Annotated in this window: 58 protein-coding genes, 1 tRNA gene and 1 pseudogene; 35 read left to right on the top strand and 25 right to left on the bottom strand. The window is 73.0% G+C overall.

Annotated features, from left to right (window positions below; all coding sequences use genetic code 11):
* Window positions 1–24: 24 nt before the first annotated feature.
* Window positions 25–1,638, bottom strand: a complete 1,614-nt coding sequence (locus tag J4709_RS23600; protein WP_208243950.1) for an AMP-binding protein — start codon at window positions 1,636–1,638, stop codon at window positions 25–27.
* Window positions 1,639–1,775: 137 nt separating this feature from the next.
* Here J4709_RS23600 and J4709_RS23605 point away from each other — a divergent pair, with 137 nt between their 5' ends.
* Window positions 1,776–2,591: a class I SAM-dependent methyltransferase gene (locus J4709_RS23605; protein ID WP_208243951.1), complete on the top strand. Its 816-nt coding sequence runs from the start codon at window positions 1,776–1,778 to the stop codon at window positions 2,589–2,591.
* Window positions 2,592–2,652: 61 nt separating this feature from the next.
* Here the strand turns inward: J4709_RS23605 and J4709_RS23610 are convergent, their stop codons facing one another.
* On the bottom strand, window positions 2,653–3,414 hold the full coding sequence (locus J4709_RS23610) for an SDR family NAD(P)-dependent oxidoreductase (RefSeq protein ID WP_208243952.1): 762 nt from the start codon (window positions 3,412–3,414) through the stop codon (window positions 2,653–2,655).
* A gap of 175 nt (window positions 3,415–3,589) precedes the next feature.
* Between J4709_RS23610 and mshA the strand changes: the two genes are divergently transcribed.
* The 3 genes from mshA to J4709_RS23625 are packed head-to-tail and all read left to right on the top strand — an operon-like array spanning window position 3,590 to window position 6,290.
* Entirely contained in the window at window positions 3,590–4,933 is a 1,344-nt protein-coding gene (gene mshA, locus J4709_RS23615; RefSeq protein ID WP_208243953.1) for a D-inositol-3-phosphate glycosyltransferase, read from the top strand.
* Window positions 4,930–5,436, top strand: a complete 507-nt coding sequence (locus J4709_RS23620; protein ID WP_208243954.1) for a type III secretion system chaperone family protein — start codon at window positions 4,930–4,932, stop codon at window positions 5,434–5,436. The genes mshA and J4709_RS23620 overlap by 4 nt, the downstream gene beginning before the upstream one ends.
* Before the next feature lie 26 nt (window positions 5,437–5,462).
* A complete protein-coding gene (locus tag J4709_RS23625) occupies window positions 5,463–6,290 on the top strand; it encodes a phosphoglyceromutase (protein ID WP_208243955.1) in 828 nt (275 codons plus the stop codon).
* A 47-nt stretch (window positions 6,291–6,337) separates the two neighbouring features.
* Here J4709_RS23625 and J4709_RS23630 read toward each other — a convergent pair whose 3' ends face one another.
* The 4 genes from J4709_RS23630 to J4709_RS23645 form a co-directional block, all read right to left on the bottom strand.
* The gene (locus J4709_RS23630) at window positions 6,338–6,610 is read right to left on the bottom strand and encodes a hypothetical protein (RefSeq protein WP_208243956.1); all 273 of its coding nucleotides are present in this window, start codon (window positions 6,608–6,610) and stop codon (window positions 6,338–6,340) included.
* Entirely contained in the window at window positions 6,601–7,095 is a 495-nt protein-coding gene (locus J4709_RS23635; RefSeq protein ID WP_208243957.1) for a hypothetical protein, read from the bottom strand. The genes J4709_RS23630 and J4709_RS23635 overlap by 10 nt, the downstream gene beginning before the upstream one ends.
* Window positions 7,096–7,168: 73 nt before the next feature.
* Complete coding sequence (locus J4709_RS23640; protein ID WP_208243958.1) at window positions 7,169–8,410, bottom strand: MFS transporter; 1,242 nt, start codon at window positions 8,408–8,410, stop codon at window positions 7,169–7,171.
* A 132-nt stretch (window positions 8,411–8,542) separates the two neighbouring features.
* Complete coding sequence (locus tag J4709_RS23645; RefSeq protein WP_307801470.1) at window positions 8,543–9,730, bottom strand: MFS transporter; 1,188 nt, start codon at window positions 9,728–9,730, stop codon at window positions 8,543–8,545.
* A gap of 75 nt (window positions 9,731–9,805) precedes the next feature.
* Between J4709_RS23645 and J4709_RS23650 the strand changes: the two genes are divergently transcribed.
* Window positions 9,806–10,240 carry a MarR family winged helix-turn-helix transcriptional regulator gene (locus tag J4709_RS23650; RefSeq protein WP_208243960.1) on the top strand — a complete coding sequence of 145 codons (435 nt, stop codon included), beginning with the start codon at window positions 9,806–9,808 and terminating at the stop codon, window positions 10,238–10,240.
* Between the two features lie 36 nt (window positions 10,241–10,276).
* Here J4709_RS23650 and J4709_RS23655 read toward each other — a convergent pair whose 3' ends face one another.
* A complete protein-coding gene (locus J4709_RS23655) occupies window positions 10,277–12,379 on the bottom strand; it encodes an MFS transporter (RefSeq protein WP_208243961.1) in 2,103 nt (700 codons plus the stop codon).
* Window positions 12,380–12,470: 91 nt separating this feature from the next.
* Window positions 12,471–13,349, bottom strand: a complete 879-nt coding sequence (locus tag J4709_RS23660; protein ID WP_208243962.1) for a LysR family transcriptional regulator — start codon at window positions 13,347–13,349, stop codon at window positions 12,471–12,473.
* 110 nt (window positions 13,350–13,459) lie between these two features.
* On the opposite strand from J4709_RS23660, the gene J4709_RS23665 reads away from it, so the two are divergent.
* Window positions 13,460–13,861: a carboxymuconolactone decarboxylase family protein gene (locus tag J4709_RS23665; RefSeq protein WP_173096713.1), complete on the top strand. Its 402-nt coding sequence runs from the start codon at window positions 13,460–13,462 to the stop codon at window positions 13,859–13,861.
* Between the two features lie 48 nt (window positions 13,862–13,909).
* Here J4709_RS23665 and J4709_RS23670 read toward each other — a convergent pair whose 3' ends face one another.
* Entirely contained in the window at window positions 13,910–14,908 is a 999-nt protein-coding gene (locus tag J4709_RS23670) for a hypothetical protein (protein ID WP_208243963.1), read from the bottom strand.
* A gap of 105 nt (window positions 14,909–15,013) precedes the next feature.
* Here J4709_RS23670 and J4709_RS23675 point away from each other — a divergent pair, with 105 nt between their 5' ends.
* Window positions 15,014–15,625 (top strand): TetR/AcrR family transcriptional regulator, encoded by a 612-nt coding sequence (locus tag J4709_RS23675; protein WP_208243964.1) that lies wholly within the window; start codon window positions 15,014–15,016, stop codon window positions 15,623–15,625.
* 42 nt (window positions 15,626–15,667) lie between these two features.
* On the opposite strand, the gene phoU is transcribed toward J4709_RS23675, so the two are convergent.
* Window positions 15,668–16,330 (bottom strand): phosphate signaling complex protein PhoU, encoded by a 663-nt coding sequence (gene phoU, locus J4709_RS23680; RefSeq protein WP_173096710.1) that lies wholly within the window; start codon window positions 16,328–16,330, stop codon window positions 15,668–15,670.
* A 180-nt stretch (window positions 16,331–16,510) separates the two neighbouring features.
* Here phoU and J4709_RS23685 point away from each other — a divergent pair, with 180 nt between their 5' ends.
* The 3 genes from J4709_RS23685 (at window position 16,511) to J4709_RS23695 (ending at window position 19,017) form a co-directional block, all read left to right on the top strand.
* Window positions 16,511–17,713 (top strand): sensor histidine kinase, encoded by a 1,203-nt coding sequence (locus J4709_RS23685; RefSeq protein WP_208243965.1) that lies wholly within the window; start codon window positions 16,511–16,513, stop codon window positions 17,711–17,713.
* Between the two features lie 5 nt (window positions 17,714–17,718).
* Complete coding sequence (locus tag J4709_RS23690; RefSeq protein ID WP_500199818.1) at window positions 17,719–18,390, top strand: winged helix-turn-helix domain-containing protein; 672 nt, start codon at window positions 17,719–17,721, stop codon at window positions 18,388–18,390.
* A 108-nt stretch (window positions 18,391–18,498) separates the two neighbouring features.
* On the top strand, window positions 18,499–19,017 hold the full coding sequence (locus tag J4709_RS23695) for a proline dehydrogenase (protein WP_208243967.1): 519 nt from the start codon (window positions 18,499–18,501) through the stop codon (window positions 19,015–19,017).
* A 98-nt stretch (window positions 19,018–19,115) separates the two neighbouring features.
* Here the strand turns inward: J4709_RS23695 and J4709_RS23700 are convergent, their stop codons facing one another.
* Together J4709_RS23700 and J4709_RS23705 are read right to left on the bottom strand one after the other, a co-directional pair.
* A complete protein-coding gene (locus J4709_RS23700; RefSeq protein ID WP_208243968.1) occupies window positions 19,116–20,012 on the bottom strand; it encodes a hypothetical protein in 897 nt (298 codons plus the stop codon).
* A 123-nt stretch (window positions 20,013–20,135) separates the two neighbouring features.
* Window positions 20,136–20,897: a hypothetical protein gene (locus tag J4709_RS23705; protein WP_208243969.1), complete on the bottom strand. Its 762-nt coding sequence runs from the start codon at window positions 20,895–20,897 to the stop codon at window positions 20,136–20,138.
* A gap of 362 nt (window positions 20,898–21,259) precedes the next feature.
* Here J4709_RS23705 and J4709_RS23710 point away from each other — a divergent pair, with 362 nt between their 5' ends.
* The 10 genes from J4709_RS23710 to rlmB all read left to right on the top strand — a co-directional run bounded on the left by J4709_RS23710 (window position 21,260) and on the right by rlmB (window position 32,621).
* Window positions 21,260–21,742: a CarD family transcriptional regulator gene (locus J4709_RS23710; RefSeq protein WP_067459337.1), complete on the top strand. Its 483-nt coding sequence runs from the start codon at window positions 21,260–21,262 to the stop codon at window positions 21,740–21,742.
* Between the two features lie 22 nt (window positions 21,743–21,764).
* Window positions 21,765–22,241 (top strand): 2-C-methyl-D-erythritol 2,4-cyclodiphosphate synthase, encoded by a 477-nt coding sequence (gene ispF, locus J4709_RS23715; protein WP_208243970.1) that lies wholly within the window; start codon window positions 21,765–21,767, stop codon window positions 22,239–22,241.
* Between the two features lie 129 nt (window positions 22,242–22,370).
* Window positions 22,371–23,759 (top strand): hypothetical protein, encoded by a 1,389-nt coding sequence (locus J4709_RS23720; RefSeq protein ID WP_208243971.1) that lies wholly within the window; start codon window positions 22,371–22,373, stop codon window positions 23,757–23,759.
* 82 nt (window positions 23,760–23,841) lie between these two features.
* Complete coding sequence (gene fahA / locus J4709_RS23725) at window positions 23,842–25,062, top strand: fumarylacetoacetase (protein ID WP_208243972.1); 1,221 nt, start codon at window positions 23,842–23,844, stop codon at window positions 25,060–25,062.
* A 147-nt stretch (window positions 25,063–25,209) separates the two neighbouring features.
* On the top strand, window positions 25,210–26,424 hold the full coding sequence (locus tag J4709_RS23730; protein WP_208243973.1) for a homogentisate 1,2-dioxygenase: 1,215 nt from the start codon (window positions 25,210–25,212) through the stop codon (window positions 26,422–26,424).
* Window positions 26,417–27,286, top strand: coding sequence for a DUF6585 family protein (locus J4709_RS23735; RefSeq protein WP_208243974.1), 870 nt, complete (start codon window positions 26,417–26,419; stop codon window positions 27,284–27,286). Before J4709_RS23730 ends, J4709_RS23735 begins: the two co-directional genes overlap by 8 nt.
* Window positions 27,287–27,611: 325 nt before the next feature.
* Window positions 27,612–27,968 carry a YciI family protein gene (locus J4709_RS23740; RefSeq protein ID WP_208244047.1) on the top strand — a complete coding sequence of 119 codons (357 nt, stop codon included), beginning with the start codon at window positions 27,612–27,614 and terminating at the stop codon, window positions 27,966–27,968.
* Window positions 27,965–30,067: an alpha/beta fold hydrolase gene (locus J4709_RS23745; RefSeq protein WP_208243975.1), complete on the top strand. Its 2,103-nt coding sequence runs from the start codon at window positions 27,965–27,967 to the stop codon at window positions 30,065–30,067. Before J4709_RS23740 ends, J4709_RS23745 begins: the two co-directional genes overlap by 4 nt.
* 103 nt (window positions 30,068–30,170) lie before the next feature.
* Window positions 30,171–31,568 (top strand): cysteine--tRNA ligase, encoded by a 1,398-nt coding sequence (cysS, locus tag J4709_RS23750; protein ID WP_208243976.1) that lies wholly within the window; start codon window positions 30,171–30,173, stop codon window positions 31,566–31,568.
* 135 nt (window positions 31,569–31,703) lie between these two features.
* Window positions 31,704–32,621: a 23S rRNA (guanosine(2251)-2'-O)-methyltransferase RlmB gene (gene rlmB, locus J4709_RS23755; protein ID WP_208243977.1), complete on the top strand. Its 918-nt coding sequence runs from the start codon at window positions 31,704–31,706 to the stop codon at window positions 32,619–32,621.
* Window positions 32,622–32,670: 49 nt separating this feature from the next.
* Here the strand turns inward: rlmB and J4709_RS23760 are convergent, their stop codons facing one another.
* Complete coding sequence (locus J4709_RS23760) at window positions 32,671–33,309, bottom strand: sulfotransferase family protein (RefSeq protein ID WP_208243978.1); 639 nt, start codon at window positions 33,307–33,309, stop codon at window positions 32,671–32,673.
* A gap of 223 nt (window positions 33,310–33,532) precedes the next feature.
* Here J4709_RS23760 and J4709_RS23765 point away from each other — a divergent pair, with 223 nt between their 5' ends.
* Entirely contained in the window at window positions 33,533–34,417 is an 885-nt protein-coding gene (locus J4709_RS23765; RefSeq protein WP_208243979.1) for an EamA family transporter, read from the top strand.
* Here J4709_RS23765 and J4709_RS23770 read toward each other — a convergent pair.
* The 4 genes from J4709_RS23770 to J4709_RS23785 all read right to left on the bottom strand — a co-directional run bounded on the left by J4709_RS23770 (window position 34,412) and on the right by J4709_RS23785 (window position 36,902).
* Window positions 34,412–35,590 (bottom strand): RNA polymerase sigma factor, encoded by a 1,179-nt coding sequence (locus J4709_RS23770; RefSeq protein WP_208243980.1) that lies wholly within the window; start codon window positions 35,588–35,590, stop codon window positions 34,412–34,414. The two genes, J4709_RS23765 and J4709_RS23770, sit on opposite strands and share 6 nt — an antisense overlap.
* The gene (locus tag J4709_RS23775) at window positions 35,580–35,927 is read right to left on the bottom strand and encodes a YciI family protein (RefSeq protein ID WP_208243981.1); all 348 of its coding nucleotides are present in this window, start codon (window positions 35,925–35,927) and stop codon (window positions 35,580–35,582) included. The genes J4709_RS23770 and J4709_RS23775 overlap by 11 nt, the downstream gene beginning before the upstream one ends.
* Complete coding sequence (locus J4709_RS23780) at window positions 35,924–36,499, bottom strand: dihydrofolate reductase family protein (protein ID WP_208243982.1); 576 nt, start codon at window positions 36,497–36,499, stop codon at window positions 35,924–35,926. The genes J4709_RS23775 and J4709_RS23780 overlap by 4 nt, the downstream gene beginning before the upstream one ends.
* Window positions 36,500–36,599: 100 nt before the next feature.
* On the bottom strand, window positions 36,600–36,902 hold the full coding sequence (locus tag J4709_RS23785) for a hypothetical protein (protein ID WP_208243983.1): 303 nt from the start codon (window positions 36,900–36,902) through the stop codon (window positions 36,600–36,602).
* 65 nt (window positions 36,903–36,967) lie between these two features.
* Between J4709_RS23785 and J4709_RS23790 the strand changes: the two genes are divergently transcribed.
* Window positions 36,968–37,483 carry an SMI1/KNR4 family protein gene (locus tag J4709_RS23790; protein WP_208243984.1) on the top strand — a complete coding sequence of 172 codons (516 nt, stop codon included), beginning with the start codon at window positions 36,968–36,970 and terminating at the stop codon, window positions 37,481–37,483.
* A 7-nt stretch (window positions 37,484–37,490) separates the two neighbouring features.
* Here J4709_RS23790 and J4709_RS23795 read toward each other — a convergent pair whose 3' ends face one another.
* Both J4709_RS23795 and J4709_RS56180 read right to left on the bottom strand, forming a co-directional pair.
* Window positions 37,491–37,631 carry a hypothetical protein gene (locus tag J4709_RS23795; RefSeq protein ID WP_208243985.1) on the bottom strand — a complete coding sequence of 47 codons (141 nt, stop codon included), beginning with the start codon at window positions 37,629–37,631 and terminating at the stop codon, window positions 37,491–37,493.
* Window positions 37,632–37,731: 100 nt separating this feature from the next.
* A pseudogene (locus J4709_RS56180) lies at window positions 37,732–37,992 on the bottom strand (SMI1/KNR4 family protein); the annotation flags it as partial.
* 163 nt (window positions 37,993–38,155) lie between these two features.
* Between J4709_RS56180 and J4709_RS23800 the strand changes: the two are divergent.
* From J4709_RS23800 to J4709_RS23810, 3 genes are all read left to right on the top strand, one after another.
* Window positions 38,156–38,515 carry a hypothetical protein gene (locus tag J4709_RS23800; RefSeq protein ID WP_208243986.1) on the top strand — a complete coding sequence of 120 codons (360 nt, stop codon included), beginning with the start codon at window positions 38,156–38,158 and terminating at the stop codon, window positions 38,513–38,515.
* Between the two features lie 9 nt (window positions 38,516–38,524).
* Window positions 38,525–38,986, top strand: a complete 462-nt coding sequence (locus tag J4709_RS23805; protein WP_208243987.1) for a nuclear transport factor 2 family protein — start codon at window positions 38,525–38,527, stop codon at window positions 38,984–38,986.
* A 416-nt stretch (window positions 38,987–39,402) separates the two neighbouring features.
* Window positions 39,403–39,882 (top strand): DUF4352 domain-containing protein, encoded by a 480-nt coding sequence (locus J4709_RS23810; protein WP_208243988.1) that lies wholly within the window; start codon window positions 39,403–39,405, stop codon window positions 39,880–39,882.
* A 916-nt stretch (window positions 39,883–40,798) separates the two neighbouring features.
* On the opposite strand, the gene J4709_RS23815 is transcribed toward J4709_RS23810, so the two are convergent.
* Window positions 40,799–40,874, bottom strand: a tRNA-Thr gene (locus tag J4709_RS23815).
* A 133-nt stretch (window positions 40,875–41,007) separates the two neighbouring features.
* Between J4709_RS23815 and J4709_RS23820 the strand changes: the two genes are divergently transcribed.
* The gene (locus J4709_RS23820; RefSeq protein ID WP_208243989.1) at window positions 41,008–41,283 is read left to right on the top strand and encodes a GlsB/YeaQ/YmgE family stress response membrane protein; all 276 of its coding nucleotides are present in this window, start codon (window positions 41,008–41,010) and stop codon (window positions 41,281–41,283) included.
* 1 nt (window position 41,284) lies between these two features.
* Here the strand turns inward: J4709_RS23820 and J4709_RS23825 are convergent, their stop codons facing one another.
* Window positions 41,285–41,794 carry a hypothetical protein gene (locus J4709_RS23825; protein ID WP_208243990.1) on the bottom strand — a complete coding sequence of 170 codons (510 nt, stop codon included), beginning with the start codon at window positions 41,792–41,794 and terminating at the stop codon, window positions 41,285–41,287.
* 83 nt (window positions 41,795–41,877) lie between these two features.
* Between J4709_RS23825 and J4709_RS23830 the strand changes: the two genes are divergently transcribed.
* The 4 genes from J4709_RS23830 (at window position 41,878) to J4709_RS23845 (ending at window position 47,246) form a co-directional block, all read left to right on the top strand.
* The gene (locus tag J4709_RS23830) at window positions 41,878–42,207 is read left to right on the top strand and encodes an ArsR/SmtB family transcription factor (RefSeq protein ID WP_208243991.1); all 330 of its coding nucleotides are present in this window, start codon (window positions 41,878–41,880) and stop codon (window positions 42,205–42,207) included.
* Window positions 42,191–44,779, top strand: a complete 2,589-nt coding sequence (gene mgtA, locus J4709_RS23835; protein ID WP_208243992.1) for a magnesium-translocating P-type ATPase — start codon at window positions 42,191–42,193, stop codon at window positions 44,777–44,779. Before J4709_RS23830 ends, mgtA begins: the two co-directional genes overlap by 17 nt.
* Window positions 44,780–44,832: 53 nt before the next feature.
* Window positions 44,833–46,182 (top strand): cytochrome P450, encoded by a 1,350-nt coding sequence (locus tag J4709_RS23840; protein ID WP_208243993.1) that lies wholly within the window; start codon window positions 44,833–44,835, stop codon window positions 46,180–46,182.
* A 107-nt stretch (window positions 46,183–46,289) separates the two neighbouring features.
* Complete coding sequence (locus J4709_RS23845) at window positions 46,290–47,246, top strand: esterase/lipase family protein (protein WP_307801475.1); 957 nt, start codon at window positions 46,290–46,292, stop codon at window positions 47,244–47,246.
* Between the two features lie 4 nt (window positions 47,247–47,250).
* On the opposite strand, the gene J4709_RS55705 is transcribed toward J4709_RS23845, so the two are convergent.
* The 3 genes from J4709_RS55705 to J4709_RS23860 are packed head-to-tail and all read right to left on the bottom strand — an operon-like array spanning window position 47,251 to window position 49,529.
* Window positions 47,251–47,925, bottom strand: coding sequence for a winged helix-turn-helix transcriptional regulator (locus tag J4709_RS55705; RefSeq protein ID WP_208243994.1), 675 nt, complete (start codon window positions 47,923–47,925; stop codon window positions 47,251–47,253).
* A gap of 9 nt (window positions 47,926–47,934) precedes the next feature.
* Window positions 47,935–48,591: an esterase/lipase family protein gene (locus J4709_RS23855; RefSeq protein ID WP_208243995.1), complete on the bottom strand. Its 657-nt coding sequence runs from the start codon at window positions 48,589–48,591 to the stop codon at window positions 47,935–47,937.
* Window positions 48,588–49,529: an LLM class flavin-dependent oxidoreductase gene (locus J4709_RS23860; RefSeq protein WP_208243996.1), complete on the bottom strand. Its 942-nt coding sequence runs from the start codon at window positions 49,527–49,529 to the stop codon at window positions 48,588–48,590. The genes J4709_RS23855 and J4709_RS23860 overlap by 4 nt, the downstream gene beginning before the upstream one ends.
* Window positions 49,530–49,632: 103 nt before the next feature.
* On the opposite strand from J4709_RS23860, the gene J4709_RS23865 reads away from it, so the two are divergent.
* The gene (locus J4709_RS23865) at window positions 49,633–50,061 is read left to right on the top strand and encodes an organic hydroperoxide resistance protein (protein WP_208243997.1); all 429 of its coding nucleotides are present in this window, start codon (window positions 49,633–49,635) and stop codon (window positions 50,059–50,061) included.
* A gap of 21 nt (window positions 50,062–50,082) precedes the next feature.
* Here the strand turns inward: J4709_RS23865 and J4709_RS23870 are convergent, their stop codons facing one another.
* Entirely contained in the window at window positions 50,083–50,301 is a 219-nt protein-coding gene (locus J4709_RS23870) for a TetR/AcrR family transcriptional regulator C-terminal ligand-binding domain-containing protein (RefSeq protein WP_307801476.1), read from the bottom strand.
* Between the two features lie 83 nt (window positions 50,302–50,384).
* Here J4709_RS23870 and J4709_RS23875 point away from each other — a divergent pair, with 83 nt between their 5' ends.
* From J4709_RS23875 to J4709_RS23890, 4 genes are all read left to right on the top strand, one after another.
* Entirely contained in the window at window positions 50,385–50,600 is a 216-nt protein-coding gene (locus tag J4709_RS23875; protein ID WP_208243998.1) for a hypothetical protein, read from the top strand.
* Window positions 50,601–50,682: 82 nt separating this feature from the next.
* Window positions 50,683–51,066, top strand: a complete 384-nt coding sequence (locus J4709_RS23880) for a DUF485 domain-containing protein (protein ID WP_208243999.1) — start codon at window positions 50,683–50,685, stop codon at window positions 51,064–51,066.
* Window positions 51,066–52,739, top strand: coding sequence for a monocarboxylic acid transporter (locus J4709_RS23885; protein WP_208244000.1), 1,674 nt, complete (start codon window positions 51,066–51,068; stop codon window positions 52,737–52,739). Before J4709_RS23880 ends, J4709_RS23885 begins: the two co-directional genes overlap by 1 nt.
* Window positions 52,740–53,039: 300 nt before the next feature.
* Window positions 53,040–55,355 (top strand): S8 family serine peptidase, encoded by a 2,316-nt coding sequence (locus J4709_RS23890; RefSeq protein WP_208244001.1) that lies wholly within the window; start codon window positions 53,040–53,042, stop codon window positions 55,353–55,355.
* The last annotated feature ends 115 nt before the right edge of the window (window positions 55,356–55,470 follow it).

Consider the following 55,470-nt stretch of genomic DNA (forward strand, 5'->3'; position numbering starts at 1 on the left):
GTACAGCCCCGGCCCGAATCCCGTTCAGCCGACGAGCGCGCGGGCGGCGGCGTAGTCGGCCTTGCCGTTGGGCAGCCGCAGCGGCGCGTCGGTCCGCACGAACGCCTTCGGGATCTTGTAGCGGGCCAGGTGGACGGCGCAGCCGTCGCGCAGCGCGCCGTCCTCCGGGGCCGCCGCCGGGCGCAGCACCGCGACGATCTCGGTACCCCAGCGCTCGCTCGGCCGGCCCACGACCAGCGCGTCCTCGACGCCGGGCAGCGCGCGCAGCACGCCCTCGACCTCCTCGGCGAACACCTTCTCGCCGCCGGTGTTGATCGTCGTCGCCTCGCGCCCGTGCACCTCGACGGTGCCGTCGGCGAGGTGCCGGGCGCGGTCGCCCGGCACGACCAGGCGGTCGCCGTCGATCGTCAGGAACGTCGCGGCGGTCTTGTCCGGGTCGCCGAGGTAGCCGAGCGGGATCGCGTCGCCGCCCTTGGCCAGCCAGCCCATCTCGTCCTCGCCCGGGGCCAGCCTGCGGGTCCGGTCGGCGCTGAGCACCGCGCCGCCCGGCGCCATCGCGAACGTGCGCGCCTCCGCGCCGGCGCGGGTCACCGAGAAGCCGCTCTCCGACGAGCCGAGGACGTCGATGATCCGCACGCCGGGCAGCAGGTCCAGCAGCCGCCGCTTCACCTCCGGGCTCACCGCCGCCGCCGAGTTGATCAGCGTGCGGAGCGTGCCGAGGTCGTGCGGGCGGCGCTCCAGCGCGTCCGCGATCGGCCGCGCGAACGCGTCGCCGACCAGCGGCATCCGGGTCGCCTTCTCGCGTTCGGCGGTGGCCATCAGGTCGGCCGCGTCCAGGCCGTCCACCCGGTCGGGGAAGATCACGCAGCCGCCGGCGCACCAGGCGCCGAGCGCCGACCAGGTGCCGGCGCCGTGCATCATCGGCGGGCCGACGAGGACCCGCTGGTCGCTGCGCAGCGCCTTCACGACCGCCTCGTCCAGGTCGTCGAGGGGGGAGCCGTCGCGGCGGCGTAGGCCGAGCGGCCCGAGCATCAGGTCGCCGATCCGCCACAGCACGCCCTTGGGCAGCCCGGTCGTCCCGCCGGTGTAGAGGATGTGCAGGTCACCGGCGTCGGGCCGGACGCCGGGCAGCGGATCGGCGGACGCCGCCGCGAGCGCCGCCTCGTAGTCGAGGGCGCCCGGCACCAGGCCGGCGCCGGACTCGTCGGCCACCTGGAGGAGGAGCGGCGGCGCGTCGAGGCGCTTGGCGACCCGCTCGATCGCGTCGGCGAACCGCGCGTGGAACATGATCGCGGCCGGGCGCGCGTCCGCGAACAGCTGCGCCAGCTCGTCGTCGACGTACCGGTAGTTGACGTTGAACGGGGCGACGCGGGCCTTGTGCGCGCCGACCAGGCCCTCCACGTACTCGGGGCCGTTGTGCAGGTAGAGCGCGAGGTGGTCGTGCGGGGACTCCCACGCTCCGGCCGGGCGCCCGTCGTGCAGGCCGAGCCCGTGCCCGTGCAGGACGTGCGCGAGCCGCCGCGTCCGCTCGGCGACGTCGCTCCAGCTCAGCCGCCGGTCGCGCCAGACCAGGGCCTCGCGGTCGGGAACGGCGGCGGCGACGGCCTCGTGCAGGGTCGCCAGGTCGAGCTGGGGCATGCGGCTCTCCTTCGGGGACGGAACGCGTCGGAACGCGTCGGGACGCGCGTCGGAGGTCAGCGTAAACGACTACTTACCGTCGTGACCGAATCAGGTTCGATTACCGGCATGTCGCGCCAAAGCCCGACAATCTGCAGGTGGTCGGATCGCAAAAGCCCGTGGGGGAGGTGACCCGCGGCACCACGAACCCCAACCGCCTGCGCCGGATCGACCGCTGGATCGCCGCCACGCAGGCCCCCGCGCTGCGCACGGGCGACCGCCCGCTCGCCGTCGACCTCGGCTACGGCGCGTCCCCCGTCACCACCTACGAGCTCTACACGCGGCTGCGCGCCGTCTCGCCCCGGCTCGAGGTCGTCGGCATCGAGATCGAACCCGACCGCGTCGCCGCGGGCCACGCCTTCCTCGCACGGACCGGACCGCACGACGGGCTGTCGTTCCGGCGCGGCGGCTTCGAGGTGCCCGTCCCGCGCCGGCCCGCCCTGATCCGCGCGTTCAACGTGCTGCGCCAGTACGACGAGCCCGCCGCCTGGCGAGCCTGGGAGCGGTTGTGCGCGCGGCTCGCGCCCGGCGGCGTGCTCGTCGAGGGCACCTGCGACGAGATCGGCCGCCGCGCCGTCTGGGTGACGCTCACCCCGGACGGTCCGCGGACGATCACGTTCGCGGCGCAGCTTCCCGCCCTCAGGCGCCCGTCCGACCTGGCCGAACGCCTGCCGAAGACGCTGATCCACCGCAACGTGCCCGGCGAGCCCGTCCACGATCTGCTCGTGGCGTTCGACCGGTGCTGGGCGACGGCCGCGCCGCACTCGGCGTTCGGTCCGCGCGCGCGGTGGGTCGAGGCCGTCCGGCTTCTCGCCCGGACCCATCCCGTCCTGTCGCACCCGCCCTACGGCGGCCGGCGGCGTTGGCGCCTGGGCGAACTGACCCTGCCCTGGCAGGCCGTAGCCCCTCGTTGACTTGCGGCGTGTCGTCCTTAAAACGGCTCCCTTAAGGACGACACGCCGCAAGTCAACGGGCTCAGCTCTCGCGGTGCAGCTTGTAGGGGGCCGCCTGGACGCGGGGCTGGACGTCGATCCGGTCGATGTTTACGTGCGGCGGGCGCGTCACCGCCCACGCGACGCAGTCCGCCACGTCCTCCGCCACCAGCGGCTCCGGGACGCCCTGGTACGGCTTCGCCGCCCGCTCCTCGTCGCCGCGGAACCGGACCAGCGAGAACTCCTCGGTCTTCACCAGGCCCGGCGCGACCTCGGTGATCCGCACCGGCTTGGCCACCAGCTCCAGCCGCATGACCTCGTTCACCGCGTACGCGGCGTGCTTGGCCGCGTTGTACCCTCCGCCGCCCTCGTACGGGACGTGCGCCGCGAGCGAGGTGACGTTCACCACGTGCCCCTCGCCGCTCTCGATCAGCTTCGGCAGCAGCGCCTTCGTCACCCGGACGAGCCCGAGCACGTTCGTCTCGTACATGGCCCGGTAGTCGTCGAGGTCGGCGGTCTCGACGGTGTCCAGGCCGAGCGCGCCGCCCGCGTTGTTGACCAGCACGTGGCAGCCGCCGACCGCCGCGACCAGGGCGTCCACCGACTCCTGCGAGGTCACGTCCAGGGCGACCGGCACGATCTTGGCCGCGCCGGGGACCTCCTCGGAGATCTCCTTGGCGAGTTCGCCGAGGCGCTCGCGGCGCCGCGCCGCCAGCACGACGTTGAACCCCTCGGCCGCCAGCCGCCTGGCCGTGGCGGCCCCGATTCCGCTGCTTGCTCCGGTCACTACCGCGGTCTTACGCATGCGTCCAGCCTCCCAGGTGCGGGCGCGGCGGCAGGCCCGAGGGGCCCGAGGAGGCCCGAGGAGGCACGGTGCGGCCCGGTGAGGTCGATCACTGTGGCGAGAAGTGACGATTGTCCCCCTTGCCGAGGGAACAGGTAACGCGGTCGATAGGTTGCACTACCGGAGGTGGTGTCCGGTGTCGCGTCGTATCAACCGAGTTGCGACGGTCAGTGTTCATACTTCCCCCCTGGATCAACCCGGTACCGGCGACGCGGGCGGCATGAACGTCTACATCGTCGAGGTGGCCAAGCGGCTCGCCGCGCGCGGCGTCGAGGTGGACATCTTCACCCGCGCCACCTGCCGCGCCCTGCCGCCCGTCGCCGAGCTCGCGCCCGGCGTCCTCGTCCGGCACGTCGTCGCCGGACCGTTCGAGGAGCTCGACAAGGGCGAGCTGCCGCGCCAGCTGTGCGGCTTCACCTCCGGCGTGCTGCGCGCCGAAGCGTCCTACGACCCCGGCCACTACGACCTCCTGCACACCCACTACTGGCTTTCCGGACAGGCCGGATGGGCGGCCAAGCAGCGCTGGGGCGTCCCGCTCGTGCACTCGATGCACACCATGGCCAAGGTCAAGAACGCCGCGCTCGCCGGCGGCGACAAGCCCGAGCCCGCCGAGCGCGTCCTCGGCGAGGAGCAGGTCGTCGCCTCCTCCGACCAGCTCGTCGCCAACACCCGCAAGGAGGCCGACGAGCTGATCGGCCTCTACGGCGCCGACCCCGGCCGCGTCGCCGTCGTCAGCCCCGGCGTCGACCTGTCGCTGTTCCGCCCCGAATCCCCGGTCCTCGCCCGCAGCACCGGGCTCCTCCCGCACCGCACCGGCCCCGCCCGCCGCCGCCTCGGCCTGCCCCGCGAGGCCTACGTCCTGCTGTTCGTCGGCCGCATCCAGCCCCTCAAAGCCCCCGACCTGCTGCTGCGCGCGGCCGCCCGCATGCTCGCCGACGACCCCTCGCTGCGCTCCAAGCTCGTCGTCGCCGTCGTCGGCGGCCCCAGCGGCTCCGGCCGCTCCCGCCCCGAGGGCCTCCAGGCCCTCGCCGCCGAACTCGGCATCGCCGACGTCGTCCGGTTCGAGCCGCCCGCCGCGCAGGCGGACCTCGCCGACTGGTACCGCGCCGCCGACGTCACCGTCGTCCCCTCGCACAGCGAGTCGTTCGGCCTCGTCGCCGTCGAGTCGCAGGCCTGCGGGACGCCGGTCGTCGCGTCCCGCGTCGGCGGACTGTGCACCGCCGTCGCCGACGGCGAGTCCGGCGTCCTGATCCCCGGCCACGACCCCGCCGACTACGCCGCCGTCCTGCGCCGCCTGCACGCCGAACCCGGCCGCCACAACCGCCTCGCCCGCGGCGCCGTCCGCCACGCCCAGGACTTCGGCTGGGACGCCACCGTCGACAGCCTCCTGGACGTGTATACCGGTGCCATGTCGCTACCGGCCGTCCGCCTCGCACCGCCCACGCTCTCCCCGCAGCTCACCGCGGAGGTGACGGCATGACCGGAGCGAACACGAGCACCGTCGAGACGATCCGGGGCGCGCTCAAGGCCGCCGAGCTGGAGTTCGACGAGCCGCGCGAGAACGCGTTCTTCGTCAAGCTGCCCGGGCAGCACAAGCTCGCCACCATGACCTGGCTGATCGTCGGCGACCACAGCCTCCACGTCGAGGCGTTCTTCTGCCGCCGCCCCGACGAGAACCACGCCGAGTTCTACCGGTTCCTGCTGGAGAAGAACGGCCGCATGTACGGGGTCGCGTTCGCGCTCGACGACGTCGGCGACGTCCACCTCGTCGGCAAGGTGCCGCTGGAGTCGGTCAGCCCCGACGAGATCGACCGGCTGCTCGGCTGCGTCCTCACCTATTCCGACGAGAACTTCGACAAGGCGCTGGAGCGCGGGTTCAAGTCGTCGATCCAGCGCGAATGGGACTGGCGCGTCAAGCGCGGCGAGAGCCTGGCCAACCTGCAGGCCTTCGCGTCCTTCGCGGACCCGGCCAACCGCGGCTAGATCCGGCGGCCGATAGGCTCTGCACCATGGCGACCCTGGTATTGCTCCGGCATGGCGAAAGCGTCTGGAACGCGGAGGGCCTGTTCACCGGCTGGGTGGACGTCGACCTCTCCACGAAGGGCGAGAGCGAGGCGACCCGCGGCGGCGACCTGCTGCTCGACGCCGACATCACCCCCGACGTGGTGCACACCTCGCTGCTGAAGCGGGCCATCCGCACCGCCAACATCGCGCTGGACGTCGCGGACCTGCTGTGGATCCCCGTCAAGCGCTCGTGGCGGCTCAATGAGCGGCACTATGGCGCGCTCCAGGGCAAGAACAAGACGCAGACGCGCGAGGAATTCGGCGAAGAGCAGTTCATGACCTGGCGCCGGTCCTACGACACCCCGCCGCCGCCGATCAAGGACGACGACCCGCTGTCCCAGGTCAACGACCTGCGCTACGCGGAGCTGCCGTCCGAGCTGATCCCCCGGTCGGAGTGCCTCGCCGACGTCGTCGACCGGCTGCTGCCGTACTGGTACGACTCGATCGTCCCGGACCTCGCCGCGGGCAAGACCGTCCTGGTCGCCGCGCACGGCAACTCGCTGCGCGCCCTGGTGAAGCACCTCGACGACATCTCCGACGAGCAGATCGTCGGCCTGAACATCCCGACCGGCATCCCGCTGGTCTACGAGCTGGACGACGACTTCGCGCCGCTCAAGCGCGGCGGCGAGTACCTCGACCCGGCCGCCGCCAAGGCCGCCATCGAGGCCGTCAAGAACCAGGGCGGCGGCGCCGGCAAGAAGGCCGCGCCCGCCCCGAAGAAGCCCGAGCCGAAGAAGGACGCCCCGAAGTCCCGGCGGGGCCGCAAGAAGTAGGCATTTGTTAAGGGGGACCGCCGTTCGGCGGTCCCCCTTCGCGCTTTTCAGTCCGCGAAGATCGGGATGAGCGGCGTGAGCGTGGCGCTGAGCCCGAAGAACGCCAGCGGCCCGCTCACCCAGGCTGACGCCCGCGCCTGGTCGTGGTCCGCGCCGGCGTCCTCCAGTTTGCGCCGCAGGTCCGCGTAAGGGCCTCTGCCCCGGTCGGGCAACGGCATCAGCGCCACAGGTGCGTACGCGAAACTCACGACAATGCTCAACGTGCGTACGAGCCATTCGTCCGGCACCCGGTACCGGAGCCGGGCGAGCGTCAGAGGCACGTCCAGCAGTACAGGTGCTCGCCGGCGTCGCGGGCCTGCCGCGCGAGTTCGATGAGGGCGTCGGCGAGCGGGCGCAGGTCGTCGGGCGACGCTCCGCGCAGTTCGTCGGTCTGCGACCACGCGACGACCGCGTCCTGGACGTCCGTTTCGGGCACCGACGCGAGGGTGTCCCGTACGGAGTCGCTGAACTCCTCCACCCACGGGCCCGTGGCCCAGGGGTCGTCCTCGTCCTCCGGCCCTTCGGGACCGGGCATCGGGCTGGTCGGCCACACCATCGTGGAGGCGACGACGTCCACGCTCCAGGGCACGGACTTGATGATCGCGATGAGCCGCCCGAAGACGACGGCCGGATCGACGCCCTTGGTACTGATCCCGTCGAAGACGGGATCCGCGACACCGACCAGGGGCCCGGTGTCGGTCTCCTCCAGCGCTCGCACCACCGCAGCCGCGTCGGGGGCACGGAAGTAGTCGTTCTCGACGCCCATGGGGGAGCCTCCTCAGCATCGTTAGGCGACAGTAGATCATGATCCACGGGTACCGCCGTCGCCTCGGCGGCGTTCACCGAGGCCGCAGGACGCGGGGGCCGGTCGTGCGCAGGGGCGGGGTGGCGACCGCCACGGCGGCGACGGCGGCGAGGCAGAGGAGGCCGCCGCTGACGGCGGCCGCGGCGCCGGACGTGGCGTCCGCGACGAGCCCGGCGCGCATGTTCCCGAGGTCGGGACCGGCCTGCCCGACGATCTGCTCGGCGGCGCCGACCCGTCCGAGCAGTTCGTTCGGGGTGTGCGTCTGGACGACGGTGCTCCGCGACACCACGGACACGGTGTCGGCGGCGCCCGCCAGGACGAGGCAGGCGAGGCCCGTCCACGGGCCGGGCGACAGCCCGAACAGCGCGAGCGACGCGCCCCACCCGGCGGAGCCGGCGAGCATCACCAGGCCTGGGTGGGGGAGCCGGGTGAACGTCCCGGAGAACAGCGACGCGGCGACGCCGCCGACCGCGATCGCGGTGAGGAACAGCCCGAGCGTGCGCGGGTCGCCGCCGAACCGCTCCGCGTTGATCAGCGGGAACAGGCTGATCGGCATCGCGAGGACGGTGGCGGCCAGGTCGGTGAGCAGTGCCCCGCGGATCATCGGCGTCCGGACGAGGAACGCCAGGCCGTCCAGCACTCCGCCGAGGCCGGGACGCGCGGGCTCGTCGCCCGGGGGCATCGGCGGCAGGCCGAACGCGCCGTAGAGCGCGGCGGCGAAGGTGAGCGCGTCGATCAGGTAGCAGCCGCCGACGCCGAGGCCGCCCACGATCAGCCCGCCCAGCGCGGGCCCGACCAGCATCGCGCCCTGGAAGGCGATGCGCCGCAGCGCGAGGCCCGCGGCGACCTGCTGCTTCGGCAGCAGGCGCGGGATGAACGTGCGCGATGCCGGTCCGCCGCCCGCGGTGAAGCAGGACTGCACCGCGACCACCCCGAGGACCGCGGCCGGCGGCATGTCCCCGAGGAGGCCCTGAAGTGCGAGAACGAACGAGCACACCGTCTGCCCGCCGGTCGTCAGCAGGTAGAACCTGCGGCGGTCCACCCGGTCGACGACCGACCCCGCGAAGAGCCCGAGCGCGACCAGGGGGACCGCCTGCGCGAGCCCGACGGCGCCGGTCCAGGTGGTGCTCTTCGTCGCCTGCCAGATCTGGAACATCACGGCGACGAGCGTCATCTGCCCGCCGAACCCGGAGAGCGTCTGCCCGATCCACAACCGCCGGAAGGCGGGCGACGCCCGCAGTGGAGCGACGTCGAGCAGCAGGCTCTTCAACCCCACGCGTTCCCTCCAAGGCCGGTCACGGGAGCTGCGGCCGGTCCGTGCTCGGGTCGGTCACGGCGTTCCTCCGTGGCAAGGATGCCAGCGGCGGGAACGGGCCGGCGGGCGGTGCGCCGAGGACGAGCGCGCGCCTCAGGTGCCGGCGTGTTCCGGACGTCGGCCGGGTTCGGGCGACGGACGGCGGTCGCGGCGCAGGACGTAGAGGGCGATGCCCAGGCCGGCGGCGGTGAGGGCCGCGCCGACCAGGTACAGCGAGCGCAGGCCGGGGCCGTGGTCGATGACGGCGCCGCCGAGCCAGCCCGCGAACGCGGCGGCGGTCTGGAAGCCCGAGGCGTTGACCGCGACGGCCAGCGTCGGCGCGGCGCCCGCGGCGGTCAGCACGCGGGTCTGCATGCCCGGAATGATCGCGAAGGCGAGCAGCCCGAGGACGAAGACCAGCGGGACGGCGAGGATCCGCACGCCGCCGGCGGCCCAGAACAGCACGAGGACGGCCGCCAGCACGGCGAGCAGCCCGGCCAGCGACGGCATCAGGGCCCGGTCGGCGAGCCGTCCGCCGAGGAAGTTCCCGGCGACCGCGCCCGCGCCGTAGAGCAGCAGCAGGGCGGGCACGGCGCCCTCGCCGAAGCCGCCGACGCCGGTGAGGAGCGGCGCGATGTAGGAGAAGACGGTCACCACCCCCACGTTGCCGACGGCCGTGAGCGCGAGGGCGAGCTGGACGTCGCGGCCCTTGAAGACGCGCAGCTCGCCGCGCATCGAGCCGGTGGGGGCGGGGCTCGCGGGCACGAACCGCAGCACCATCAGCAGGCCCGCGGCGGTGAGGGCGGCGACGGCCGCGAACGCGGCGCGCCAGCCGAGGTGCTGGCCGACGAGCGTGCCGAGCGGGGTGCCGAGGACGATGCCGAGGTTCATGCCGAGGGCGACCTTCGCGACGGCGGAGGCCTGCCTGCCTTCGGGGGCCGTGGAGACGGCGGTGGCGATGGCGACGGCGAAGAACGTCGCGACGACGAGCCCGGCGGCGAACCGGGCGGCGAGCAGCAGCCCGTAGCCGGGGGCGACCGCCGAGCCGAGGTTGGCGAGCACGGACACGGCGACGAGCCCGGTGACGAGGGGGCGGCGGGGCAGCCGCGCCGTCAGCGCGGTGACGACCGGTCCGCCGACGATCATGCCGAGCGCGTAGGCGGTGACCAGCCGGCCGGCGGCGGGCACCGGCACCGCGAGGCCGGCGGCGACGTCGGGCAGGATGCCCGCGATCACGAACTCGCCGGTGGTGAGGCCGAACACCACCAGCATCAGGGACAGCAGCGGGAGAGGCACGCACACGCTCCAGATAGTTCGAACTCGGATAGTTCGAACTATCATTATCATGACTCGAATCAGGGCGGGTAGACTCCGGGCATGGCGCAGCAGCCCGCACCGGCGGCGGACGACGACATCGACCGGGACGTGTGCAAGCTCGTCCACCGGTTCGTGCAGCGGCTCGACGTGCACGTGCGGCGCGTCGCCGAGGAGGTCGGCATGACCGCGTCCCAGGTCGTCGCGCTCCGCGAGCTGTCCGAGCCGATCACGGCGCGCGAGCTCGCCGTCCGGATGGCGTGCGAGGCGTCCAACGCCACGTTCGTCCTGGACCGGCTCGAAGGCCAGGAGCTGATCGAGCGCCGCCCGCATCCCACCGACCGGCGCGCCAAGCAGATCGTCCTCACCCCGGCGGGCGAGCGCGCCCGCGCCGGCGTCCTCGGCCGCCTCGGCGCGCACTCGCCGCTGGCCGCGCTCGCCGACGACCGGCAGGAGTCCCTCCGCGACCTGCTCCGCGAACTGCTGGCCGACGACTGAGCCGTCCCGTCCGAGGCGGCGGGCCAGGGCGCCGCGTTACAGGAGGAGGCCGGGTTCGAGGCGGGTGATGGCCTGGTCGATGAGGGCGGGCAGGTCGGCGCCCGGGTCGTCGGCGATGGCGGCCGAGACCGCGACGGCGGCGCCGACCACCGCGCCGGCGACCGTGCGGACGGCGAGGTCGTCCGGCCGGCGGCCGGCGCGTTCGGCCATGGCCCGCGCGATGACCTCCATGGCCTGGGCGATCTGGTCGAGCAGCGCGGCGCGCAGCCGCGGAACGGCGAGGACGAGTGCGATCCGCTCGTTCTGCTCGGCCCGCTGCCGGGCGGTCATGCCGGCGAAGGCCGCGGCGAACGAGGCGCGCAGCGCGGGCACCGGGGCCAGGCCGGGCGGCTGTGCCCGGAACGCCTCGACGAGCATCGGGTCGTACTCGTCGCGCAGGACCAGGTCCTCCTTGGTGGGGAAGTAGCGGAAGAACGTCGTCTCGGAGACGTCGGCGGCCTCGATGATCTGCTCGATCGTGGTGGCGTCGTAGCCGCGTTCGCGGAACAGGCGCATGGCGCAGGTCTGGATCGTGGCGCGCGTCCTGGCCTTCTTGCGCTCGCGCAGGCCCGGCTTGGGCCGGGCGGTGCTCGGGTCGGTCACGATGGTCCTCCGGGGCAAGAATGCCAGTGTCAGGAGCGCGCCGGCGAGGGCCGTGGCGGCGGAGACGGTGAGCGCGGTGTCCAGGCCGCCGGTGAACGCGGCGCGGATCGCGTGGACGGCCTCTCCCGACCCGAACCGCCCGGCGGCGGCGACGCCCTCGTGGACGCTCCGCCGCGCCGCCTCGTCCACGGCGGCCGGGAGCCGGTCCGGACCGAGGCGGGAGTGGTAGCCGGCGGCGAGGACGCTGCCCGCGATGGCGGTGCCGAGCGGCCCGGCGGTGTGCTGGAACGCCTGGACCACGGCGGAACCGGTTCCGCTGCGCTCCGCCGGCAGGCCGGAGAGCGCCGCCGCGGTCGCGGCGGTGAGGGTCAGGCCGGTGCCCGCGCCGAGGACCGCCGTCCACATCGCGATGAACGCGGTGCTCGTGCCGGTGCCCGTCGTCGCACCGGCCAGGGCGCCGGCGGCGAGGAGCGCGAAGCCCAGCGCCGTCGTGGTCGCGGCGCCGGCCGCCCGGGTGAGCGCGCCGGCGGGCAGGGCGCCGGCGACGAGCCCGCCGATCAGCGGCAGCAGCCGGACCCCCGCGCCGAACGCGTTCGCGCCCTGGACGGCCTGGAAGTACTGCGGCATGGCGAACAGCACACCGATCATGGCGAGCCCGGCCAGCCCGCCGAGCGCGGCGCCCCAGGTGAACGACGGGGAGCGGAACAGCGCAGGGTCGATCAGGGGGCTCCCGCCCCGCCTGCCGAGCCGGCTCTCCCGTACCGCGAAACCGGCGAGGGCGGCGCCGCCGCAGGCGATCGGCGCGAGGGCGGCGGGACCGTCCCAGCCGCTCCGACCGGCCTGGACGAGCCCGTACGTCACCGCGATGAGGCCGGCGGAGGAGACCGCGATGCCGGCCGGGTCGAGCCTGGGCCGCCGCGCCGCCCGCGACTCCGGGACGAGGGCGAAGGCGGCGGCCAGGCCGAGCACGGCGACCGGCACGTTGAGCAGGAAGACCCATCCCCACCACAGTTTCGACAGCATCCAGCCGCCGAGGAGCGGTCCGGCGGGGAGTCCGAGGAAGTTGGCGGCCTCGTAGATCCCGACGGCCCTGGGCCGGTCCTCCTCGTCGAACAGGACGGTCAGCGCCGACATGGCCATCACCGTGACGCCCGCCCCGGCGAGGCCCATGAGCAGCCGGGCTGCCAGGAAGACGCCGGGGGAGCGCGCCTCGGCGCACAGCGCGGAGCCCGCGCCGAACGCCGCCAGGCAGCCGACCAGGAGCCTCTTGCGGCCGAACCGGTCGCCGACCAGGCCGGCCGGGAGCACCGCGGCGGCGAGCAGCATCAGGTAGCCGGACTGGAACCACTCCAGGTCCGATTCGGTGGCGTGGAGGGCCCCGGCCAGGGTGGGCAGGGCGACCGACAGCACCGTCCCGTCCAAGGACACCGCCAGGACGCTGAGGCTGACCGCGCCGAGCGCCCACCAGCGCCGCGCCCCTGATCCGTTCCGTCTCACGCCGGTCACCTCCAAGTGGTGGTCACCAACTATTGGGGGTAACTATCGGATTTTCGAGGGCGAGGCCGGATCCGGCCGCCGGGGCGGCTGGTCAGGTGAGGTCGGCGAGGGTGTCCCTGAAGCGGTGGACGAGCGGGTCGGTCTCGGCGCTTCGCCAGACCAGGTAGAGGGTCGTGTTCGTGCCGGCGAGCGGGCGCGCCGTGACGCCGACGCGGCGCAGCGCGCGGTGCGAGTCGGCCATCACCGCGCCCCCGAAACCGGCCGCGACCAGCGCGAGGACGGTCTGGACGCTGCGTCCCCGCGCGCCGATCCGGGGCACCACGCCCGCCTGGTCGCACAGTGCGAGGATCTCGTCGTGCGAGTGCGGGGACACCTCGCGCGGCCACACGACGAGCGGGATCTGCCCGAGCGCGGCGAGCGGCGCCGGGCCGGGCGCGTGCGCGAGCGGGTGCGCGGCGGGCAGGAACAGGGTGAGCGGCTGGTTCCACCACGGCCGGGTCGCGAGCCGGGCGTCGCGCGACGGGAGCCGCTGGACGGCGATGTCGAACCGCCCGTCGATGACGCCGTCCGACATCTCGGCGTCGTTGAAGCTCTCCTCCAGCCGCAGGTCGACGCGGGGGAGTTCGCGGCGGAGCCGGCCCAGTGCGCCGCCGAGGGGCCCGTTGATCCCGGATCCGGCGAACGTCACGGTGACGCGTCCGGTGAGGCCCTGCGCGGCGAGCCGGACGTCCTCCAGCGCGGCCTCCGCCTCGGCCAGCACCGTGGTGGCCCGTTTCACCAGGGCTTTCCCGGCGGCGGTGGGGGTGAGGCCGCGTCCTTCGCGGACGAACAGCTCGGTGCCGAGGCGGCGCTCCAGCTCGCGCAGCTGGCGGCTGAGGGTCGGCTGGGTCAGCCGCAGGCGGCGGGCCGCGCCGCTGACCGAGCCCTCCTCGGCGATCGCGACGACGTAGCCCAGCATCCGCAGATCCATCCATGCCTCCTAAGCATGGGAACTATATCTCCGCATGCCTTTAAGGCAGCAGTTGCGGTTTCTCAGGCCACGATCGAGACATCGCAACCGCTTCCGAGGAGGACGAAGAGATGAACCGCGAAGAGCGCCACGAGCACGGCATGAAGGTCCTGGAGCAGGTCGACGGGGAGGCCGGGCAGCGGATCGTCGACTCGCTCGCCGACGTCTCGCCCGAGCTCGGCCACCAGGTCGTCGCCTGGGCGTTCGGCGACATGTACGCCCGGCCCGAGCTGCCCGCCCGCGACCGCCAGCTCGTCACGCTCGGCGTGCTGGCGGCGCTGGGCGGCTGCGAGATCGAGCTGGAGGTGCACATCAACGCGGCGCTGAACGTCGGCCTGACCGCCACGGAGGTCGCCGAGGCGCTGCTGCACACGGCCGTCTACGCGGGCATGCCGCGCTCGATCAACGCCACGCTCGTCGCCAAGAAGGTGTTCGGCGAGCGGGGCCTGCTCCCGATCAGCAACCTGGCGTGAACGCGGCCGGGCCCTTCCGGGAGCGTCTCCCGGAAGGGCGGCGGGACGTCAGGTGAGCGCTGGCTCCGGGGCGCGGGCGGCGTCGGCGGGCCGCCCGGCGCGGGCGCGCCACGCGCCGGCCGCGAGGAGGACCGCCCCGAGCACCGCCCAGCCGGCCAGCACCGCGAGCGGGCGCGCGGCGCCGGCGCCGTCGAAGAAGGCCGCCGAGCGCAGCAGGGTCGCGCTCGCGCCGGGCGGCAGGTACTGGCCGATCTCGCCCCACGGCCGGGGCAGCAGCTCCGGGGCCGAGGTCGCGGCGGACAGCGGGTTGCCGACCAGCAGGAAGGTGATCGCGCCGAGGCTGAGGCCGGCCCGTCCGAGGGCGGCGGCCAGGCCCGCGACGGTGCCGGTGACGGCGGCGATGGTGACCGCCATGACGCCGGCGATCGTCGGGAACGGGCCGGGCAGCAGCGACATCCAGCCCTGCGCGATGGCCGCCGAGCCGAGCCCGCCGAGCAGCGCGAACAGCACCACGCCGGCGGCCCGCCACGCCACCCGGCGGACCGCGAAGGTCAGGATGGCGGCGGCGGCGATCGACGACATGATCAGCGGGAGCGCCATGCCGCCGAACCCGGTGCCGCGCGGGTCGTCGGGATCGGCGGCGACGACGTCCTGGACGGCGGGCGCCGCGCCCGCCGCCGCGTCCCGCTTCGGGGCCAACTGCTGGGCCAGTGCGTCGAGCTGCTGCGCGACCACGGGCGAGGCCGCGGAGGCGGTGAGCACGCGCGACCCGGACGGCGAGGCGATGATCGCGCCGTAGGCGTCGCGGTCGGTGAGGGCCTTGCGCGCCGACGCCTCGTCCGGGCGGGTCGTGATGTCGAAGGCGCCGGGCCGGGCGTGCGCCAGCCGTTCGGCGACCGGCCCCGCCGCCGGGCCCGCGACGACGATGGGCACGTGGCGCGGCGCGAGGTGGGCGGACGGCCACGCGAACGCGGTGATCATGACGATCTGCAGCAGTGCGGCGCCGATGGCGACGCCCAGGACGCGCACCGCGGGGGAGGACTTCATGGCCCGCTCCTCAAGAAAAGCGAATGTCCGTTCTTTTATCTTGCCGGAAGCGTCGCACCGCCTCGCCGGCTTGTCAAGAACGGACGTTCGTTTTAGATTGAGGCCATGCCGCGAGTCAGCGAGGAGCACCTCGAACGCCGCCGCCGCCAGATCCTGGACGCCGCGCGCCGGTGCTTCGTCCGCAAGGGGGTCCACGAGACGTCCATGCAGGACATCTTCGCGGAGTCCGGGCTGTCGGCCGGGGCCGTCTACCGGTACTTCAAGAGCAAGAACGAGATCGTCGCCGCGAACCTGATGGCCGTGGTCGGAGACCTCCAGGCGTTCCTGGTCGACCTCACCACCGGTGACCGGTTGCGTCCGCTGGACGAGATCCTCGAGGCGCTCGCCGACAAGCTCACCGGCCTGTCGGGCGAGGACGGGCCCGTGCGGCTCGCGCCGCAGGCCTGGGCCCTCGCCATGTACGACGCGGACCTCGCCGCCCATCTCACCGCGTCGTTCGCGGGCCTGCGCGAGATCTGGGGCCGCTACCTGCGGCGGCTCGTCGACGAGGGGCGGCTGCCGGCCGGCACCGACGTCGAGGCCGCCGGCAAGATCCTCTTCGCGATCATGCCCGGCTACCTGCTGCAGCGGCTCCTGATCGACGACGTCACGCCGCAGGACCTGAAGCGCGGCATCAGGGCGCTCGCCAACGGCGCCCTCGTCGCGCAGCCCGCCTGACCCCGCCGCGGCGCCGGCCGCGGCGGGGACCCGCCGGGCGCGTCAGGACAGGTCGGCGATCTCCGCGGGGCGCTGCCCGGTGACCAGGTAGACGACGTTCTCCGCCACGTGGACGGCGTGGTCGGCGAAGCGCTCGAAGTAGCGGCCGGCGAGCGTGATGTCGACGGCCGGCTCGACGCCGTGCTTCCACTTGGGGGACAGCAGGATGTCGAACAGCCGGCGGTGCAGCCGGTCCATCTGGTCGTCGTCGGCGTCGAGCTCCAGGCCCATCTCGACGTCCTGGGACGCGATCACGCTGCCGGTCTTGGCGATCATCCGCTCGGCGATCTGGCCCATCTCCAGCACGGTGGCCTGCAGCTCGGGCGGGACGGCCGACTCGGGGTGGCGGCGGCGGGCGGTCTTGGCGATGTGCACCGCGAGGTCGCCCATCCGCTCCAGGTCGCCGCTCATCCGCAGCGCGGTGATCAGGGTGCGCAGGTCGCCGGCGACCGGCTGCTGCCGGGCCATCAGGTCGAAGACCGTCTCCTCGATCTCCGCGTCGATCTTGTTGACGTGCTCGTCGCCGCTGATGACCTCCTCCGACAGCCGCAGGTCCGCGTCCAGCAGCGCGGTGACCGCGCGGGCCATCGCGGAGCGGACGAGCCGGGTCATCTCCACCAGCCGGTCGGAGAGGGAGTCGAGCTCCTCGTGGTACGCGTCACGCAATTGGGATTCCTTGCGACAAAGAGGGCGAAAGTTGGTCAATCTGGGCGGACTCGCCCACGCAACAGCCTGCCCCACCGGCGTGAACCCCCGCGTATAAGAAGGTGAACTTTCGGGGAACGAGACCCCGTTCGGGCAGGCCGCCGGACGGTCGCCCTCGAAACGCCGCTTACGATCCGTGGTGTGGAGGTCGAAATCGTCGCGAGCCTGACCGGGCTTGCCGGGCTCGCGATCGGGCTCGCGACTGGATTGGCGGTACGCGTGAGCGAGCGAGCCCAGCGGACGGCGTCCCCGGCGGCGCACGCGGGAGGCGTGCCACCGGGGGTCGCCTCGGTGCTGAGCGTCCTGCGGTCCTCGGCCGTCGTCGTCGACGCCGAGGACCGGGTGCTGCGGGCCAGCTCCGCCGCCCGCGCGTTCGGCATGGTCAGCGGCGAGCGGCTCGTCGTCGACGAGCTGCTGGCGATGGCCCGGCTCGTCCGCCGCGACGGCGAGATCCGCGAGGCCGAGATCCAGGTCGGCGAGACCCGCCGGCGCGGCCGCGCCGAGGGCCGCTGGTTCGCCGTCCGCGTCGCGCCGCTCGGCTCCCACGGGCTCGTCCTCGTGCTCGCCGAGGACCTCACCGAGATGCGCCGCACCGAGGCCATCCGCCGCGACTTCGTCGCCAACGTCAGCCACGAGCTGAAGACGCCGGTCGGCGCCCTGTCGCTGCTCGCGGAGACCGTCGAGGGCGCCGCCGACGACCCCGAGGCCGTCCGCCGCTTCGCCGGCCGCATGCAGTACGAGTCCGTCCGGCTGACCAACCTCGTCCAGGACCTGATGACGCTGTCGCGCATCCAGGGCGACGAGCCGCTGCCCGAACTGGCCCCCGTCCGGCTCGACGAGATCACCGCCGAGGCCATCGACCGCTGCCAGATCAAGGCGTCCAGCAAGGACATCGAGCTCGCCGGCGGCGGCCAGGAGGACCTGAGCGTCCGCGGCGACGAGGAACTGCTGATCACCGCGCTGCGCAACCTGATCGACAACGCCGTCGCCTACAGCCCCGAGCACACCCGCGTCGTGGTGTCCGCGCGCCGCTGCGACGACCGGTACGTCGAGATCAACGTCACCGACCAGGGCATCGGCATCCCCGAGACCGAGGTCGAGCGGATCTTCGAGCGGTTCTACCGGGTCGATCCCGCCCGCTCGCGCCAGACCGGCGGCACCGGCCTCGGCCTGGCGATCGTCAAGCACGTCACCACCAAGCACGGCGGCGAGGTGACGGTGTGGAGCAAGGAGGGGTCCGGGTCGACGTTCACGCTCCGGCTCCCGCTCCTCGACCCGCCCGTCACCGCAGTCAAGGCCGTCGAGAGGGCCGCCATGGAAAACGCCCGGGAGGCAACACCGTGACCCGCGTGCTCGTCGTTGAAGACGAGGAGTCGTTCAGCGACGCACTGTCGTACAACCTGCGCAAGGAGGGGTTCGAGGTCGCCGTCGCGGCCACCGGCCCCGACGCGCTGGACATCTTCGAGCGCAACGGTGCCGACCTGGTGCTGCTCGACCTGATGCTGCCCGGGCTGCCGGGCACCGAGGTCTGCCGGGAGCTGCGCACGAGGTCCAGCGTGCCGGTGATCATGCTCACCGCCAAGGACAGCGAGGTCGACAAGGTCGTCGGCCTGGAGCTCGGCGCCGACGACTACGTCACCAAGCCGTTCTCCACCCGCGAGCTGATCGCCCGGATGCGCGCCGTGCTGCGCCGCCAGGGCGAGGTCGAGGAGCTCGCCCCCGCCACCCTGGAGGCCGGCCCGGTCCGGATGGACGTCGAGCGGCACGTCGTCAGCGTCGCCGGCGCCCCCGTCCAGCTCCCGCTGAAGGAGTTCGAGCTGCTGGAGGTGCTGCTCCGCAACGCGGGCCGCGTCCTGACCCGCATGCAGCTGATCGACCGCGTCTGGGGCGCCGACTACGTCGGCGACACCAAGACCCTGGACGTCCACATCAAGCGCCTCCGCGCCAAGATCGAGGCGACCCCGTCCTCGCCGCGCTACATCGTCACCGTCCGCGGCCTCGGTTACAAGTTCGAGCCCTAAGGAACCCTGCCGCGCCCTGCATGTGCCGCTGAGAACACATGCAGGGCGTGCGCGTTCGACGAGCGGGGGCGCGCGGAGGCGCTGCATCGTGACGCCACAATGTGGCCCATGGACGCAGGACTCGCCGCCTTGCTCGGCGCCGCCGTCGGTTCCCTCACCACTCTCGGCGCAGCCGTCGTGAACGGCAGGACGCAAGCACGGACACAACACGTCCAGTGGCGCCGTCAACATCGACGCGATGCCTACGCCGCCTACCTCAGCGCTCTGCACGACCGTGATATCGCCATGGACGCGATCCTCGACGCCGCGCAGGCGGATCCCCCCGACCTGCCCGGACTGGACGAGAAGGTGCAGCACTTCATCGCCTGCGCCCGCGATGTCCACCGCGCCGCAGAAGTCGTCATCCTCGAAGGCCCTCCCTCCGTCGTCGAAGCGACCGACCGGATCGCCGAGGAGTCCAGCGGCCTCTCCGAGGTCATGCAACGCATGGTGAAGGCTGCCCACGCAGCGGACGGCACGGAGAGAGAGCAACACTCCGCCACCGCTTCGGCAAGGGAACGACGGCTCTACCAAGCGGTCAGCGAGTTCCGCGTGCAAGCCCGCAGCGTGCTTGGCAACGCCGACTAATGGGTGCGCGACCACGGGAAGAGCGTTGAAGTCCTAACGGACCAAAAGGAACGGCCCGTGCGGCGGGTGCCGTACGGGCCGTTCGTTCGTTCGGGGTGTTACGGGGTGGGCGAGCCGGTGGGGGATGGTGTCGTGCCCGTCGTCGGCGTCGCGCTGCCCGAGCCGGACCCGCCGGAGACCGACGGGGTCGGCGACGCGGCGCCCGTCGGCGTCGCCTCGGCCCCGGGCGCGGCCGGGTAGGTCTCGTACTCGCCCTGCTGCGGGATCACCGGCACCTGCACCTGCACCGAGCCGGCCTGCTCGAAGTGCAGCGTCACCATGATCTCTTCGCCGCCGTACAGCTGCTGCGTCGCGCCGGACAGCACGACCAGCGGGCCCGTGCCGGCGCCCTGCGCCGGCGCGGCGGGCGTCTGCGGCGCCGACGGCGTGTCGCTGGACTGGGCCGTCGGGTTCGCGCTCGGCTCCTGGCCGGGGCCCGTCGGGCTCGGCGTGACGGGCGCGCCGGTCGCGGACGGGGACCCGGAGGCGCCCGGCGACTTCTTCGGCTTCTTGCCCGCGGGGGACTCGGACGGGGACGCGCCCGGCGCGCTCGTCTGGCCGATCAGCTTGACCGCGCCGCCCGCACCGGACGGTGCCGCGGCCGGGATGACCACGCCGCCGCCCTGCAGCTTCACCTGCGAGAAGGCCGGGGAGCTGACCGAGACGAGCTTGTCCGGCCGGCCCTCCACCTGGTTGATGATGGTCGCGTACAGCGGCGCGGCGCCGCCCTGCGCCAGCGTCTGGCCCGGCTTCGGCCCCAGCACGAACAGGTTGCGGATGTCGATCTGCGCCGCCGCCGGCTTGTTCGACGGGACGGAGGCGTTCACGCCCTCGGTCAGCTGGGTCGGAGCGGAGGTCTGAGGTTCCTCGCCGGCGCCGCAGCCGGAGATCACCGGTGCGATCGCGACGGCGCCCGCGACGGCGAGCGCGACCACTCGACGGCTGTTTCGGATCACGGCGTCGGTCTCCTCGCGAAAAAGGCATTGGTAGGTATCAGAGCGGCGTGAGATACGCCAGGGGAAGCGTAGCGAGGTCCGGGCGCCCACCCCGATCCGGGGTGGCGACACGACCGGAAAATGTCAGCCGTGGCCCAGTGATTTGACCTTCTGCGCGAGGGCCGGGCCGGGCGTGGCGTTCGGGTCGACGTGCTTGACGACGCCGTCCGGCTGGACGAACACGGCGGTGAGGCCCGTCCCCGCCGACCCGGGCGTCTGCGCGTACGCGCCCGCGAGCAGGGCCTTGGAGTCCTCCAGGACCTCGGCCGTCCCGTCGTGGGCGGTGCCCGCGCACGCCTTGACGTCCTTGAGCGACACGGGCTGCCGCCCGCCCGCCGGCCGCGAGTCGGCTACCAGCAGGAACCTGATCCCGTACTCGTTCGCGCTGCCCGCGAGCGCGGCGACGACGCCCGGGCACTGCGACCCCGCCGGCATGATGCCGAACACCGCGGGCCGCATCTCGCGCAGGTCCTCGCCCTTCTTGGCGTGGTTCACGACGTCCACCGAGCCGGCCGGCAGCAGGCCGCCGATCTCGCCGGGCGGCGCGGTCGGGCTCGGGGCCAGCGCGGCGCCTTTCGGACGCGGCGCCGGGCGCGGGCCGAACGCCGTCATCAGCGCCCCGCTGATCAGTGCGACCAGCAGCGCCCCGGCGATGATCGGGATCGCGACGCCGAACCGGGTGACCGGGCGCAGCACCCGCCGGGCCCGCCTGCGGCGCCTGCGGCGGCGCTCCTCGCGGCGGTAGGCGAGCACGTCGCGGTCCAGCTCGCGGGCGTCGTCGGGCACGACGACGTCCACGTGGGGGAGCCCGTAGTCATCGGGGTCCGGGTCGCCGTCCGGCCTCACGCCGCACCTCCTCGCCGTCGCTCCGCCGGCACCGCCTCGCCGTCCGCCACTGCCCGTTTCGGTCCCTTCCGGCCGCTTTGTACCCGCCCGGGGCGGCATGTTCACCTCCAGTATGGGGCGCGTCCGGCGGATCGGCAGCGGGGACGCTTGTATCCCGGGGGCGGTTGGCGGTAAGGGCGGTGCGGGGGGAGACTGGTGGTGCCGCGGTCACGCTGAGTGCGGGGAACAGGTGTGTGATGCACCATTAAAGAGCTTTGTCAATACCCCAATATGCGGCTTGACCTGCGGATATGTCGGCAAGGCCGGTGCAGCCACGCTGGTTTCCGTGCTACCCTGGTTCTAGCGGAAGGGGTACTTGTCACATGACTTTCCAGGTCGGCGACACCGTCGTCTACCCCCACCATGGGGCTGCTCGGATCGAGGCCATCGAGACTCGCACCATCAAAGGTGAGGAAAAGACCTATCTGGTCTTGAAGGTCGACAAGGGCGACCTGACAGTGCAGGTTCCGGTCGAGAACGTCGAGGACGTGGGCGTCCGGGACGTCGTCGGCCAGGAGGGTCTGGAGAAGGTGTTCGAGGTGCTTCGCGCACCCTACACCGAGGAGCCCACCAACTGGTCGCGCCGGTACAAGGCGAATCTCGAGAAGCTCGCGTCCGGCGACGTGAACAAGGTCGCCGAGGTCGTTCGCGACCTCTGGCGGCGCGACAAGGAGCGCGGCCTGTCGGCGGGCGAGAAGCGGATGCTCGCCAAGGCGCGCCAGATCCTGGTCAGCGAGCTCGCGCTCGCCGAGAAGACCAACGAGGACAAGGCGGAGGCCCTGCTCGACGAGGTCCTGGCCAGCTGAGTTGAGCGCACGGATTCCACGGGTGGGCGTCGGCACCGACGTCCACCCGTTCTCGTCGGAGCCCCGCCCCCTCTGGGTCGCGGGGCTCGAATGGCCCGGTGAGGGCCACGGGCTGGCCGGGCATTCCGACGGGGACGTCGCCGCGCACGCCGCGTGCGACGCCCTGCTTTCGGCGTGCGGTCTCGGTGACCTCGGTGCCGTCTTCGGCACCGCCGACCCGCGCTGGGCGGGCGCGTCCGGCGCCGACCTGCTGCGCGAGGTCGCCCGGCTGGCCGCGGAGGCGGGCTTCGCCCTCGGCAACGTCGCCGTCCAGGTGATCGGCAACCGCCCCAAGATCGGCAAGCGGCGCGCCGAGGCCGAGAAGGTGCTCGGCGAGGCGCTGGGCGGTGTGCCGGTGAGCGTGTCCGCCACCACCACCGACGGCCTGGGCCTCACCGGCCGCGGCGAGGGCCTCGCCGCCATCGCCAACGCCCTGGTCCTCCCGCCGGCCGGAGCATAGGGGGCGTCTCGGCGCTTATGGTGCGCCGGGCGGAGTGATCGCGGCGAAGATGCGGGTGAGCGGCGTCCGGGCTGGCTAGGGTCGCCTTGAAGGCCCACCCCGCAAGGCGTTCACCCCGGAACGAGAGTCATGCCATCTGATCCCACGCGCCCCGGCGGACCCCGCTACAGCCCGGCCCAGCGGCGGCTGCTCACCGCGACCGCCGGCCTCGTCGTCGCCGCGCTGGCGGCCGGCGCCTACGTGCTGACCTATCCCGTGCTGCGCGAACTCGCGCTGGCCGGGCGGGCGAGCCGCCGGTGGGCGCCGGTCTACCCGGTGATGGCGGACGCGCTCACCGCCATGACGATCCTGGCGCTGGTGGTCGCCCGCAACGCCCGCTGGTGGACCAGGCTCCTGCGCTGGGCGCTGCTGCTGCTCCTGGTGGCCGGGGCCGCCGCGGCCGCCGTCCAGCACGCCGTGTGGGGGTTCGGCTCGCTGCCGCGCGACGCCGTCCGCGCGGGCGTCGCGGTGGCGCCGCACGTGATGCTGGTGATCGCGGTCTGGCTGTGGCTGACGATGATCAAGCAGATCCGGGTGTCGCGCCCCGCGTCGGACGAGCCCGAGCCCGTCGAGGCGCAGCGCGGCCACGTCAAGGTGCTCCCGGCCCTGGAGCCGCCCGCCGCGCTGGAGGCGCCCGCGGACGGCGAGCAGGCGTACGAGCCCGCCTACGAGACCGAGCCCGCCTACGAGACCGAGCCCGTCTACGAGGCGGAGCCCGCCCGTCCGCTGGACCTGCTGCCCGTCGGGTCGTCCGAGGCGGAGCACGAGATCGAGCACGCGACCGTCCACGAGTACGAGGCGGTACGCGACCACGAGTACGAGGTGCCGCACGGCCACCGCCCGGGATTCGCCCACTACGAGCCGGCGCTGCGGCACGAGATGCCGTCGGACGACGACTACCCGGGGGCGCGCGGGCACGAGGTGACGCGCGAGGACGACTACGCGGGGGCGCGCGGGCACGACTACGGCGACGCCGATGACGAGGAGCACGACTACGGCGTCGAGTACGCGGAGGAGTACGAGCAGGAGCCGTCCCCTCCGCTCGACCCGCTTCCCGAGCCCCGCCCGGCGCCCGCGCTGCTGCCCACCGACGTCGAACTGGTCAGGAGCGACGGCGCCGAGGCCCCCGAGCCCCGCGAGCGGGCCCGGACGACGCGTCCCGACATCGTCGTCCCCGACACCGAGGACCTCGACGACACTGAGGACCGCGATGGCGCCGAGGACCCCGACGGCACTGAGGCCGCCGACGGCGCGGCGGACGCCGACGCGGAGGAGCAGGACGAGCAGGACGCACCGCCCGCCGACCGCGCCGAGGACCCCGACGCGGGCGACGGCGGCGACGCCCCGCCGGTCCCGCGCGTCCCGCGGCCGTCGCCCAGCCCCGAAGACGAGCGGGAGCCCGGCGAAGGCCGCATCTGGGACTGGAACCCGCCGCCGTCCGGTAACTTCCGCAGCGGGCCCACCCCGCCCGCCGAGTAGCCGGCCGCGGCACCGGCGGAACGGCCGATCCAGGGCGCCCGCGGCCGGTCAGAACGCGGGACACTGGGGAAGATATGTCTCCATGACGACGGTTTCGTGGGTGGAGATCGATGAGGACGACGGCTTCGGCATCGAGAACCTGCCGTACGGAGTGTTCTCGCGCCCCGGGGAGATGCCGCGCGTGGGCGTGGCGATCGGCGCGTACGTCCTCGACCTCGCGGGGCTGTCGTCCGCCGGGCTGGTGGAGGACCGGCACTACTTCGCGTCCGGGTCGCTGAACGCCTTCATGGTCGCCGGGCGCGCCGCCTGGCACGCCAACCGCGCCCGCCTCACCGAACTGCTGACGGACGCCGCGCACCGCCCGCGGGTGGAGCCGCACCTGATCCCGGTGGCGGACGTGGAGGTGCTGAGGCCGATCGAGGTCGCCGACTACGTGGACTTCTACTCGTCCGAGCACCACGCGTCCAACGTGGGGAGGATCTTCCGGCCGGAGGCGGAGCCGCTCAAGCCGAACTGGAAGCGGCTGCCGGTCGGCTACCACGGGCGCGCCGGGACGGTGTACCCGTCGGGGACGCCGATCGTCCGGCCGTCCGGGCAGCGCATGACCGGGGTGAGCGAGCCGGAACCGTCGTACGGGCCGTCGCTGCGGCTGGACTTCGAGGCGGAGGTCGGGTTCGTCGCGGGCGTCCCGTCGGTGGCCAGGCGGGGCGTGCCGACCGGCGCGTTCCGCGATCACGTGTTCGGGTTCCTGCTGGTCAACGACTGGAGTGCGCGTGATCTGCAGGCGTGGGAGTCGCAGCCGCTGGGGCCGTTCCTGAGCAAGTCGTTCGCGACGTCGATCTCCTCGTGGGTGGTGCCGGTCGCCGCGCTGGAGCACGCCCGCGTCGCGCCGCCCGTCCAGGACCCGGAGCCGCTCGGCTACCTGCGCTGCGACGAGCCGTGGGGCCTCGACCTGCGGCTGGAGGTGCTGATCAACGGGCAGCGGGTCTCGGAGCCGCCGTTCGCCGGCATGTACTGGACGGCGCCGCAGCAGCTCGCGCACGCCACGGTGAACGGCGCGCCGCTGCGCACCGGCGACCTGTTCGCGTCCGGGACGGTGTCGGGCCCGGAGCGCGGCCAGCGCGGCTGCCTGCTGGAACTCGCGTGGAACGGCCGCGAGCCCGTCGAGCTGGGCGATGGGACGCAGCGAACGTTCCTGGAGGACGGCGACACGGTGATGATCCGGGCGAAGGCCCCGGGTGCGTCGGGTTCGGTCATCTCGCTGGGCGAGGTCGTCGGCACGGTACTTCCGGCACTGACCTGACGGCCGGGTTATCCACAGAACGACGTTCTCCTTACGTTTGCGGTCCGCGGCCGTGAGCATGGAGGCGTCGGGGTCGGCGGGCGCCGTCGCGACCGGGGGAAGAGACGTACCGTGGGGGGACGAAGGCGTCCCCGATGGGAGGCGGCGATGCCGTACTACAAGGCCGTGGGGGAGATCCCGCGGAAGCGTCACGTGCAGTTCCGGCGGCCGGACGGCGGCCTGTACGCCGAGGAGCTGATGGGCGAGGAGGGCTTCACCTCCGACTCCAGCCTGCTGTACCACCGGTACGCTCCCACGGCGATCACCAAGAGCGAGGGCGTGCAGGACGGGGCCGCCGACGGCGCCGGGCTCGCCCCCAACCATCCGCTGCAGCCGCGCGCCTACCGCACCCAGGACCTGCCCGACGGCGGCGACGTGGTCCTCGGCCGCCAGGTCCTGTTCGGCAACGACGACGTCACGCTCTCGTTCGTCGCGGCGGACACGACCAGCGAGCTCTACCGGAACTCGGCCGGCGCCGAGGTCGTGTACGTCCAGGCCGGACGGGCGAGGGTCGAGACGACCTACGGCGCGCTCGACGTCGGCGAGGGCGACTACGTGGTCATCCCGACCGGGACCATCCACCGCTGGGTGCTACCGGAACGGGGCGGCGGGGCGTCCCTCAAGGCCCTCGTCATCGAGGCCCGAGGGCACATCAGACCCCCGAAGCGGTACCTCTCGCAGTACGGGCAGTTCCTGGAGCACGCCCCCTACAGCGAACGCGACCTGCGCGGCCCGTCCGAACCGCTCCTGGCGGACGGCGGCGAGGTGCCGGTCCTCGTCCGCAACCGGAGCGGGCTGTCGCGCCTGACCTACCTGCGGCACCCCTTCGACGTCGTCGGCTGGGACGGCTACCTCTACCCCTACGTCTTCAACATCAACGACTTCGAGCCCATCGTGAAGCGGACGCACGCGCCGCCGCCCGTCCACCAGACGTTCGAGGGCCCCGGGTTCGTGATCTGCTCGTTCTGCCCACGCCCCCTGGACTTCGACGACCAGGCCGTCCCGATCCCGTACAACCATCACAACGTGGACAGCGACGAAATGATGTTCTACGCGGCCGGTGACTACTCCGCCCGCAAGGGCTCGGGCATCGGGATCGGCTCGATCTCGCTGCACCCGTCCGGGTTCACGCACGGCCCGCAGCCGGGCGCCGTCGAGGCCGTCGTGGAGGCGGTGAAGCAGGGCCACGACCGCACCACGGAGATGGCCGTCATGATCGACACCTTCCGTCCGCTGCGGCTCGGCACGGCGGCGCGCCGCTGCGAGGACCCGGAGTACGCGTGGACCTGGGCCCGCGCCGGCGAGCGGGAGGACGATGGCTGACCCGCCCGGGCTCGGCGAGCCCGTCCGGACCTTCGACGCACGTCCGGCCCGGCGCCGCGCGCTCACCTGGCTGCTCGCGCTCGCCCTCGCCGTGGTCGTACTGGTCCCGGCGGCCGTCACCGCCTTCCTGTCCGGCCTCGCCTGGCTCGGCGCGCCGCTCACCGTGATCGCCATGGGCTGCGCGGCGGCCGCCGGCTGGATCGCCGGCCGCGGCATCGTGTGGAGACGCGCCCCGGTGGTGCACCTCTTCACCGGCGGCCTCCTGCTTTCCCCGGCCCCAGCCCCGGCCCCGAACGGCAAGGCCGCCCCTCACTCGCAGAACGGGACCGAGGACGATGCCCCGGGCGTCGATGCGGAGATCTTCGTCTGGGACGACCTGGTCTCGGTGACCGTGTCGGGCATCCACCCCTGGACGGGTGCGTCCGGGGCGCTGGGCGGGGATGCCGACCCGCTCCGGACGAGGGCTTCGGGTCCAGCGGGCGGGACTCGGTGGCGGTTCACGGTCGTGACCTCGGACGGGCGCGTGCTGCGCTTCGGTGAGGAGCTGCCGGGGGTGCGGATGCTCGGTGAGGCGATCGCCGCCGAGGTGACGCGCCGTACGGTGCCGCGGCACCTCGCGGCCGTCAAGGCGGGCGAGGCCGTCCGGCTGGGGCCGTTCACCGTCGACCGCGAGGGCCTGGAGAAGGACGGGCAGCGACTCGGATGGCCGGTGGTCCGCGAGGTCGCGATCGCGGACGGGCTGGTGACCGTGCACTCCTACGGCGGCCATCCCGACCTCGTCGCGGTCGCCGGCCACATGCCGGACGCACTGCCCTTCACCCTCCTCTGCGTCCAGATGAGGCAACTGCTCGACCTCAGCTAGCGCTGCCCGGCGCGGTCTCTGCCGGTCTTGGGAAACCCGAGGAGACCGGACCGGCGTCGCCGGAGACCAGGAGTCCTTGCAGGAGAGGCGGCTGCTGCCGCCGCATCGGGCAGAGCTGGGAGGCGTCCCACGGGTCGAGCTGTTCGGCCCGCCACCGAGCCCGGGGCCGGCTGGGGTTTGAGGGCGGGGCGCGTGTGGTGGGGGGGCGAGGCAGGGGATCGAAAAAAACTTTGGGGAGGATGTCGAGGGACGGGGCGCGGCTCCGATCACTGGGTGACGTGCGGCCACAGGGGCCGCGTCGGAGCGAGGAGACACCGTGAAGTACATGCTGCTGATCTTCAACCGGCCGGGGTTCGTCGAGGAGCTGACCGAGCAGGAACGGCAGGAGCTGTTCGGCGAGGTCGGCGAGATCATGAAGGAGATCACCGAGCGCGGCGAGCTGGTGGTGACCGAGGCGCTCGCCGACCCGTCCACCACCAGGGTGGTCCGGCGGAAGGACGGGCTGCCCGCCGTGACCGACGGCCCGTTCGTCGAGGCGAAGGAGCACCTCGCCGGGTACCTCACCGTCGACTGCGACAGCCTGGAGCGGGCCGTCGAGATCGCCTCGCGGTGGCCGGACGTCCGGTTCGGCGGGCGCATGGAGGTGCGGCCGGTGATGCACCACGCGGGGAGCGAGATGTGACGGTCCCCGTCGCGGTCGAGGACCTGCTGCGCGAGCTGGCGCCGCAGGTCCTCGGGACCCTCGTCCGGCGGCACGGCGCGTTCGACGCCTGCGAGGACGCCGTGCAGGAGGCGCTGCTCGCCGCCGCCGTCCAGTGGCCGGAGGAGGGCCTCCCGGAGAACGCGCGCGGCTGGCTGCTGACCGTCGCGACGCGCCGGCTGACCGACCAGTGGCGCAGCGAGCGCGCGCGCCGCGACCGGGAGGCCGCCGTCGCGCTGCGGGAGGTGCCGGCCGGCGAGGACGGCCCCGGCGAGGACCGGCCCGGCGACCGCGACGACACGCTGACCCTGCTGTTCCTTTGCTGCCATCCGGCGCTGACGGCGTCCTCGCAGGTCGCGCTCACCCTCCGCGCGGTCGGCGGGCTGACCACCGCGCAGATCGCGCGGGCGTTCCTGGTACCGGAGGCGACGATGGCGCAGCGGATCAGCCGGGCCAAGCAGCGGATCAAGTCGGCCGGCGCCCGGTTCGCCCCGCCGCCCCCGGCCGAGCGCGACGAGCGGCTCCGCGCCGTGCTGCAGGTCCTGTACCTGATCTTCAACGAGGGGTACACCGCGTCCAGCGGCCCGGACCTGCAGCGCGCCGACCTGACGGCGGAGGCGATCCGGCTGGCCAGGGCGGTGCACGGCCTGCTGCCCGGCGACGGGGAGGTCACCGGACTGCTCGCGCTGATGCTGCTGACCGATGCCCGGCGGCCTGCCCGCACCGGCGCCGACGGCCTGCTCGTCCCGCTGTCGGAGCAGGACCGGACGCGCTGGGACGCGGCGTCCATCGCCGAGGGCACGGGGCTGATCACCGATGCGCTCACCTGGTCGCCGCCCGGCCCGTACCAGGTGCAGGCCGCGATCGCCGCCGTGCACGCGGAGGCCGCGCGTCCCGGCGACACGGACTGGCCGCAGATCCTGGCCCTGTACCGGCTGCTGTCGCACCTGGCACCGAACCCGATGATCACGCTGAACGAGGCCGTCGCGCTCGCGATGGTGCACGGCCCGCGGGCCGGCCTCGGCCTGCTGAAGACCCTGGAGGGCGACGAGCGCCTGTCCGAGCACCACCGGCTCGCGGCCGTCCGGGCCCACCTGCTGGAGCAGGCGGGCGACACGGCGGCGGCCCGCGATGCCTACCGGGAGGCCGCCCGCGGCACCACGAGCCTCCCCGAACAGCGCTACCTCGAAGCCCGAATCGCACGACTCGACGGAGAAGACACGATGGAAACGACGACGCGAACCCTTGACGTCCCCGGAGCCTCCCTGCACTACGAGGTGCGCGGGTCCGGGCCCGTCCTGCTGCTGATCTGCGGCGGGATCTACGACGCGGCGGGCTACGCCGGCCTCGCCGGGCTGCTCGCCGACCGCTACACGGTGGTCACCTATGACCGGCGCGGCAACTCCCGCAGCCCGCTGGCCGGGCCGCCCGGGCAGCAGGACGTCGCGGTCCATGCCGACGACGCGTCCCGGCTGCTCGGCGAGGTGGCGGACGGCCCCGCCTTCGTGTTCGGCAACAGCTCCGGCGCGCAGATCGCGCTTGACCTGGCGGCGCGGCATCCGGAGCAGGTCCGCGCGGTCGTCGCGCACGAGCCGCCGCTGCTCGGGCTGCTGCCGGACGCCGACCACTGGGAGACGGTCATCTCGGACGTCGAGCGTGCGTATCAGGAGGGCGGCGTGGGCCCGGCCATGGGCGTCTTCGGTGCCGCCATGGGCATGGCCGGCGGCGAAGGCGAGGCCGAGGAGGCGGGCGTGGCCCACGAGGCCGGTGAGGGGGGCCGGCCGAGTCCCGAGATGCTGGAGATGTTCGCGCGCTTCGAGAAGAACACCGACTTCTTCATCGGCTACGAGGTGCCCGGCTTCGGACGCCACGTCCCCGACGTGGAGGCGCTGCGCGGGTCGCCGGTAGCGATCACCGTGGCGGTCGGGGAGCGGTCCGCCGGGGAGCCGCCCCACCGGGCCGGTCTCGCCCTCGCCGAGCGGCTGGGGAAGCCCGCCGAGACCTACCCGGGCGACCACGGCGGCTTCGGTGCCGAGGCGCCCGCCTTCGCCGCCGGCCTCGCCAAGGCCTTCGTCTCCTGAACGCCGGCCACCGGCCCCGGGCTCGCGCGGAGGGGGCCACGAGATCGGCGTGCGGGTGCGCGAGAGCCCGCGCGGGCAGGGGCCCATCCAATAACCTGTGGCTGTGAGTCTGCGCCTTTACGACACCGGTACCCGTAGCGTCCGCACGTTCGAGCCCCTGGAAGAGGGCCGCGTGGGGATGTACGTGTGTGGTGCGACGCCGCAGGCTTCACCGCACATCGGGCATCTCCGGTCCGGTGTCATCTACGACGTGCTGCTGCGGTGGCTGCGGGCGTCCGGCTACGAGGTGACGTTCGCGCGGAACGTCACCGACGTCGACGACAAGATCATCGCGGTGTCGGCGGAGCGGGGCGTGCCGTGGTTCGCGGTCGCCGAGGGCAACCAGCGGGTCTTCACGCAAGGCTATGACCTGCTCGGATGCCTGCCGCCGACGATCGAGCCGCGCGCCACCGGGCACGTCCCGGAGATGATCGTGCTGATCCGGCGGCTGATCGAGAAGGGGCACGCCTACACCGCGGCCGGCGACGTGTACTTCGACGTGAAGTCGTGGGCCGACCACTACGGCGAGCTGTCGAACCAGCGGCTGGAGAACATGCGGCCGACGGGCGACACCCCGAACGAGGACGCCAAGCGCGACCCGCGCGACTTCGCGCTGTGGAAGGGCGCCAAGCCCGGCGAGCCCGCCTGGGAGACGCCGTGGGGCGACGGGCGGCCCGGCTGGCACCTGGAGTGCTCGGCGATGGCGACCAAGTACCTCGGCCCCGTCTTCGACATCCACGGCGGCGGCGTCGACCTGATCTTCCCGCACCACGAGAACGAGATCGCCCAGTCCCGCGCGGCGGGCGACGGGTTCGCGCGGTACTGGCTGCACAACGGGCTGCTGACGGTCGACGGCGAGAAGATGAGCAAGTCGGTCGGGAACGTGGTGCTGCTGCCCGACCTGCTCGGGAGGGCCCGTCCGGCGGAGATCCGCTACTACCTGGCCTCGGCGCACTACCGGTCGCTGATGGACTACACCGACGCGGCGCTGGCCGAGGCGGTGTCGGCCTACCAGCGCATCGAGGGGTTCGTGACGCGGGCGAGCGAGGTCGTCGGCGCGGGGGAGCCCGCAGGGGCGGTGCCCGAGGCGTTCGCGGACGCGATGAACGACGACCTGGGCGTCCCGCAGGCCCTCGCGACGCTGCACGAGACCGTCCGGGAGGGCAACAGCGCGCTGGCGGCCGGCGACGAGGACGCGGTCCGCGGGCACCTGGCGGCCGTCCGGGCGATGGCGGGCGTGCTGGGCCTCGACCCGCTGTCGGAGCAGTGGAGCCTGACCGGCGGCGACGACCTGCGCCCGGTGGTGGACGCCCTGGTCGCGGTGGCCCTGGAGCAGCGGCAGGCGGCGCGGGCCCGCAAGGACTACGCGTCCGCCGACGCGATCCGCGATGGGCTCTCCGCCGCGGGGATCGTCGTGGAGGACACCCCGCACGGCGCCCGCTGGGAGCTGAAACGCGACTGATCCGGCCGCGACACTGGCCGCGGCGGATAAAATGGGATGTTCGCGGGCGCCCGCATGTGCGCGCCCCGGAGTTTTCTCAGCCGCCCGACAGCCGCGAGGGCGAGCACGCAATCGTCGCGAGGGGCGTACCGAACAATGGCCAAGCGCAAGGGCAAGGGTCCCACCCCCAAGGCCGAGGACCGGCACTGGCACGGCAAGCGGCAGAAGGCGCGCGCCGTCAAGAGCGCGAAGCGCACCGGCACCCAGACGATGGGGCCGGGCGGGCGCCCGCGCACGGGTGAGGGCCGTCCGGCCTCGGCGGGGCGTCCGGCGGGGGCGCGCCGCGCGAACGGCGAGGTCCCCGAGCTGGTCACCGGCCGCAACCCGGTCGTGGAGGCGCTGCGCGCCGGGGTGCCGGGCAGCACGCTGTACGTGTCGTCGGGCACCGACGAGCGGGTCCGCGAGTCGATCCAGCTGGCCGCCGACCGCGGCATCCCGCTGCTGGAGACCGGCAAGAACGAGATGGACCGGCTGACCGACGGGGCCGTCCACCAGGGCATCGCGCTGCAGGTCAAGCCGTACCGGTACGCGCATCCCGACGACCTGCTCACCGGTACGTCCCCGCTGATCGTCGCGGTGGACGGGATCACCGACCCGCGCAACCTCGGTGCGATCGTCCGGTCCGCGGCGGCGTTCGGCGCGACCGGCGTGGTGGTGCCGGAGCGGCGCGCGGCGGGCGTGAACGCGGGGGCGTGGAAGTCGTCCGCCGGGACGCTCGCGACGATTCCGGTGGCGCAGGCCACGAACCTGTCGCGGCAGCTGAAGGCGTACCAGAAGGCCGGCTGCTTCGTCGCGGGCCTGGACGCGCGCGGCGGCGTGACGGTCGCCGACATGGAGATCGCGAACGGCCCGTTCGTGCTGGTCGTGGGCTCGGAGGGCAAGGGCCTGGGCCGGCTCGTCGCCGACACCTGCGACATGCTCGTGACGATCCCGATGCCGGGCAAGGCGGAGTCGCTGAACGCGGGCGTGGCCGCCGGGATCGCGTTGTACGAGGTCAGCCGCCTGCGCTCCTGACCGCTTCCCCGGCCCCGGCGCTCTCGAAGCCGCCGGGGCCCGGGACCCGTCAGGAGGCGGCGCCGCCCAGGCGTTCCTTCAGCATGGCGGTGAACTCGGCGCGGTCGTTGCTGCGCGGGTACGGCTCGTCCGGGACGGGGACGCCGAGGAACGCGCAGAGCGGGTCCCATCCCTGGGCGGCCTCGAATTCCAGGAGCCGCCCGGACGGGATCTCGCGGCGCACGGCCTCGTTGTGCCGGTTGAACGTCGCGATCGCGTGGTCCCTGTCGAAGCGGCCGCCGAGGACGCCCTTCCAGACGATGGCGTCGGCGACGTCGCGCATCTCGGCGACCTCCGCGGGCGCGCCGTCCAGGTCCGCGTTGTGCGACTGGAAGATGGTGGCCTGCGCGCTCTGGTACCAGCGTTCGGGGTCGCGGACGGTCAGGACGACCTTCGCATCGGGGTAGTGGCGGACGAGTTCGCGCCAGTACGCGGCGCCGGGCCAGTCGACGGTGGCGCGGTAGCCGTCGTAGACGCGGTCCCAGTCGGGGGTTTGCGATTCGGCGACCTCGCGCCATAGGCCGATCTGTGCGGGGTCCTCGAACAGGGCCTTCATGTGGTGGCAGGGGCCGAAACCGAGCCGTTCCAGGGCGGTCCGCAGGGAGAGCGTGCCGGTCCGGCCGAATCCGACGCCGATGACCTGAAGCAAGGGGAGCTCCTCTCGATCGGTTGCCGAAGCCAGCGTCGGCCCGCCGGTGGACCCCTGCAAGGGACACGTTCCGTGCCCGGCCGACAGTCCAAGGTCACGGATGCGCCGGAGTGACGCACATCACTCCATTACCGCAAATAATCTCAACGTTCAGAGGATTGACGGTCATGTAACTCGCATGTTGTCATCTCAACGTTGAGATGATCAGTGAAGGGCGAACCAGATGACCGCCATCGCGGCACCCCGGCCTCTGCGCAACCGCTACGCCGCCGACCTCGGCCTCGCCGCGCTCGCGCCCGCCAGCTGGGGCACCACCTACGTCGTCACCACCACGCTGCTGCCCGACGGCCGCCCCCTGCTGGCCGCAACGATGCGCGCCCTGCCCGCCGGGCTCGTGCTGCTCGCCGCCAACCGGCGCCTCCCCAAGGGCTCCTGGTGGTGGAAGTCCGCCGTCCTCGGCGTCCTCAACTTCGGCGCGTTCTTCCCGCTGATCTTCTTCGCCGCCTACCGGCTGCCCGGCGGCGTCGCCGCCACGATCGGATCCGTCCAGCCGCTGGTCGTCGCCGTCCTGTCGCTGCTGGTCCTGCACGCTCGCCCCGCCCGCGCCGTGCTCTACTCGGCCATCGCCGGGACCGGCGGCGTCGCGCTGCTGACCCTCACCGGTGACGCCCGCCTCGACCCGCTCGGCATCGCCGCCATGCTCACCGCGACGTCGCTGATGGCCACCGCGATCGTGCTGGCCAAGAAGTGGGGGCGGCCCGAGTCCCCGATCGTCATGACGGGCTGGCAGCTCACCGTCGGCGGGCTCGTCCTCGCCCCGTTCACGCTCGCCTTCGAAGGCGTCCCCACGTCCCTGACCGGCCAGAACGTCCTCGGATTCGTGTACCTCGGCGTCATCGGAACCGCCATCGCGTACGCGCTGTGGTTCCGCGGCATCGACCGGCTGCCGCCCACCTCGGTGTCGCTGCTCGGCCTCACCAACCCGATGGTCGCGACCCTCGCCGGCCTGCTGATCCTCGGCCAGACCCTCACCGGCTGGCAGATCGTCGGCTTCACCGTCGCGCTCGGCGCCCTCGTCGCCGGCCAGGCCTTCAACCGCCGATCATGACCCCTCGCTCCGCAGCACGCCGAGGCGCCGCCGCTCCAGGAACGCGATCTCGACCTCGTCCCCGGTGCGCGTGAGCGCCTCGCCGTAGGCCGCGGCGGCCTCCCCGTCCCGGCCCGACCGCCGCAGCAGATCCGCACGAACCGCATGGAACAGGTAATAGCGGCCGAGATCGAGCTCCTCGACCAGGGGAAGCGCCGCGTCCACCCCCTCGACCTCGGCCACCGCCACCGCCCGGTTCAGCGCCACCACCGGGCTCGGCGCCACCGCCATGAGCTGGTCGTACAACGCCAGCACCTGCCGCCAGTCCGTCGGCGGACGGCTGTGCACCGCGTTGATCGCCGCCTGGATCTGGTACGGCCCCGGACGGTTCCGCCGCAGGCACCACCGCACCAGCCCCCGCCCCTCCTCCGCCAGCGCCCCGTCCCACAGCCCCGGATCCTGATCGGCGAGCAGCACCAGCTCACCGCCCCGCACCCGCGCCGCCCGCCGCGACTCCACCAGCAGCATCAACCCCAGCAGCCCCCGCACCTCCGGCTCGTCCGGCAGCAGCTCCAGCAGCACCCGGCCCAGCCGGATCGCCTCCGCCGCCGGCCCCTCCCGCCGGTACCCCTCGTTGAACACCAGGTAGACCACCGCGAGGACCCCCGCCAGCCGCCCCGGAAGCTTCTCCGCTTCCGGCACCCGGTACGGGACCCGGGCCTCCCGGATCCGCGCCTTCGCCCGCACCAGCCGCTGCGCCATGGTCGCCTCCGGCACCAGGAACGCCCGCGCGACCTCCGCCGTCGACAACCCGCCCACCATCCGCAACGTCAACGCCACCCGCGCCGCCATCCCCAGCACCGGATGGCAGCACGTGAACAGCAGCCGCAACCGGTCGTCGCCCACCGCCGGCTCCGCCTCCGCCGGACCCCTCAGCAGCGCCGCCTGCGCATGCTTGCCCGGACGCGCGCCCTCCCGCCGCAGCCGGTCGACCGCCCGGTTCCGCGCCGTCGTGATGATCCACCCCGCCGGGCTCGGCGGCGGCCCGTCCACCGGCCACCGCCGCAGCGCCTCGGCGAACGCGTCCTGCACGGCCTCCTCCGCGACGTCCAGATCCCCGAACGCCCGCACGAGCACCGCCACCGCGCGCCCGTGCTCCTCCCGGAACGCCCGCTCGACGTCGTCAGCAGTCACCCTGGAAGGGTCGCACCTCCACCGGCAGCCCCGTCACCCGCGAATACCGCCCGGCCCACCACAGCGCCTCGTCCTGGGTCTCCATCTTCACGATCGTCAACCCGCCGATGTGCTCCTTGCCCTCGGTGTACGGACCGTCCGTCGCGACCACGTCATCGCCCTGGACCCGCACCACCGCGCTGTCCCCCGGCTCCTGCAGCGGGCACCCGAACACCCACGCCTCCGAGAGCTCCAGCTCCCGCCGGATCTCCCCGAGCTGCGCCATCACCTTCTCCAGCTCCTCCGGAGGCGGCTTCTCGCCCACGGGCTGGATGATGTTGAACACGTACCGCTTCATGCGTCCTCCAGTTTCCGATAGGTCGCGATGACGACCCCCGTCGTCGTCGTGACGGTGCCCACCAGCCGCAGATTCTCCGAGAACCCCGCGAACAATCGCCGCCCCGTCCCCAGCACCACCGGATGGATCAGCAGCAGGTACTCGTCCACGAGCCCCAGCCGCGCCAGCGACCGGACGAGCTCCCCGCTGCCGTGCACCGTCAGCCCCTCCTCCCGCTCCTTGATCCCCGCGACCGCCCCGGCGTCGTCCACGAGCACCGAGTTCTCCCACGGCAGCGGCTCCCGCAGCGTCCGCGACACGACGTACTTGCGCGTCCGGTTCAGGACCTCGGTGTACGGGTTGTCCTTCCGCCCGGGCCACACCCGGTGGAAGTCCTCGTACGTCCGCCGGCCGAGCAGGATCGCCCCGCCACCGCCCATCCGCTTGCCCATCTCGGCGGCCATGACCTCGTCATTCCCGGGAATCCCCCAACCACCGTGCGGGAACCCGTCCCGTTCGTCCTCGTCCGCCCGCCCGGGCGCCTGCATCACCCCGTCGAGCGTCACGTTCTCCACCACAGTCAACTTCCCCACGAGCCGACCTCCTCACCCACGGCCGGCCCGGCGCCGACCCCTCACCCCCTACACGAACGCCGTGCCCCCGAATCGACACCGGCACCGCGGAATCTTCGACCTACCCCCGCGCCCGCTGAACCAGCAACGGCACCAGCCGCTCCCGCCACGTCGGCAGATGGACGGACCCGCTGGACATCCCGCCGTGCGCGAACTCCTCCCGATATACGGACTCCTCCTGAGCCGTCCTCAGATCCACCCCCACCACCGCGCGAAAGGCGTCGAGCAGCAACCCCTCGACCTCGCCCGCCTCCGTCGGCACAGGCGTCCCCCGCAGACGCTCCTGAAGTACGTCCCACACATACGGATCCCCCCGAAGCCCCCACTGCTTCGGCCGCTCTTCGAACAACTGATTCATCATCACGCCCTCATGGTCCCCCAAGGCCGACCGCCGCCGAACTGTCGTGGACGACTGCCATCATGAGCCGCGTGACGGACCAAGAAGTGCTGAAGCTGGTAGCCGAGCGCGTACTCCAGGACGGCGAACCGCCCCGCGCCACCAGCGAGCAGATCAAGGAGGCAGAGGCCGCCCTCGGCGTCCCGCTGCCTCCTCTCCTGTCACGCCTTTACCGGGAGATCGGGAACGGCGGTTTCGGCCCCGACTACCAACTCCTGCCCCTCACCGGCTCCCCAAGCTGCACTGCTGCCTATGAAGCCGAACGAGCCACCGGCCATTGGCCCGCTGGCGTCCTGCCGATCCTCGACTGGGGCTGCGGCATGTACGCGGCGGTCGACTGCACCGTCCCTCAAGCACCCGTCCTGCTCTTCGAGCCCAATGCCGTGGCGGACGACTGGACGCACGCCTGGTTCCAGGACGCCGAAAGCCTCTCCGCCTGGCTCGAAACCTGGCTGTCCGGAACAGCCTGGTACGAGGAAGAAGCCGCAATGAGCGAAGACTTCACCGGCCCACAACCATGGCCCGAAGCCGAACGACGCCTGAGCTGAGAACTGCTCACCCCTCGAAGCCCGCAGCAGGAACAAGCCCTTGAACGAACGACCGAAAGTCGGCTGCCAGCAAGAAATCGGTCTCCAGGTCGGCGTCGATCCAGATGACCGGCGGCTCGCGTCGCCGCTCGTCCGCCCGGTAGTCCAACGCGATCCACCAGTGCCCGTCCCCCCGACAAGAGGACGACCGGCGAGGGCAACCCCCACTCCTCGACCAGGTACGCGGTGTCCAGGAGAGACAACATCCCTTCACGCCGCCCGATCCCGAACAACTCGTTCAGCGAAACATAGCCGTCCGCCCAAGAGTTCGGCCGGCCGACCGGAAAGGCGTTCCAGCAATCGGCCACCGCACCGCCGTTCCGAACCCTCAAAAGATCGAGCAACGCAGAAGGAAGCCTCACGCCCAAGAGACTCTCGGCCTCCTCGATCGCCTCTTCGGTCAAGGCCGGCTGAACGCCGTAGTCACCGGCTCCCCAGAACGAGGCTTTGACGTCATCGAACAAGGCCATGAGCGCGGATGCTACGCGCTCAACCCCAGATCGGCGCAGTAAGTTGCCTCCAGGCGAAGCACACCGACGCTTCCACACACCCGCGGACTACCGCGATGCGGCAAGCGACCCGAACACGGACGTTCGGACACTCGCACATCTCGCCGAGTGTCCGTATCCGTTCGTGTGGCAGGCCCTGGCCTCCAACCTGCGCACACCCGCCCAGGTCCTCCTCGAACTGTGTTCCCAACGCGACAGCGCATGGAACGACAACCGGCTCCTGCGCCTTATCGCCGAGCACCCGAACGCAGATCGCGAAGTGCTCCTCAAGGTGCTGGCCGAACTCGAAGCTCTTCTGCTGACCTCAACGAGCCGCCCCTACGCCGCCGTGCTCGCACTCGCCGTCCGACAAGAACTAGAGCCGGACGAGCTACAGCGGCTGGCCACATTGCCCGGCGCGTCAGCACGCATGCGAACCGGCCTAAGGCGCCGCCTAACCGCACGCCCGCAAATCGCCCAGCTCGCCCCAAGACGGGCGGGTTAAGGTGACCCAGTGACCGACACCCCTCGCGAAGTCTTCCTGAAACTTGTGAACGGCGTCTGCGAAGAGCGCTGGGCGGACGTGCTGGACCTGTACGCGGAGCAGACGGATGTCTCCCACCCGTTCCACCCGGTGGGGGCGCCCCCGATGTTCTCCCGCGAAGAGCTTCGAGTTCACTTCGGCGGCGGGGCACAGCCGTACCAGGGCCCGACCCTGCGGCGCCGCCCGACGCAGATCAACGTCCACGAGACCACTGACCCCGAGGTCATCGTGGGCGAGTTCCAGTACGAAGGCGTCGTGGTGGAGACGGGTGAACCCTTCACCATCCCGGCCGTCTTCATCATGCGGGTGAGGGACGGAAAGATCGTCGAGTCCCGCGACTACCTGGACCATCTGCGCTCCGCCGCGGCCCGCGGCATGCTCCCCGAGGTCCTGGACGCCATCAGCGACCACCACACCAAGCCCCCCGCGTAACCAAGACGTCCAGCGCGCCTGACCCCGCGACGTGGTGGGTGCCCCTGGCTTCCTGAGTCCGGCCCCGTCCGGCCCGAGATCATCTAGTGCCGTTTCGGCTGGTGAAGCCCAGGCGGAGTAAAGCCCGTCCAGCAAGTCGGCCCGCCCGCGATGCCCGGCGTCCTCCGGTACACCACGCAGCTGCTCGAGCGCTGCGACCTCCGCTGCGCGGTGTGGCTCGCCGCCGACCGGAATGTCGCCACCTACCGGCGCCTCACGGGCGCCCCTCGCATCCGGGAAAGCCACGACCCTCGGCTGTCTGGATCGGGACACCACCCTCACCAAGGTGAACGCCCGGTAAACGCTGCACGTCACAGTCACGCCGCTACAGGGACGCGCCTCCCGCCACGGCACACCACTCCACGAACGGGGAACCCATGCGCATCGCAACCATGGCCGCCATCGCCTGCGCCGCAGGCCTCGCCCTGACCGCCTGCGACCCCGCGGCCGGCACCACTCCCGAGACGCAGACCAGCGCCAAGGCCGGCGCGAAAACGTCCGGGAAGCCGAAGGCAGCCAAGGCCGTGCCGATCAAGCTGGTCGCCAAGCGCGCGGTCGCACGCAAGAGCGTGCTGTCGCAGGGCGGCGCACTGTCGTGCGTGAAGGTCACCGTCACCAACCAGGCGAAGAAGCCGCTCGAGGTGAACCCGCTCTACTTCTCGATCACCGACACCAAGGGCGTGAAGCACACCCCGGACGACGCGATGGGCGAGTACGACGGGGAAATCGACACGACGACCCTCGCGGCGAGGGAGAAGGCCGTCGGAATGGTGTGCGGCAAGGGGCACTTCGTCCCGAAGGTCCTCGCGATGACGAACCCGCTTTTCAGTGAGGCCGCACGAGCCGAAGTCGCCTGACCTGCGGAGGCGGAAAAGACCGCGCCGCGCCCCTCACCAAATGAGGGGCGCGGCGCGGTGCATCGCGGTCGTGCGCGCAGCATCCTGAACGGTGAGGCGTCAACGAACAGAGGCGGCGGTGAGCATCGAGATCGGAGTTCACCCGGTCCACCGCAGGCGGGCCTTGCACGATCTGTGGTTTCGGTTCGAGGAGCCCTCGTCGCAGTACATGACGACCGGGGCCACTGAGTTCCGTGGTGGCCGTCCGGTACGACGAGCCCTGATCTCCTGGTCAGGAGTGGCGGTACTCAGCGAGGATCTGTGCCTCGCCCTCCCCGAACGTGTACGAGGCCATCCCGGCGAGCATTCTCGAACCGCTGCAGCGCTTTACCGCAGCCCGCAACCTCGAAACCGGCCACTTCCGCGACGCCGCGCAGCGCTGGGCGAAGTACGTGCAGTGGACGGACACGGGCGCAGTACAGCACCGCGGTCATCGACGACCTTCTTGCGACCCCGCTCAGCCCGCCGAGCTCCGTCCTCGCAGGTACGCGCCTGACCGCGGGCAGGTGGCGCTCGAGGTACTACTCGGCCCACGGGGCCATGTTCGGCTCCCGATTCCGATGACGAACTCGTCGACCAGGTGGCCGCAGCCAACGGGCTTGCCGCGCAGCCGGAAGTTGGAATACCGCCTCGGCGGTGAAGCAGCCGAGCCGGCCTGTCCGGGCCCTCGTCGGGGGGTGAGCCGTCCCATCGCTTCGAGACGCGGCTCACCGCGGGGGACGGCCGCTGAAGCCGTCCTGACGATTCTGCAGCCGAAGGACGCGAAACCCGCCGTTGGGGAGGGGCGTGATGGGTTGGTCGCAATCTGGTCGCACCAGGCTGGATCTGGGGGGTGAGGAGACCCTCGTTCCGAGATCGCAATTGGGGTCTGACCTGCTGGAGCCGGCGAGGGGACTTGAACCCCTAACCTTCTGTTTACAAGACAGATGCTCTGCCAATTGAGCTACGCCGGCGGGCTCGTCCGCATCGTAGTCGACCGCGCGGGGGGTTCGCGCGGGGGTTTCGGAGCGGGCCGCGGGGCGGTGGGTGGTGATTTGCGGTGGTGAGCGGGCACAAGGGGGTGCAGCACTCTGGGAGGGGGCCCACGTGAGCATCACCGGGATCATCACCGCGATCGTCATCGGGGCGATCATCGGCGGGCTGGGGCGGTTGCTGCTGCCGGGACGGCAGCCCATCGGGATCTTCATGACCGTGCTGATCGGGATCGTGGCGGCGCTGATCGGGACCGCGATCGCGCAGAAGACGGGGGTCGCGACGACGAGGGGCGTCGACTGGATCGAGCTGGTGTTCCAGGTCGGGCTGGCCGTGATCGGGGTCGCGGCCGTCGCGGCGTGGCGGCGGAACCGGGGGCGGGCGAGATGAGCTAGCGGGAGTCCAGGGCCCTAGTGGTCTTGGGGGTGGGGGCGCCGCCGGAGCGGCGCTCCGGGGTGGGGGTGAGGAAGCCCTTCTTGCGGGCCAGGTGGACCCAGTTCGCGGCGGCGCGCCAGGGGGCGTCGCAGGCTTCGGCGAGCTTGTGGACGGGGTTGGAGTACCCGAGGTCGACGTAGGCGGAGTAGACGGCGGCGACGAGGGCGAAGAACTCGTCGGGACGGCCTTTGCGGCCCGGGCGGGGCGCCGCCTCGACCATGCGGCGGATCGCGCGGGCCTCGGCGACGGGCAGCGCGGCCGTGCGGGCGGAGTGCAGGACGTCGCTGGTCAGCTCGGGGAGCGGGACGGACCGCAGGGTGCCGGTGGTGAGGCCGCGCGACACCAGCCGGGGGTCGGCGTCGGGGTGCGGGCGGATCGTCATCTCGGTCGGGCCGCCGGTCGCCGGGGAGGGCCAGCGCAGCGTGATCTCCCAGGCGCCCACGCGGATGCGCCGCTCGACCGTCATGGCGACATACTGTCAAATATTCGCGCAATTGCGCAATTGTTGTGGCGTGCGAGACTGGGGCGGTGCAGGGGGAGCGGGGGAGCATGAGCGAGGACCTGGCGCTGTCTCCGGCGCTGCTGCAGGAGGCGGCGGGCCGGTTCGGGATGCTGGCGGCCACGACGCGGCTGCACATCGTGTGGGTGCTCACGCACGGGGAGCGGGACGTCAGCTCGCTGGCCGACGAGGTGGACGGGACGGTCGCGGCGGTCAGCCAGCACCTGGCGAAGCTGAAGCTGGCGGGGCTGGTGCGGGCGCGCCGGGAGGGCCGGCACCAGTTCTACGTGGTCGACGATCCGCACGTGGCGGCGATCGTCCGGCAGATGGTCGCGCATCTGCGGGGTGACGCAGGGCGCGCCCGTGGTCTGGGCGCCTGACCCGCCCGTCGCGCCGCCGGCGCGGACGCAGGGGCTGCGGGAGTGCGCGGTGCAGCCGCCGCTGGCGGTGCTGCGGCGGTGGGAGACCTCGCCGAAGGGCCTGGACGAGGCGGAGGCGCAGGAGCGGCTGCTGCGGTTCGAGGACGGCCCGGGGCCGCGCCGTGCGCGCAGGCTGGGCGGGGCGGTCGCGGCGCCGTTCGTGGTGGTGCTGGTCTTCCTCGGGGTCGTGTCGGCGCTGACGGGGGACGTGCGGGGCGCGGTGCTGATCTGCGTGCTGGCGGTGTTCAGCGGGGCGATGCGGTATCGGCAGGAGGCGCGGTCGGGGCGTGCGGCGGCGGCGCTGCGGACGATGGTGGCGACGACGGCGACGGTGCTGCGGCGGGCGCGTCCGGGCGCGGAGCCGGTGGCGCGGGAGGTGCCGGTCGACCAGGTGGTGCCGGGGGACGTGGTGCTGCTCGGCCCGGGCGACGTGGTGCCGGCGGATCTGCGGCTGCTGAACTCGGTGGACCTGGAGATCAACCAGGCGATGCTGACCGGGGAGTCGCTTCCGGCGGGCAAGCACGCGGCGTGGACGGACGCGCCGGAGGGCCGTCCGGGCGACCTGTTCGACCATCCGCGGTTGTGCTTCATGGGGACGACCGTGGTGAGCGGGACCGGGACGGCGGTGGCGGTCGCGACGGGTGCGCGGACGTACTTCGGGGCGGCGGACCGGGAGCGGCGGCCGGGGCGCGGGACGGAGACGGCGTTCGACCGGGGCGTGCGGGTGGTGTCGTGGGCGCTGGTCGCGGCGATGCTGGCGGCGCTGCCGGTGGTGGTGGCGCTCGCCGGGGTGCTGCGGGGCGACTGGTACCACGCGCTGCTGCTGGCGATCGCGGTGGCGGTCGCGGCGACGCCGGAGATGCTGCCGCTGGTGGTGACGGCGCTGCTGGTGCGGGGCGCGAAGGGGCTGGCGGGCCGGCAGGTGATCGTCAAGCGGCTGCCGGCGGTGCACGACCTCGGCGCGATGGACACGCTGTGCGTGGACAAGACGGGCACGCTGACCGAGGAGCAGGTGGCGCTGGCGTGCCATCTCGATCCGCTCGGGGCGGCGGATCCGGAGGTGCTGCGGTGGGCGCGGGTGAACGCGCTGTGGTCGGTGGAGCTGGCGGGGCGGCTGGTCGGGGACGCGATCGACGAGGCGCTGCTGCAGGACGCGGGGAATCTGGACGGCCCGTCCGGTGTGGACGCGATCCCGTTCGACTATGCGCGGCGTCGCGCGACCGTCCTTCTGCAGGGCGGGCGGCTTGTGGTGAAGGGCGCGGTGGAGGACGTCCTGAACCTGTGCACGGCTGCGGGTGACACGGTGCTGGACGCCGAAGAGCGCGCGCGCCTGCTGCGTCTAGACGACCGGTGGGCGGCGGACGGTGTGCGGCTGCTCGCGGTCGCGGTGGGGCGGCGGACGCGCGGCGGCCCGCTGACCCCGGCGGACGAGCAGGACCTGACGCTGGTCGGGTTCGTCGGGTTCCGGGACCGGCTGGACCCGGCGGCGCCGGCGGCGGTGCGGGGGCTGCGCCGGCGCGGCGTCGCGCTGGTGATGATCACGGGTGACCATCCGCTGGTGGCGCGGCGGATCTGCCGGGACGCGGGCATCGAGGTGTCCGGGGTGGTGCTCGGCCGCGAGGCGGTCGACCTGGACGACGCGGAGCTGGCGCGGCTGGCCGGTGCGGGGACGCTGTTCGCGCGGGTGGGGCCGCCGCAGAAGGCGCGGATCGTGCGGGCGCTGCAGCTGGCGGGACGTACCGTCGGGTATCTCGGCGACGGGGTGAACGACGCGCCGGCGCTGCGCGCGGCGGACGTCGGGATCACCGTGCGGGGCGCGGCGGACCTGGCCCGGGAGTCGGCGGACGTGGTGCTGGTCCGCCCGGACCTCGGGGTGCTGGAGCAGGCGATCGTGGCGGGCCGCCGGACGTTCGCGAACACGGTGAAGTACGTGAAGATCGCGTTGACGTCGAACGTGGGGAACGTGGTGTCGCTGCTGGCGGCGAGCGCGATGCTGCCGTTCCTGCCGATGCTGCCGCTGCAGGTGCTGGTGCAGAACGTGTGCTTCGACCTGTCGCAGCTGGCGCTGGTGCGCGACCGGGTGGACGAGGCGCAGATCCGGAGCCCGCGCACGTTCGACGTCCGGGACCTGGCGCGGTTCGTGGCGTGCCTCGGGCCGGTCGGGGCGCTGTTCGACCTGGCGGCGCTCGGGTTGTTCTGGTGGCTGCTGGACGCGCACGGCGGCGCGGCGGGGCGGGAGCTGATCCGGACCGGCTGGTTCGCGGAGAACCTGATCGCGCAGGGCCTGGCGATGCTGCTGCTGCGCCGGCGGGGGCGGACCGGGCCGCGACCGGGCCGGACGATCGTGGTGACCGCCGCCGCGCTCGGGCTGTCGGGGCTGCTGCTGCCGTGCACGCCGCTCGGCGGGATCCTGCGGCTGCATCCGCTGCCGTTCGAGGCGGTCCCGATCCTTGTGGCGGTGATGGCCGGGTACGTCCTCGCGACGATCGGGGCGCGCCACGCCTACCAGCGGGTCTTCGGCACCTGGCTCTGAGCCCCTTGCCAGTCCTCCGCCGCTGGGGTGAGCTGGAACGAGGGGAGGCGACCATGACGGACGCAAAGGGCGGGGCGGCCGGGCCGACCGGGCTGGAGGCGGCGCGCTGGTGGGCGCGGATGATGCGCGATCCGATGGACGCCTACGGCGGGCTCTTCCGCCGGTACGGCGACGCGGTGCGCCTCCCGCGCGACCGGAGGCGGGCGCTGTACCTGCTGTCGCGGCCGGAGCACGCCGAGCACGTCCTCGTCGCGAAGCAGGACGGCTACGTCAAGGCGTTCACGTACCGGCCGCTGCGGGTGTTCCTCGGCGACGGGCTGCTGACCAGCGAGGGCGAGACGTGGCGGCGGCACCGGCGGCTCGTCCAGCCGGTCTTCGCGCAGCGGCACGTCAGCGCGTTCGCGCCCGGGATGGCGGAGGCCGCGGCGCGGTCGGTCGGGCGGTGGCCGGACGGGGTGCTGCTCGACGCCGCCGCGCACATGCGCCGCATCACGCTGGACATCGTCGGGCGGGTGCTGTTCGGCAGCGACCTCGCTGGGGAGTCCGACGCGACCGGCCGGGCGCTCGCCGACCTGCAGCGCAGCGCGGTGATCGGGCTCGGCGCGACGTTCCTGGGCGACGCGGGGCTGCGCCGGGCGTTCCGGCTGGTGCCGGGCGCGCAGCGGGCGGGCGCGCAGCTCGACGGGATGGTCCGGCGGGTGATCGACGAGCGCCGGGCGGCGGGCCCCGGCGCGGAGCCGGACCTGCTGGACCTGCTGATGCGCGACGGTGATCCGCCGCTGTCGGACGCGGAGCTGCGCGACGAGGTGCTGACGCTGCTGCTCGCCGGGCACGAGACGACCGCGGCCGCGCTGACCTGGACGCTGATCCTGCTGTCGCGGTATCCGGCGGCGCGCGACCGGGTGGAGGCGGAGGTCGACGAGGTCCTCGCGGGCCGGGATCCGGACGCCGCCGACCTGGACCGCCTGCCGTGGACGCGGGCCGTCCTGTCGGAGTCGATGCGGCTCTACCCGCCCGCATGGACGATCGAGCGGGACGCGGTCGCCGACGACGACGTCGCGGGCACGGTGGTGACGGCCGGGTCGACGGTGGCGATCTCGCCTTACCTGCTGCACCGCAACCCGGACCTGTGGCCGGATCCGGAGGGGTTCCGGCCGGAGCGGTTCCTCGGCGAGCAGGACCGTCCGCGCCACGCCTACCTGCCGTTCGGCGGCGGGCGGCGGATCTGCGTGGGGTCGGGCTTCGCGATGATGGAGGCGGTGCTGGTGCTCGCGCTGATCAGCCGGTCCGTCCGGCTCGATCTCGCGCCGGGTGTCGCGGTCCCGTCGCGGGCGGAGGTGACGCTGCGGCCGGCGCGCCCGGTGCCGATGCGGGTCTCCCGCCGATGGCCGCCCGCGCGCTAACTGGACGGCAAATCGAAAAGGGGTCTTGGCAAAAGGCGCCGGGCGCCTCTACATTCCGGGAGCGGCGGTAAGCGGGTGCTTGCCGCCTCCACCCCGGGAGGCCCCCTGTGAAGACCCCGTTCACCCGCCGTCCCGCGCGGGCGGCCCTGCGCGGCCTGGCCGCGGCGGCCCTCGCGTCGCTGCTCGGCACCGCCGCGGTCGCGGCACCGGCCCAGGCGGCCGACAAGTACCCGCCCGGCGACATCGGGACGTCCCTGGTGAACTTCTTCAACAGTCCCGACGCGGTCGCCGGCGCCAACGACTGGAACTGCAAGCCGAGCGCCGAGCACCCGACCCCCGTCGTGCTCGTCCACGCCACCTTCGTGAACCTCGGCACCAACTGGAGCGTGCTGTCGCCGATGCTGGCGAACGAGGGCTACTGCGTCTTCGGCTTCAACTACGGCATGACGCAGTTGTCGTTCGACCGCATCGGCGGCCTCGGTGACATCGCCGAATCCGCCAAGACCCTGGACGCCTTCGTCGACAAGGTCCTTGCCGCGACCGGCGCCAAGCAGGTCGACCTCGTCGGGCACTCCCAGGGCGGGATGATGCCGAACTACTACCTCAAGCGGCTCGGCGGCGCCGCCAAGGTCCGCACCTTCGTCGCGCTGGCGCCCAGCAACCACGGGACGACCATCGACGGCATCCTCGACCTCGGCAAGACCCTGAACCTGCTCGGTTTCGCCAACCAGACCCTCACCGAGGCGGGTGCGCCCGGGCTCGTCCAGCAGGAGCAGGGCTCGGACTTCCAGAACGCGCTGTTCGGCGACGGCGACACCGTCCCCGGGCCGCGGTACGTCGTCATCGAGACCAAGAACGACATCGTCGTCACCCCGTACACCAACGCGTGGCTGAAGGGCGACGCCGTCACGAACATCCTCGTCCAGGACCAGTGCCCGGACGACTATGTCGGCCATGTCGGGATGTTCAACGACAGCCCCGTCCTGCAGGACGTCCTCAACCAGCTCGGCGCGAACGCCCCCGGCTTCCAGCCCAAGTGCGAGGGCTACGGCCTGCCGCTGTAGCGGCTCACTCCGGCTTCCGCGACTTCGGCGCCGGAATGTGGAAAAGGCCGGGGAGCAGGCGGAGCGCCGCGGTGTCACCGGACACCGCGGCGTCGCCGGCCTCGATCGCCGCGCCCAGCGACGACCGGCCCGACACCATCGCGACCAGCACGTCCTCGCTCATCGCGATCGACGCGTCGGGCCGCTGCGCCGGGCCGTGCACCATCCGGACCGTCCCGTCGTCGACGGCCGCGTGGAACACCTCGTCCTCCACGCGGAACTCGAACACCAGGTGCAGCCCGGCCGCCGCGTCGGGGACGAAGCACGACTCCAGGCCGAGCACCGCCCACCCCGGATGGAACGTCTCGCCCTCGCGCCGCTCGCCGAGCGCCCACGTCATACCCCAGCGCGCCAGCGCCATCACCGCCGGCCCCAGCTCCTCGCCGGCCTCGGTGAGCGCATACGCGGCGGTACGCGCGGGCGGCGGCAGCGTCACCTTCTCGGCGAGCCCCTCCCGCTCAAGGTGCTTCAACCGCGCCGCGAGCAGCCCGGTACCGAGCCCGCGCAGCCCCGCCTGCAGGTCACCGAACCGCTTCGGGCCGGTCAGCAGCTCCCGGATCAGCAGCAGCGTCCAGCGCTCGCCGACGAGGTCGAGGGTCCGCGCCGTCGCGCAGTACTGGTTGTAGGTCCGCTGCTCCACCGGATCACTCTAGGCGCACGCCTCCAGGATCAGCCCGGCCAGGACGCCCGGACGGGTCAGCATGACGTCGTGCGGCCCGTCGATCGGGACCGCCCGGTATCCGATCGCCTTGGCGCACTGCTCGAACGGGTAGACGGCCGGCCTGCAGAGGATCGCGGTGCCGGGGATCCGGTCGGCGGCGCCGGTGAGGCGGGTCGGCTCCTCGAACGTGCGGGCCGGCTGCGGGCGCATGCGCTCGGCCAGCCACGCCGCGTCGTCCGGGTCGTCGACGCCGAACGCGGCGGGCGGCGGGACGGCGACCAGCCCGTCCGACGTGCGGTCGCGCAGCGCCTGGACGAACGGGGCCGGCGCCAGGTCGTACAGGCTCGTCCCATCGGCTCCGGCCCAGCCGTCCACCAGCACCACGCGGCGGACGCGTCCGGGCCGCCGGTCGGCCGCCTCCCGGACGACCAGGCCCGCATAGCTGTGCCCGACCAGCACGACGTCGCCGTCCTCGGTGCCGTCGAGCGCCGCGACGACCTCGTCCGCGTGATCGTGCAGGCCGACGTCTCCCTCGCCGAGCGCGGGGGCGAGCGTGCGGGCGCCGGCGTCGTGCAGGAACGGGACCATCCGGTCCCAGGCCCAAGGCCCGTGCCAGGCGCCGGCGACGAGAACGAACGTGGTCATGAGCGGGTCTCCCCATCGACGAGCGGACGGACGCGACCGGCGAACTCTTCCAGCGCGGACTCGTGATCATCGGTCGCGAAACGGACCACGATGTGGCGGGCACCCGCCGCGACGTACCCGTTCAACCAGGCGGCGGCGTCCTCCGGCGTACCGGCGAACATCGCCTGGATGGAGGCGATGAACTCCAGCGGCGCGTTGTAGTAGCGCTCGATGCTCGTGCGGAGTATCTCCCGCGCGCGCTCGGGGTCATCGTCCAGGCAGAACGTCGCGTACAGGGCCGGGGTGACCGGCCGCCGCGCCGTCTCCAGGATCGTTCCGGCCTCCTCCGCGTAGACGCCGTGCTCGGGCGGGTACGGGAGCCAGCCGTCCGCGATGCGGGCGACCCGGCGCAGCGCGGGTCCGCCGCCCGCGAGCCAGACCGGCGGGCCTCCGGGCCTGGCGGGCGGCGGCGCGATGCTCACGTCCTCGAACGCGTAGTGCTCGCCCTTGAACGAGACGGCCTCCCCGGACCAGAGCAGCCGCATCGCCTCGATCGACTCCTCCAGCCTGCGGCCACGGGTCGCGAAGTCGACGCCGAGCGCGGTGAACTGCGCCTGGGTGGCCTCGGTCGGGAAGCCCGCGCCCATGCCGGCGATCACCCGTCCGCCGCTGAGCCGGTCGAGGGTGCCGAGCTGGTGGGCGAGCAGGATCGGGTGCCGCAGCGCGGGCAGCAGCACCGCGGTGCCGAGCTCGACCCGCCGGGTGGCCTGCGCCACGGCCGCCAGCACGAGCAGCGGGTCCGCCCGCTGCCGGGTTATGGGGCTGTCGCCCGCCCAGACCGAGTCGTAGCCGAGCGCTTCGGCGCGCACGGCGTGCTCGACGAGGCGGCGCGGCGCGTGCTCGCCCGACACCGTCTGGTCGCGCGTCGGCAGCAGATAGCCGAACCGTGTCTCCGGCATGGATCACCTCCGGTGGTCGATTCCGGGTCGATCCTAGACATTGACTTCCTGTTTTTGAAGTCTAAGGTTCATTTTCAGAAAGTTCTATCCGGAAGGAAGAGTGATGACGGCACCGACCTACACGGCCGAGGCGCGCGTGACCGGGGGCAGGAACGGGCACGGGCGGACGGCCGACGGCCGCCTCGACGTGACCCTGCGCCTGCCCAAGGAGATGGGCGGTGACGGCGAGGGCGTCAACCCCGAGCAGCTCTTCGCCATCGGGTACGCGGCCTGCTTCGGCTCCACGATGAGCGTGCTCGGCCAGCGCAAGGGACTCGCGGCGGACGACGCCGAGATCGACGCGAGGGCGATGCTCATCCCCACCGACGGCGGACCCTTCAAGCTGGGCGTCGTGCTCGACGTGACCCTGCCGTCGCTCGCCGATGCCGAGGCGGTCGGCCTTGGACGCGCCGCGCACCGGCTGTGCCCGTACTCCAGCGCGATCCGCGGCAACGTCGACGTCGCGATCGTCGTCAACGGGACGCGCTTGTAGCCGTCCCCGCCGCAGTGCCGTTCAGTCCCGCAGGTTCCGGCTCCGCGCCCGGACCAGCGGGAGGAACAGCTCGTCCACGATCTCGTCCGGCACCGGGCGGTCCGTGAGCGGCATCTCGTGCCGGACGAGGTCGGCCGGCATCCGCGCGATCCGCGGGCTCACCGCGCCGGGGGCGGCCTCGCCCCGGTCGGCGGCGCGGCGCAGGATGACCGACATCGCGTCCGGGATCACCTCGAACACGTCCGGATCGAGTCAGTGCGCCTCCGGAGCCCGCGATCGACCTGCCGCTCTTCCGGCGGCGGACGTTCGCCGCGGCCGCGGGCTTGCTGCTCGCGCCGCAGGGGCTCGGCAGCCTGGTCGTCCGCAGCCGCCTCGGCGCCGCGGTCCTCGCCGTCGTCCTGCAGCGCGAGCTCGCGGGCGGCGCCGCGCCGTCCACCGCGTACGCGCACACGTTCTGGTGGTCGCTCGCCTTCACCGCGCTCGCGTTCGTGCCCGCCCTCTTCCTTGGCCGGAGCGGGCCAGTGCACGTTTCTGCCTAAGTGGACACCCTGGCGTGCCAATCTTTGATCTCATAGAGCAGCGAAATCAGTACATAGAGTCACGTCGGGTCTAGGGGGGACTATGGTCGGGGACTCGAAGGTGTCGCGCGACGGGACGGATAGGCGGGGCCGCAGCGGCCCTCCGGGATGGTACGCGCCGCTCGCGCAGGACCCCGGATTCCTGCTGCTCAGGCGGAGGTTCCTGGTGGCGGCCGCGGGCGTCACCGCCGCCTTCTTCGGGTGGTACGCCGTGTACGTCGCGCTGTCGGCGTTCGCGCGCGGGTTCATGGCGAGGCAGGTCGCCGGGCACGTCAACGTGGCGCTGCTGCTCGGGGTGCTGCAGTTCGCGTCGACGTTCCTGCTGGCCTGGGCCTACCTGGCGTACGCGCGGCGGCGGCTGGACCCGCTCGCCGAGGACCTGCGGTCCCGGCACCCGTCCGCCCTCGGGAACGGGGTGACCCGCTGATGCCGGCGCTGGACGGGCGGGCGCTGACGTGCACGCTGTTCGTGGTGTTCGTGCTCATCACGCTCGGGATCACGGTGTGGGCGCGGGCCAACACCAACGGCGCCGACGACTTCTACGCGGGCGGGCGGACGTTCAACGGCGCGCAGAACGGGATCGCGCTGGCGGGCGACTACATGTCGGCCGCGTCGTTCCTCGGCATCGCGGGCCTCATCGCACTGTCCGGATACGACGGGTTCCTGTACTCGATCGGGTTCCTGGTCGCGTGGCTGCTGACGCTGCTGCTGGTCGAGTTGATGCGCAACGCCGGCCGGTTCACCATGGCGGACGTGCTGGCGCACCGGGTGCGGCGGCAGCCGCCGGTGCGCCGCGCCGCGGTCGTGTCGACCGTGACCGTGTCGGTGTTCTACCTGCTCGCGCAGATGGTCGGGGCGGGCGCGCTGGTGTCGCTGCTGCTCGGCATCCACCGCGGCCGGGAGTTCCTCGGCATGTCCGCGGGCACCGCGCGGACCGCCACGATCGTCGTGGTCGGCGCGCTGATGATCTGCTACGTGATGTTCGGCGGGATGAAGGCCACCACCTGGGTGCAGATCATCAAGGCGGTGCTGCTGATGGCCGGAGCTTTGGTGCTGACCGGGATGGTGCTCGCCCGGTTCGGCTTCGACCTCGGCTCGATGCTCGGGTCCGCCGCGCACGCCAGCGGGAAGGGCGAGGCGTTCCTGCGCCCCGGCCTGCGGTACGGCAAGGACGTGCCGGGCGACGCGTACCAGACGATCGTCAACAAGCTCGACTTCATCAGCCTGGCGATCGCGCTGCTGCTCGGCACGGCGGGCCTGCCGCACATCGTCACCCGCTTCTTCGCCGTCCCCGACGCGAAGGCCGCGCGGACGTCGGTGTCGTGGGCGATCGGCCTCGTCGGCGTGTTCTACCTGATGACGCTGGCGCTCGGCTTCGGGGCGGCGGCGCTGGTCGGGCGGAAGGCGATCGTCGCGCAGGACCCGTCCGGCAACACCGCGGCGCCGCAGCTCGCGCAGGAGCTCGGCCGGCACCTCGGCGGGCGGGTCGGCGGCGACATCCTGCTGGCGTTCATCGGCGCGGTCGCGTTCGCGACGATCCTCGCCGTGGTGGCGGGGCTGGTGCTGGCCTCGTCGACGTCGCTGGCGCACGACTACTTCGGGCAGGTGCTGATGCTCGGCCGGCCGCGCGAGTCGCAGGAGGTCGCGGTCGCGCGGTTCGCCTCGTTCCTGGTCGGGTCGCTGGCGATCGTGCTTGCGGTGGTCGCGCGGAATCTGAACGTGGCGTTTCTGGTGGCTCTGGCGTTCGCGATCGCGGCGGCGTCGAACCTCCCGGCGATCGTGCTGACGCTGTTCTGGCGGCGGTTCAACTCGGCCGGCGTGACGGCCGGGATCTACGGCGGGCTGATCAGCTCGCTGGTGCTGGTGTTCTTCTCGCCGGTCGTGTCGGGGAAGGTCGACCCGGTCACCGGGGAGAACCTCGCGCTGTTCCCGAAGGGCGTCGACTTCCACCTGTTCCCGCTGGAGAACCCCGGCATCGTGTCGATACCGATCGGTTTCCTGTGCGCGGTCGCGGGGGCCTTCCTCGGGCGGGAGAAGGCGGACCGGGCACTGTACGACGACATGTCGGTGCGGGCGCTGACGGGCGCCGGATCGCACTGAACCGGGCGCCGCCGGCCCGGTGCGGACGGCGCGCCCGCCCGGGCGGGTTAACATTCCGTTCCGGACCCTGGTTACCAGTCGGTAAGGCACGGCTGGCAACGGCTCCGGGACGCGCGGCCCGCGCCGTCCCGGAGCGTCCGCGAATGTGCCGGGCGCCCGGGCGGCCGGGCGATCGCGTGGCAGAATGTCAGATCGCGCCGTGATCCACGGCGGACGGCCGAGGGGAGGTGCGGCGGCGTGTGCCATGCCGGTCGGCGCCGTGCCCCGCGCGCGCGTCCGGCGGCGCGCCTGCGCTCCGCCGTGGCACCCCGCATCGCGCGGCTGCGCCCGTCGGCGCGGGCCGGCGCCCGCACGACCGCCGCGCTCACCGTCCTCACCCTCGCCGCGGCCGTGGCCGTGCCCGCGGCGCTCGTCACCGACGAGGCCGGCGAAGCGCCGCGGTCCGTCCGCGGCGCGGCGGCGGGTGCGACGCTGCGGACGGCCACCGACCAGATCCGCGCCCGCGAATGGCACCTGACCGTGCTGCGCGCGCAGAAGGCCTGGCACTACTCCAAGGGCGCCGACGTCACCGTCGCCGTCCTCGACACCGGCGTCGACAAGAACCACCCCGACCTCACCGGACGCGTCGTCACCGGACCCGACCTGACCGGCGGCGGGCGCCGCCCCGGCGGCCGCTACTGGGGCCTGCACGGCACGTCCATGGCCAGCATCATCGCCGGCCACGGGCACGGGCCCGGCCTCGCCCAGGGCATGCTCGGGATCGCGCCGGCGAGCCGGGTGCTGTCCGTCCGGGTGACGCTGGAGAACAACGACCCGCTGCGCAAGGCCGACACCCAGGCCACCACCGGCTCCCGCGACGCCGTCGCGCTCGGCATCCGGTACGCGGTCGACCACGGCGCCGGCGTCATCAACATGTCCCTCGGCGGCGGGCGGCAGGCCTACAACGGCACCGCCCCGCAGCAGAACGCGATCAAGTACGCGCTCAGCAAGGGCGTCGTGCTGATCGCGTCGGCGGGCAACGACGGCTCCGGCGCCGACCGCAAGAACTTCCCCGCCGCCTACCCCGGCGTGATCGCGGTCGGCGCGCTCGACCGCAAGCTGCACCTGTGGAAGGACAGCAACCGCAACTCGCACGCCGCCGTGTGCGCGCCGGGCGTCGACATCGTCAGCGCCGACGCCAGCGACGGCTACGTCGTCGGGACGGGCACCAGCGCCTCGTCGGCGATGGTCGCGGGGGTCGCCGCGCTGATCCGCTCCCGCTACCCCAAGCTCAGCCCGGAGGAGGTCCGGCAGGCGCTGATCCAGGGCTCGCCGGCCCGCACCGGCCACCCGACCGGCTCGACGACCTGCGCCGGGTCGGTCGACGCCGTCCGCGCCCTGGTCGCCGCGAACACGCTCAACAAGACCTCGCGGGGACCGGTGGAGGCGGTGCCGTCGCCGGCCGCGAGCGCGTCGCCCGCCGCCGACTCGCCGGCCGCGGACTCCGGCGTCCTGCTCCCGCTGGTGCTCGGCGGCGGCGGGGTGCTGGTGCTGGTCGGGCTGGTCCTCGGCTGGCGGCAGCGCCGCCGCCCGGGCGACGAGGACGACGTCCCGCCCGGCGACGAGCCGTTCGACGGCGGGTTCGACGACGGCCCGACGCCCGGCTACCGGCTGCCCGGCGCGCCGTCCGATCCCGCCGCGATGCCGCCGTCCAATGTGGGGGCGGCGGTCGCGGTGCCGCCCATCCCGCCGGTCAACACCGCGCCGTTCCAGAGCTCGCACCCCTACACCGGCCCCGGCCTGCCGCCGCCCGCCGGATACCCGGACGCGCCCGCCGAACCGCCCGCGCAGGGCATGCCGCCCGTCCCGGAACCGGTCGCCGAGACCGAGCCGTACGTGCCGGAGCACGCGCTGCCGCCGGACCAGTGGGACGACGCGCGCTGGCAGCCCGCCGCGCCCGGCGACGACGCCGAACCGCCCCGGCGGCCTCCCGTGATGACGGGCGAGCTGCGCCCGTTCGTGCCGGGCGAGTTCCCGGTCGGCGAGTTCCCCGTCGGCGGTCCGAACGGCGCGCTTCCCGGCCCGGTCGAGGGCTTCTCCCCGAACGGGCGGCACTTCCGCGACGACCGTCCCGCCAACGGCCACGACCACGGCGGCGCCTTCACGAACGGGAACGGCCACAACGGCCACGACCCGGGCAACGGCCACGATCCGCGCAACGGGCACGACTTCGGCAACGGCGGCGACCGGATGAACGGCGCCAACGGGTCGGTGCCGAACGGCGCCCCGCCCAATGGTGCGCCGCCCAATGGCGTAGTACCGAACGGTGCAGGCCCGGCGCCCGACGACGATGCAGCGCTCGACGACGAGGACTGGGAGCGGTTCCGGCGCAGCGCCCTCGAAGGCTCCGGCCTGCCCGAGCCCGAGTACCCCACCGCGCCGCAGGACCCGCCCCCCACCGCCGCGCCTCCGGCCGTACCTCCGGTGGAGGACGCCGGTCACCCGGCCCCGCCGCCCGTCCCGCCGGCGCCGCCCGTCCCGCCCGCCGGCCCGGCCGACGACGACACCCCAGGCCGCCAGGCCCGCCGCCCCTACTCCTCCAACGAGGACGACGACTACCGTCCGCCCTGGTGGTGAGCACCGCCCCCAGGGTGAGCGCCGGGAGCGTCAGGGCCGGCGCCGTACTCCGGCGGGCGTAGCGCGGGAGCCTCCCGCCGTCCGATTCGCACCCCCGAACCCGTCGCGCAGCATC

The organism is Actinomadura violacea, from assembly GCF_017573465.1.
Lineage (GTDB): Bacteria > Actinomycetota > Actinomycetes > Streptosporangiales > Streptosporangiaceae > Spirillospora > Spirillospora violacea.

Coding starts and splice junctions, on each gene's coding strand:
- J4709_RS23600 (WP_208243950.1), bottom strand. CDS start 1,638: ATGCCCCAGCTCGACCTGGCGACCCTGCACGAGGCCGTCGCCGCCGCC.
- J4709_RS23610 (WP_208243952.1), bottom strand. CDS start 3,414: ATGCGTAAGACCGCGGTAGTGACCGGAGCAAGCAGCGGAATCGGGGCC.
- J4709_RS23620 (WP_208243954.1), top strand. CDS start 4,930: ATGACCGGAGCGAACACGAGCACCGTCGAGACGATCCGGGGCGCGCTC.
- J4709_RS23625 (WP_208243955.1), top strand. CDS start 5,463: ATGGCGACCCTGGTATTGCTCCGGCATGGCGAAAGCGTCTGGAACGCG.
- J4709_RS23635 (WP_208243957.1), bottom strand. CDS start 7,095: ATGGGCGTCGAGAACGACTACTTCCGTGCCCCCGACGCGGCTGCGGTG.
- J4709_RS23650 (WP_208243960.1), top strand. CDS start 9,806: ATGGCGCAGCAGCCCGCACCGGCGGCGGACGACGACATCGACCGGGAC.
- J4709_RS23660 (WP_208243962.1), bottom strand. CDS start 13,349: ATGGATCTGCGGATGCTGGGCTACGTCGTCGCGATCGCCGAGGAGGGC.
- J4709_RS23665 (WP_173096713.1), top strand. CDS start 13,460: ATGAACCGCGAAGAGCGCCACGAGCACGGCATGAAGGTCCTGGAGCAG.
- J4709_RS23670 (WP_208243963.1), bottom strand. CDS start 14,908: ATGAAGTCCTCCCCCGCGGTGCGCGTCCTGGGCGTCGCCATCGGCGCC.
- J4709_RS23675 (WP_208243964.1), top strand. CDS start 15,014: ATGCCGCGAGTCAGCGAGGAGCACCTCGAACGCCGCCGCCGCCAGATC.
- J4709_RS23695 (WP_208243967.1), top strand. CDS start 18,499: ATGGACGCAGGACTCGCCGCCTTGCTCGGCGCCGCCGTCGGTTCCCTC.
- J4709_RS23710 (WP_067459337.1), top strand. CDS start 21,260: ATGACTTTCCAGGTCGGCGACACCGTCGTCTACCCCCACCATGGGGCT.
- J4709_RS23720 (WP_208243971.1), top strand. CDS start 22,371: ATGCCATCTGATCCCACGCGCCCCGGCGGACCCCGCTACAGCCCGGCC.
- fahA (WP_208243972.1), top strand. CDS start 23,842: ATGACGACGGTTTCGTGGGTGGAGATCGATGAGGACGACGGCTTCGGC.
- J4709_RS23730 (WP_208243973.1), top strand. CDS start 25,210: ATGCCGTACTACAAGGCCGTGGGGGAGATCCCGCGGAAGCGTCACGTG.
- J4709_RS23735 (WP_208243974.1), top strand. CDS start 26,417: ATGGCTGACCCGCCCGGGCTCGGCGAGCCCGTCCGGACCTTCGACGCA.
- J4709_RS23740 (WP_208244047.1), top strand. CDS start 27,612: ATGCTGCTGATCTTCAACCGGCCGGGGTTCGTCGAGGAGCTGACCGAG.
- rlmB (WP_208243977.1), top strand. CDS start 31,704: ATGGCCAAGCGCAAGGGCAAGGGTCCCACCCCCAAGGCCGAGGACCGG.
- J4709_RS23765 (WP_208243979.1), top strand. CDS start 33,533: ATGACCGCCATCGCGGCACCCCGGCCTCTGCGCAACCGCTACGCCGCC.
- J4709_RS23775 (WP_208243981.1), bottom strand. CDS start 35,927: ATGAAGCGGTACGTGTTCAACATCATCCAGCCCGTGGGCGAGAAGCCG.
- J4709_RS23810 (WP_208243988.1), top strand. CDS start 39,403: ATGCGCATCGCAACCATGGCCGCCATCGCCTGCGCCGCAGGCCTCGCC.
- J4709_RS23825 (WP_208243990.1), bottom strand. CDS start 41,794: ATGACGGTCGAGCGGCGCATCCGCGTGGGCGCCTGGGAGATCACGCTG.
- J4709_RS23830 (WP_208243991.1), top strand. CDS start 41,878: ATGAGCGAGGACCTGGCGCTGTCTCCGGCGCTGCTGCAGGAGGCGGCG.
- J4709_RS23840 (WP_208243993.1), top strand. CDS start 44,833: ATGACGGACGCAAAGGGCGGGGCGGCCGGGCCGACCGGGCTGGAGGCG.
- J4709_RS23855 (WP_208243995.1), bottom strand. CDS start 48,591: ATGACCACGTTCGTTCTCGTCGCCGGCGCCTGGCACGGGCCTTGGGCC.
- J4709_RS23860 (WP_208243996.1), bottom strand. CDS start 49,529: ATGCCGGAGACACGGTTCGGCTATCTGCTGCCGACGCGCGACCAGACG.
- J4709_RS23865 (WP_208243997.1), top strand. CDS start 49,633: ATGACGGCACCGACCTACACGGCCGAGGCGCGCGTGACCGGGGGCAGG.
- J4709_RS23880 (WP_208243999.1), top strand. CDS start 50,683: ATGGTCGGGGACTCGAAGGTGTCGCGCGACGGGACGGATAGGCGGGGC.
- J4709_RS23885 (WP_208244000.1), top strand. CDS start 51,066: ATGCCGGCGCTGGACGGGCGGGCGCTGACGTGCACGCTGTTCGTGGTG.